53 protein-coding genes (2 of these 53 cut by a window edge) are annotated in these 57,671 nt (G+C 46.3%); 30 read left to right on the top strand and 23 right to left on the bottom strand.

The window, feature by feature from the left end:
• Positions 1–690: the 3' portion of a sulfite oxidase gene (locus tag GCU44_RS14195; RefSeq protein WP_154857013.1), read on the top strand. The gene continues 540 nt to the left of window position 1, outside the view; 690 of the gene's 1,230 nt are visible here — the last part of the coding sequence; its start codon lies beyond the left edge, outside the window; the stop codon is at positions 688–690.
• Between the two features lie 3 nt (positions 691–693).
• Positions 694–1,152 (top strand): hypothetical protein, encoded by a 459-nt coding sequence (locus GCU44_RS14190; protein ID WP_154857011.1) that lies wholly within the window; start codon positions 694–696, stop codon positions 1,150–1,152.
• Between the two features lies 1 nt (position 1,153).
• Here the strand turns inward: GCU44_RS14190 and GCU44_RS14185 are convergent, their stop codons facing one another.
• Positions 1,154–2,530 carry a DUF3748 domain-containing protein gene (locus GCU44_RS14185; protein ID WP_154857009.1) on the bottom strand — a complete coding sequence of 459 codons (1,377 nt, stop codon included), beginning with the start codon at positions 2,528–2,530 and terminating at the stop codon, positions 1,154–1,156.
• Positions 2,531–2,653: 123 nt separating this feature from the next.
• Between GCU44_RS14185 and GCU44_RS14180 the strand changes: the two genes are divergently transcribed.
• The 5 genes from GCU44_RS14180 (at position 2,654) to GCU44_RS14160 (ending at position 8,795) form a co-directional block, all read left to right on the top strand.
• Entirely contained in the window at positions 2,654–4,807 is a 2,154-nt protein-coding gene (locus tag GCU44_RS14180; protein WP_154857007.1) for a glycoside hydrolase family 31 protein, read from the top strand.
• A gap of 112 nt (positions 4,808–4,919) precedes the next feature.
• On the top strand, positions 4,920–5,366 hold the full coding sequence (locus GCU44_RS14175; RefSeq protein WP_154857005.1) for a hypothetical protein: 447 nt from the start codon (positions 4,920–4,922) through the stop codon (positions 5,364–5,366).
• A 117-nt stretch (positions 5,367–5,483) separates the two neighbouring features.
• On the top strand, positions 5,484–7,292 hold the full coding sequence (gene typA, locus GCU44_RS14170; protein ID WP_092174676.1) for a translational GTPase TypA: 1,809 nt from the start codon (positions 5,484–5,486) through the stop codon (positions 7,290–7,292).
• 158 nt (positions 7,293–7,450) lie between these two features.
• Positions 7,451–8,425 carry a 6-phosphofructokinase gene (pfkA, locus tag GCU44_RS14165; RefSeq protein WP_154857003.1) on the top strand — a complete coding sequence of 325 codons (975 nt, stop codon included), beginning with the start codon at positions 7,451–7,453 and terminating at the stop codon, positions 8,423–8,425.
• A gap of 1 nt (position 8,426) precedes the next feature.
• Positions 8,427–8,795: a hypothetical protein gene (locus GCU44_RS14160; RefSeq protein ID WP_154857001.1), complete on the top strand. Its 369-nt coding sequence runs from the start codon at positions 8,427–8,429 to the stop codon at positions 8,793–8,795.
• Here the strand turns inward: GCU44_RS14160 and miaA are convergent.
• Entirely contained in the window at positions 8,767–9,699 is a 933-nt protein-coding gene (miaA, locus tag GCU44_RS14155; protein ID WP_394366494.1) for a tRNA (adenosine(37)-N6)-dimethylallyltransferase MiaA, read from the bottom strand. The two genes, GCU44_RS14160 and miaA, sit on opposite strands and share 29 nt — an antisense overlap.
• Positions 9,700–9,746: 47 nt before the next feature.
• Here miaA and GCU44_RS14150 point away from each other — a divergent pair, with 47 nt between their 5' ends.
• The 5 genes from GCU44_RS14150 to GCU44_RS14130 are packed head-to-tail and all read left to right on the top strand — an operon-like array spanning position 9,747 to position 13,483.
• Complete coding sequence (locus GCU44_RS14150; protein ID WP_154856997.1) at positions 9,747–10,505, top strand: response regulator; 759 nt, start codon at positions 9,747–9,749, stop codon at positions 10,503–10,505.
• Positions 10,498–10,878 (top strand): response regulator, encoded by a 381-nt coding sequence (locus tag GCU44_RS14145; protein ID WP_092174665.1) that lies wholly within the window; start codon positions 10,498–10,500, stop codon positions 10,876–10,878. The genes GCU44_RS14150 and GCU44_RS14145 overlap by 8 nt, the downstream gene beginning before the upstream one ends.
• A 1-nt stretch (position 10,879) precedes the next feature.
• Positions 10,880–11,158: a hypothetical protein gene (locus tag GCU44_RS14140; protein ID WP_092174663.1), complete on the top strand. Its 279-nt coding sequence runs from the start codon at positions 10,880–10,882 to the stop codon at positions 11,156–11,158.
• Complete coding sequence (locus GCU44_RS14135) at positions 11,155–11,916, top strand: MBL fold metallo-hydrolase (RefSeq protein ID WP_092174661.1); 762 nt, start codon at positions 11,155–11,157, stop codon at positions 11,914–11,916. The genes GCU44_RS14140 and GCU44_RS14135 overlap by 4 nt, the downstream gene beginning before the upstream one ends.
• Position 11,917: 1 nt before the next feature.
• The gene (locus GCU44_RS14130) at positions 11,918–13,483 is read left to right on the top strand and encodes an NFACT RNA binding domain-containing protein (RefSeq protein ID WP_154856995.1); all 1,566 of its coding nucleotides are present in this window, start codon (positions 11,918–11,920) and stop codon (positions 13,481–13,483) included.
• Positions 13,484–13,580: 97 nt separating this feature from the next.
• Here GCU44_RS14130 and pyk read toward each other — a convergent pair whose 3' ends face one another.
• Complete coding sequence (gene pyk / locus GCU44_RS14125) at positions 13,581–15,011, bottom strand: pyruvate kinase (protein ID WP_092174655.1); 1,431 nt, start codon at positions 15,009–15,011, stop codon at positions 13,581–13,583.
• A gap of 12 nt (positions 15,012–15,023) precedes the next feature.
• Positions 15,024–15,452 (bottom strand): IPExxxVDY family protein, encoded by a 429-nt coding sequence (locus GCU44_RS14120; RefSeq protein WP_154856993.1) that lies wholly within the window; start codon positions 15,450–15,452, stop codon positions 15,024–15,026.
• A 148-nt stretch (positions 15,453–15,600) separates the two neighbouring features.
• Between GCU44_RS14120 and GCU44_RS14115 the strand changes: the two genes are divergently transcribed.
• The 5 genes from GCU44_RS14115 to GCU44_RS14095 are packed head-to-tail and all read left to right on the top strand — an operon-like array spanning position 15,601 to position 20,878.
• Positions 15,601–15,837 (top strand): acyl carrier protein, encoded by a 237-nt coding sequence (locus tag GCU44_RS14115; protein ID WP_010855324.1) that lies wholly within the window; start codon positions 15,601–15,603, stop codon positions 15,835–15,837.
• A gap of 19 nt (positions 15,838–15,856) precedes the next feature.
• Positions 15,857–17,110, top strand: a complete 1,254-nt coding sequence (fabF, locus tag GCU44_RS14110; RefSeq protein ID WP_092174650.1) for a beta-ketoacyl-ACP synthase II — start codon at positions 15,857–15,859, stop codon at positions 17,108–17,110.
• Between the two features lie 2 nt (positions 17,111–17,112).
• The gene (gene rnc / locus GCU44_RS14105) at positions 17,113–17,856 is read left to right on the top strand and encodes a ribonuclease III (RefSeq protein WP_154856991.1); all 744 of its coding nucleotides are present in this window, start codon (positions 17,113–17,115) and stop codon (positions 17,854–17,856) included.
• Positions 17,857–17,891: 35 nt separating this feature from the next.
• Positions 17,892–19,754 (top strand): NAD(+) synthase, encoded by a 1,863-nt coding sequence (locus tag GCU44_RS14100; protein WP_154856989.1) that lies wholly within the window; start codon positions 17,892–17,894, stop codon positions 19,752–19,754.
• Between the two features lie 26 nt (positions 19,755–19,780).
• On the top strand, positions 19,781–20,878 hold the full coding sequence (locus tag GCU44_RS14095; protein WP_154856987.1) for a prolipoprotein diacylglyceryl transferase: 1,098 nt from the start codon (positions 19,781–19,783) through the stop codon (positions 20,876–20,878).
• Positions 20,879–20,889: 11 nt separating this feature from the next.
• On the opposite strand, the gene yidD is transcribed toward GCU44_RS14095, so the two are convergent.
• Positions 20,890–21,102, bottom strand: a complete 213-nt coding sequence (gene yidD / locus GCU44_RS14090; RefSeq protein WP_092174941.1) for a membrane protein insertion efficiency factor YidD — start codon at positions 21,100–21,102, stop codon at positions 20,890–20,892.
• A gap of 85 nt (positions 21,103–21,187) precedes the next feature.
• Between yidD and GCU44_RS14085 the strand changes: the two genes are divergently transcribed.
• The 3 genes from GCU44_RS14085 to GCU44_RS14075 all read left to right on the top strand — a co-directional run bounded on the left by GCU44_RS14085 (position 21,188) and on the right by GCU44_RS14075 (position 25,661).
• Positions 21,188–22,645, top strand: a complete 1,458-nt coding sequence (locus GCU44_RS14085; RefSeq protein ID WP_317175339.1) for a BamA/TamA family outer membrane protein — start codon at positions 21,188–21,190, stop codon at positions 22,643–22,645.
• Between the two features lie 80 nt (positions 22,646–22,725).
• Positions 22,726–23,559, top strand: a complete 834-nt coding sequence (locus GCU44_RS14080) for a PorV/PorQ family protein (protein ID WP_154856985.1) — start codon at positions 22,726–22,728, stop codon at positions 23,557–23,559.
• The gene (locus tag GCU44_RS14075) at positions 23,556–25,661 is read left to right on the top strand and encodes a ComEA family DNA-binding protein (RefSeq protein ID WP_154856984.1); all 2,106 of its coding nucleotides are present in this window, start codon (positions 23,556–23,558) and stop codon (positions 25,659–25,661) included. The genes GCU44_RS14080 and GCU44_RS14075 overlap by 4 nt, the downstream gene beginning before the upstream one ends.
• A gap of 45 nt (positions 25,662–25,706) precedes the next feature.
• Here the strand turns inward: GCU44_RS14075 and mscL are convergent, their stop codons facing one another.
• On the bottom strand, positions 25,707–26,123 hold the full coding sequence (gene mscL / locus GCU44_RS14070) for a large-conductance mechanosensitive channel protein MscL (protein WP_154856982.1): 417 nt from the start codon (positions 26,121–26,123) through the stop codon (positions 25,707–25,709).
• A 129-nt stretch (positions 26,124–26,252) separates the two neighbouring features.
• Here mscL and GCU44_RS14065 point away from each other — a divergent pair, with 129 nt between their 5' ends.
• The 7 genes from GCU44_RS14065 to GCU44_RS14035 all read left to right on the top strand — a co-directional run bounded on the left by GCU44_RS14065 (position 26,253) and on the right by GCU44_RS14035 (position 35,700).
• Positions 26,253–28,319, top strand: coding sequence for a S9 family peptidase (locus tag GCU44_RS14065; protein ID WP_154856980.1), 2,067 nt, complete (start codon positions 26,253–26,255; stop codon positions 28,317–28,319).
• 254 nt (positions 28,320–28,573) lie between these two features.
• Positions 28,574–29,884 carry an ATP-binding protein gene (locus GCU44_RS14060; protein WP_154856978.1) on the top strand — a complete coding sequence of 437 codons (1,311 nt, stop codon included), beginning with the start codon at positions 28,574–28,576 and terminating at the stop codon, positions 29,882–29,884.
• A 401-nt stretch (positions 29,885–30,285) separates the two neighbouring features.
• Positions 30,286–31,713: a circularly permuted type 2 ATP-grasp protein gene (locus GCU44_RS14055; protein WP_154856976.1), complete on the top strand. Its 1,428-nt coding sequence runs from the start codon at positions 30,286–30,288 to the stop codon at positions 31,711–31,713.
• 15 nt (positions 31,714–31,728) lie between these two features.
• Positions 31,729–32,709: an alpha-E domain-containing protein gene (locus GCU44_RS14050; protein ID WP_154856973.1), complete on the top strand. Its 981-nt coding sequence runs from the start codon at positions 31,729–31,731 to the stop codon at positions 32,707–32,709.
• Entirely contained in the window at positions 32,706–33,446 is a 741-nt protein-coding gene (locus tag GCU44_RS14045) for a peptidase (RefSeq protein WP_154856971.1), read from the top strand. The genes GCU44_RS14050 and GCU44_RS14045 overlap by 4 nt, the downstream gene beginning before the upstream one ends.
• A gap of 60 nt (positions 33,447–33,506) precedes the next feature.
• Positions 33,507–34,364, top strand: coding sequence for a transglutaminase family protein (locus tag GCU44_RS14040; protein WP_092174933.1), 858 nt, complete (start codon positions 33,507–33,509; stop codon positions 34,362–34,364).
• Between the two features lie 88 nt (positions 34,365–34,452).
• The gene (locus GCU44_RS14035) at positions 34,453–35,700 is read left to right on the top strand and encodes a metallophosphoesterase (RefSeq protein WP_154856969.1); all 1,248 of its coding nucleotides are present in this window, start codon (positions 34,453–34,455) and stop codon (positions 35,698–35,700) included.
• Positions 35,701–35,813: 113 nt separating this feature from the next.
• Here the strand turns inward: GCU44_RS14035 and GCU44_RS14030 are convergent, their stop codons facing one another.
• The 15 genes from GCU44_RS14030 to GCU44_RS13960 form a co-directional block, all read right to left on the bottom strand.
• Positions 35,814–36,536 (bottom strand): WecB/TagA/CpsF family glycosyltransferase, encoded by a 723-nt coding sequence (locus GCU44_RS14030; protein WP_154856967.1) that lies wholly within the window; start codon positions 36,534–36,536, stop codon positions 35,814–35,816.
• 6 nt (positions 36,537–36,542) lie between these two features.
• Positions 36,543–37,385 carry a glycosyltransferase family 2 protein gene (locus tag GCU44_RS14025; protein ID WP_154856965.1) on the bottom strand — a complete coding sequence of 281 codons (843 nt, stop codon included), beginning with the start codon at positions 37,383–37,385 and terminating at the stop codon, positions 36,543–36,545.
• On the bottom strand, positions 37,382–38,590 hold the full coding sequence (locus tag GCU44_RS14020; protein ID WP_154856963.1) for a hypothetical protein: 1,209 nt from the start codon (positions 38,588–38,590) through the stop codon (positions 37,382–37,384). Before GCU44_RS14020 ends, GCU44_RS14025 begins: the two co-directional genes overlap by 4 nt.
• Positions 38,580–39,413: a glycosyltransferase family 2 protein gene (locus GCU44_RS14015; protein ID WP_154856962.1), complete on the bottom strand. Its 834-nt coding sequence runs from the start codon at positions 39,411–39,413 to the stop codon at positions 38,580–38,582. The genes GCU44_RS14020 and GCU44_RS14015 overlap by 11 nt, the downstream gene beginning before the upstream one ends.
• On the bottom strand, positions 39,364–40,278 hold the full coding sequence (locus GCU44_RS14010) for a hypothetical protein (protein WP_154856961.1): 915 nt from the start codon (positions 40,276–40,278) through the stop codon (positions 39,364–39,366). Before GCU44_RS14010 ends, GCU44_RS14015 begins: the two co-directional genes overlap by 50 nt.
• 383 nt (positions 40,279–40,661) lie before the next feature.
• Complete coding sequence (locus tag GCU44_RS14005) at positions 40,662–41,621, bottom strand: glycosyltransferase family 2 protein (protein ID WP_154856960.1); 960 nt, start codon at positions 41,619–41,621, stop codon at positions 40,662–40,664.
• A 5-nt stretch (positions 41,622–41,626) separates the two neighbouring features.
• Positions 41,627–42,484, bottom strand: a complete 858-nt coding sequence (gene murB / locus GCU44_RS14000; RefSeq protein ID WP_154856959.1) for a UDP-N-acetylmuramate dehydrogenase — start codon at positions 42,482–42,484, stop codon at positions 41,627–41,629.
• Positions 42,485–43,774: an oligosaccharide flippase family protein gene (locus tag GCU44_RS13995; protein WP_154856958.1), complete on the bottom strand. Its 1,290-nt coding sequence runs from the start codon at positions 43,772–43,774 to the stop codon at positions 42,485–42,487.
• Complete coding sequence (locus tag GCU44_RS23430) at positions 43,771–44,181, bottom strand: serine O-acetyltransferase (protein ID WP_154856957.1); 411 nt, start codon at positions 44,179–44,181, stop codon at positions 43,771–43,773. Before GCU44_RS23430 ends, GCU44_RS13995 begins: the two co-directional genes overlap by 4 nt.
• 122 nt (positions 44,182–44,303) lie before the next feature.
• Positions 44,304–45,569, bottom strand: a complete 1,266-nt coding sequence (locus GCU44_RS13985) for a UDP-N-acetylglucosamine 1-carboxyvinyltransferase (RefSeq protein WP_154856955.1) — start codon at positions 45,567–45,569, stop codon at positions 44,304–44,306.
• Between the two features lie 310 nt (positions 45,570–45,879).
• On the bottom strand, positions 45,880–46,992 hold the full coding sequence (locus GCU44_RS13980; protein ID WP_154856953.1) for a GNVR domain-containing protein: 1,113 nt from the start codon (positions 46,990–46,992) through the stop codon (positions 45,880–45,882).
• 20 nt (positions 46,993–47,012) lie between these two features.
• Complete coding sequence (locus tag GCU44_RS13975; RefSeq protein ID WP_174238258.1) at positions 47,013–49,622, bottom strand: SLBB domain-containing protein; 2,610 nt, start codon at positions 49,620–49,622, stop codon at positions 47,013–47,015.
• A gap of 601 nt (positions 49,623–50,223) precedes the next feature.
• Complete coding sequence (gmd, locus tag GCU44_RS13970) at positions 50,224–51,363, bottom strand: GDP-mannose 4,6-dehydratase (RefSeq protein WP_154856951.1); 1,140 nt, start codon at positions 51,361–51,363, stop codon at positions 50,224–50,226.
• Between the two features lie 169 nt (positions 51,364–51,532).
• Positions 51,533–52,483: a GDP-L-fucose synthase family protein gene (locus GCU44_RS13965; RefSeq protein ID WP_154856949.1), complete on the bottom strand. Its 951-nt coding sequence runs from the start codon at positions 52,481–52,483 to the stop codon at positions 51,533–51,535.
• 7 nt (positions 52,484–52,490) lie between these two features.
• The gene (locus tag GCU44_RS13960) at positions 52,491–53,486 is read right to left on the bottom strand and encodes a mannose-1-phosphate guanylyltransferase (protein WP_154856947.1); all 996 of its coding nucleotides are present in this window, start codon (positions 53,484–53,486) and stop codon (positions 52,491–52,493) included.
• A 391-nt stretch (positions 53,487–53,877) separates the two neighbouring features.
• Between GCU44_RS13960 and GCU44_RS13955 the strand changes: the two genes are divergently transcribed.
• Together GCU44_RS13955 and GCU44_RS13950 are read left to right on the top strand one after the other, a co-directional pair.
• On the top strand, positions 53,878–54,384 hold the full coding sequence (locus GCU44_RS13955; protein ID WP_092174925.1) for a UpxY family transcription antiterminator: 507 nt from the start codon (positions 53,878–53,880) through the stop codon (positions 54,382–54,384).
• A 123-nt stretch (positions 54,385–54,507) separates the two neighbouring features.
• Positions 54,508–56,295 carry a glycoside hydrolase family 15 protein gene (locus tag GCU44_RS13950; protein ID WP_092174576.1) on the top strand — a complete coding sequence of 596 codons (1,788 nt, stop codon included), beginning with the start codon at positions 54,508–54,510 and terminating at the stop codon, positions 56,293–56,295.
• Here the strand turns inward: GCU44_RS13950 and GCU44_RS13945 are convergent.
• Positions 56,285–56,641, bottom strand: coding sequence for a hypothetical protein (locus GCU44_RS13945; RefSeq protein ID WP_241684955.1), 357 nt, complete (start codon positions 56,639–56,641; stop codon positions 56,285–56,287). The genes GCU44_RS13950 and GCU44_RS13945 overlap by 11 nt on opposite strands.
• 245 nt (positions 56,642–56,886) lie before the next feature.
• On the opposite strand from GCU44_RS13945, the gene GCU44_RS13940 reads away from it, so the two are divergent.
• Positions 56,887–57,237 carry a single-stranded DNA-binding protein gene (locus GCU44_RS13940; RefSeq protein ID WP_154856945.1) on the top strand — a complete coding sequence of 117 codons (351 nt, stop codon included), beginning with the start codon at positions 56,887–56,889 and terminating at the stop codon, positions 57,235–57,237.
• 150 nt (positions 57,238–57,387) lie between these two features.
• Here GCU44_RS13940 and GCU44_RS13935 read toward each other — a convergent pair whose 3' ends face one another.
• Positions 57,388–57,671: the end of an aldo/keto reductase gene (locus GCU44_RS13935; RefSeq protein WP_154856943.1), read on the bottom strand. It continues 694 nt past the right edge of the window; 284 of the gene's 978 nt are visible here — the last part of the coding sequence; its start codon lies beyond the right edge, outside the window — the gene reads right to left on this strand; its stop codon occupies positions 57,388–57,390.

The raw sequence follows: 57,671 nt of genomic DNA, 5'->3' as shown, positions 1-57,671 counted from the left end.
GTATACATCGGATACTATGGTAAAGACAGCCACCTAAGCAGGGACCCCAATAAAAACCCCATCTCGCGAGGCATCCCGCTTGCTAAGGCCATGGAGGACCAAACGCTACTTGCCTTTGCCATGAATGGTGCGGACATTCCCATCGCACACGGGCATCCGCTTCGGTTGATCGCCTCCGGTTACCCGGCTTCGGTATCCGGTAAATGGATCCACCGCCTCGCCGTCAGGGATAAGGTCCACGACGGAGAAAAGATGGCGGCCCCCTCCTATTCGGTCCCCTGTGAGCCGGTTCAGCCAGGAGCGGAAGTCTCCAAAGAAAACATGTGTATCATTGAAAACATGCCGGTCAAGTCCCTGATTACCTACCCAAAGTCGGGAGCAATGCTCCGACCGGAACAGCAACTGGCGGTGAGAGGACATGCCTGGGCGGGCGCAAATCAGATCCGATCGGTCGACTATTCCATCGATTTTGGTGCCACCTGGCAGCCCTGCCGGCTGCAGGATCCGGTCAACCCATTTGCCTGGCAACATTTTGACGCCAACATTTCGTTTCCTAAAAAGGGCTACTACGAAGTATGGGCCAAGGCAACTGACAGCCAGGGCATCAGTCAGCCCATGCTGACGCCGGGATGGAATCCCAAGGGCTACTTGAACAATGCCTGTCACCGAATCGCTATAAAAATAACCTAAATCATGCAACACCTTCCTGCCAACCTTCGCCTGCTAATCGGTGCCGGCCTCCTGGTATTGGTGCTAGCCGGCCTGATATTCTATTTCTTTCCGTCCGAGACACCAACCGTACTCAAAGACGGGGAAATGCGAGAAGCGGAAGCCCCGCTTCCGGTAGATGACGTAGACGGAGCCATCGAAAACGGTATTCATACACCAACGGGCCTAATTGCCTCCGAGGGCGTACACCTGGTAATTGCCCATTGTACTGCCTGCCATTCCGCAAAGCTGGTCACCCAAAATCGGGCCGATCGGGAAGGCTGGGAGAAAATGATCCGATGGATGCAACAAACACAAAACCTTTGGGACCTGGGCGAACAGGAGGTAGCAATTCTGGACTACCTCGCGGAGAATTATGCCCCGGTGAAATCCGGACGAAGACCTCCGCTTACGGACATTGACTGGTACGAACTGAAGGACTGAATTAGGGTCGATCCGCCAGAAATACCTGAATGTATCCCTCCACGTAGCGGTTGAATGCCAGCCGGTTGCCATCCCGGGAATATACCGGCGAAAAAGGTGCAGGTTCAAATGCAGGGCTGATTTTTTTTGGTACGCCAGGTTTCCCCGCTGCGTCTAATTCTCCTATAAAAAGTCCTTTCTCGCATACGTAAACAAATTCCCTTCGAAATGGGTGCCAGCGTACCATGCTCTGCACGGAGCTGCGGTGATGGGTCACCTGAGCGGGGTGTCCACCGACAGTCGGCACGACGAAAACCTGCACAATCCCGTCCTCATCCTTCGCCAGGTAACTTACATAGGCTCCATCCATGGATGAACTCACCCAATGTCGGGGGCTGCCAGCCACCCCCGGAAATTTTCTGTCTTCGGTGTGGGTCAATCGCTGTACCGTTGCGCCTTTGGGAGGGGCTGGCATTTTCCCGGCGGTGCCCTCCAGCGGTCCTTTCTCACCGGGGTTGTCGATCGCCTCCGGTATATCCACGAGGAATACTTCGGTAAATTTCTTTCCATTGCTACCGACCATGTCCCCTAAAAATGCCCTGGCTAGCTGCCGGGTACCATCTTCTTTGAGGTAGCCGGAGGTTCCTACCCACCAATCACTGTACGCTCGGCTTATCTCCCCGCTTCCGGGCTTGGGATCCGGCACAACTTCTACCAGCACCACGGAAAACCAGTTACCCTGTACATTTTCTCCAGGGTCTCCCGGATCCACCCGAACCGTCGGGCCGAGCCGTTTGGCTACGCCGAGGGTACGCAGGTCGCGAACCTTGCCGGTTTTCGCTTCCAGATCAACCATTATCGCGTCGTTGTAGGTAAACCCTACCCAATTTCCATCTCCACTCCAGTGGTGCCGGTGCGTGCCGCCACGCAAAGCTCCGGGCGTAAACGGTTCCGTCACATCCCGGCTATCCATCCAATAGGATCCGTCTTCGTCGACAATTTTTCCCAACCGCCTATGTCCCGCATAGGGTTTCAGGGAATCGGCATGGGGCAGCCCATGAATAAACACCACCTTATTTTCCCGGGGGTGATAGCTGACCGCCCCCAGCCCGGGACCGTAAGAAGTTGCTTCCGGTACCTGGTACAGGCATTGAATTTGCCCCGTGGTGACGTTTACCTGCTCAATGCGTTGGTTTTGGGCGATTCCGGATGGATTGGGCCGGGTGTCGTAGACTATCCAGTGATCATCCGGAGAAAAATTTTGGTTGTGATCCAATTCGTGGTTATAGAGGTCATGAGTCAATTGCCGGATCGCCCATTCTTGCCGGGCTCCCGCATGGATACATGCGAGTAGGAAAAGTCCTGTCAGGGAGTACGCTTTTAGCAAACTTGGTATCATATGAAACGAAAAAACCGATTACCAATATACGAAAGCCGCCAGGATTTGTACTACTCGTAGCAAAGGGGTTTCATAAGTCGGGATTTTTCACCATTTTTCCCGGCTCATCATCAAGCACAACCCATGAACCGTTTTCCAGTTGCCCTACTTTTGCTTTTTTTACTCAATCCCCCCACTTTTTCTCAGGAAATCCAGTGGGAACCCATTGCTCCGGGTGTGTGGAAAGGCAGCAGCGGCGTGCCGGAGTCTTACGATCTATGGTCTGCCGCTCAACCTGAAGCAAAACTGGCTGCCTTGGAAAAATTGGGGGCCGAAGCGTTCCCGCTGAACCAAGGAGAAATTACCGGAATTCAGCGGGATGGAAACACCTATTTACGATTCCCGCTGGAACGGGGCGAACAGCTTTTTGGTTTTGGCCTAAATTTCAAGACGGTACACCAGCGCGGACGGATCTTGCGACTTCATGTGGACCATTACGGCGGAACAGATAACGGAAGAACCCATGCCCCTGTCCCGTTTTATGTCTCGGACCGGGGATACGGTGTGTTTGTGAACTCGGCTCGCTACCTGGACGTCTATGCCGGGTCGGCCTCCCGGCTGGATAGCGATGACCCGCCGGAAGCGCGCGACCGCAACACGGACTCCAAATGGACGGCAAGCCCCTATTCCGACGCGGTAGAAGTAATGGTGCCGGCGGCCGGGGTTACCGTTTATGTGTTTGCTGGCCCGACTGCACTGGAAGCCATCCAACGGTTTAATCTACTCAATGGCGGGGGGGCGTTGCCTCCCCGCTGGGGACTGGGCTTTACCCAGCGGGTACACCGCTTGTACAGCCAGGAAGAGGTAGTCCGGGAAGTGGATGAATTTGAAGCCCGGGGCTTTCCCCTGGATTTTGTCGGGCTGGAGCCCGGCTGGCAAAGCAAATCCTACCCCAACACCTTTGCCTGGGATCCGGTACGGTTTCCCAATCCGGCGCAACTGGTCAAAACCCTAGAAGAGAAGGGTGTCAGTTTAAATCTCTGGATGAACCCCTACGTTTCTCCGGATGCTACGTTTTACAACAGCCTTACACCCTATTACGGCAGTCACACCGTTTGGGCGGGAGCGGTACCCGATCTCAGCATGCCAGCGGCACAGCAGATTTATTGGGAAAACTTTACACGCGATCATGTAGAAATTGGCGTGGGTGGCTACAAAATAGATGAGGTAGACGGATACGATCGCTGGCTTTGGCCCGATGTAGCCACCTTTCCCTCCGGCCTTGCGGCCGAACAATTGCGTCAAACGTATGGACTACTCGTCCAAAAACAAAGCGCACAGCTCTTTCGGGAGCAGAACCGCCGCACCTGGGGATTGGTAAGGGCTTCCAACGGCGGCGGCGTCTCTTTTCCCTACGTTCTTTACAACGATTACTACAACCACCGGGATTTCATCACGGCATTGATCAATAGCGGCTATTCGGGCTTGCTATGGACACCGGAAGCGCGGGCGTCAGATACGGCCGAAGAATGGCTCAGGAGATTCCAAACGGTCGTGTTTTCTCCCATGGCCATGATAAACGCCTGGGCCAGCGGAACAAAGCCCTGGACCTATCCAGAGGTAGAAGAAGAAGTAAAAGCCATGGCCCTATTGCGGATGCAGATGATCCCTTACTGGTATTCCAGTTTTGCACAGTATCATTTCGAGGGGATTCCTCCCTTTCGGGGCATGAATCTGGAACCGGGCTTCGTAGAGGCAAAACCAATCGGCGAGCCCAAGGTTTCCATGGACTTGGAATCCAATCCTTACGAGGAGGCGATTAAAAGCGAAATAAAAGACCAGTACATGGCCGGTCCTTCGCTGCTGGTTGCACCCTTTTTTGCGGGTGATACTTCCCGAAGCGTGCTGCTGCCAAAAGGTAACTGGTACGACTTTTACGATGGCCGCTATGTAGGCAACGGTGAAATCATCGAGGTCCGGTCGCGCCTGGACCAGATCCCCGTATTTGTACGCGAGGGCAGCCTCATTCCCTTGATGGAACCAAGGCTGCATGCACCCGGACCGAATAAACGGGTAGACCTGGAAATCCGGCACTACGGCAAGGAAGCCGCTACCTATTGGTACTACGACGACGATGGCTACTCCTTTGACTTCGAAAACGGTAACTTTACCTGGAGGGAATTGAAAGTGGAGAAGGATGGGCAAGGAAACTGGAAAGGTACGCTTTCGCCTGCTTCCAAAGGAAAACCCAATACCATTGGAAAGGTACGTTGGAAGTTCATGAGCTTGGAGGAATGATCCTGTATGAAAACGGGCCGGTTTACCAAAAATGCGTGTTTATTGTAACTAATTCGTACGTATCGGTGTTGGTACAGTACATGAACGTATTATTTACTTTATCTTTTGCTTTATGAAACCTGCATTTGCGTTAGACGTCCCGGTATGGAAATTCATTGTTTTTACGCTGCTGATTGCGGGCTTTACTGCGTGTTCTACGAAAATCACCTTCCCCGTTTCACGGGTAGTTCCTGCGGCCCATCCCGAAGCGAAAGTCACCAAAGCGAAGGACGGAACCTATGAGGTAGCTTTAAATGTCTCGCATCTGGCACTTCCCGAACGCTTGAGTCCTCCCAAGAAACACTACCTGGTATGGATTGATACACCTGAGCAGGGAGTCAAAAAACTGGGTGAAATTGCGAACAACAGTGGTATTTTCAGCAATCGAGGAAAAGCATCCTTTGAGGCCAGCACCTCGTTTCGCCCAAACCTGATCCTGGTAACTGCCGAGAATAGTTTGGAAGTGGCTTACCCTGGAACGCACGTGGTTTTTAAAAGTCGTCCATTTGAGCTTCGGTAGGATTTGGAAGGATCGCCTGTGGCACTGGTAATTAGCCGTTAACAAATTATTATCTATCGAAACAAATCCTCCTTTTTCAAAATATTATTTGTACTTTTGCAACTTAATTTAATTAACATGCAGAGTATCCGTAATATTGCGATCATCGCACACGTTGACCATGGAAAAACGACCCTGGTGGACAAAATCATCCATGTCTCAAAAATTTTCAGGGAAAATCAACAGTTTGATGATCTGATTTTGGACAACAACGACCTGGAACGGGAAAGAGGCATTACCATTCTTTCCAAAAACGTTTCCGTGAGGTATAAAGATATCAAGATTAACATCATTGACACTCCCGGTCACGCCGACTTTGGAGGGGAAGTAGAGCGTGTCCTAAAGATGGCCGATGGAGTAATCCTGCTGGTTGATGCCTTTGAAGGCCCCATGCCCCAAACCCGATTCGTACTGGGGAAAGCGCTGGAACTTGGTCTTACACCCATCGTGGTTGTCAACAAAGTAGATAAAGAAAACTGCCGTCCGGATGAAGTTCACGAGGCGGTATTCGACCTGATGTTTAACCTGGATGCCACGGAGGAACAATTGGAATTCCACACCCTGTACGGTTCGGCAAAAAATAACTGGATGGGCCCCGATTGGAAAAACCCTACCGACTCCATCCTTCCTCTATTGGATGCCATTGTCAAATACATTCCAGAGCCAAAAATCGAGGAAGGCACCACCCAAATGCAAATCACTTCGCTGGACTACTCCAATTTTGTGGGGCGTATAGCCATTGGACGGGTTAAAAGGGGCCTAATCAAAGAAGGGCAGCAGTATGCGCTTTGCAAAGCCGATGGAAGCACCAAGCGGGTAAAGGTAAAAGAAGTGCACGTATTCGAGGGCTTGGGGAAAGTAAAGGCCACCGAAGTACAAACCGGAGATATTTGTGCCATCACTGGCATTGAAGGTTTTGAGATTGGAGACACCCTGGCGGATCTGGAAAATCCCGAGCCATTGCCACGTATTTCCATTGACGAGCCCACCATGAACATGCTTTTCACGATCAACAACTCGCCCTTTTTTGGAAAAGAGGGTAAGTTTGTGACCTCCCGACACCTTCGGGACAGGTTGATCAAAGAAACAGAGAAAAACCTCGCCCTGCGGGTGGAGCCAACGGATAGCGAAGATAAGTTTTTGGTTTACGGCAGGGGTATTTTGCACTTGTCGGTTTTGATTGAGACCATGCGTCGAGAGGGTTATGAATTGCAGGTGGGGCAACCACAGGTAATCTACAAAACCATCGACGGCGTAAAATGCGAGCCGATAGAGACCCTGTTTGTGGACGTTCCCGAAACTTCGGCGGGTAAAGTGATCGAATTGGCTACCCAACGGAAGGGCGAATTGCTGGTCATGGAGCCGAAAGGGGATTTGCAGCATTTGGAATTTAAAATTCCTTCCAGGGGATTGATTGGCCTCAGAAATAATGTACTCACGGCTACACAGGGCGAGGCCATTATGAATCACCGTTTTTCCGCTTACGAACCTTTTAAAGGGACCATTCCCGGACGGATAAACGGCTCCCTTATCTCTATGGATGCCGGACAATGTACGGCCTATGCCATTGATAAACTGCAGGACAGGGGTACGTTTTTTGTGGATCCCGGCGAAGAATTGTATACCGGACAGGTAATTGGTGAGCACTCCAGAGACAACGACATTGTCGTGAATGTTCAAAAAGGAAAACAGTTGACCAACATGAGGGCTTCCGGTTCGGATACCAATACAAGAATTGCTCCTGCCAGGAAATTTTCGTTGGAGGAGTCCATGGAGTACATTCAGAAGGACGAATACCTGGAAATCACGCCAAAAAGTATCCGAATGCGTAAGATCCACCTGGACGAAAACGAACGGAACCGCGCTTCGAAGATGCAAAATGCATAAGCACAAAAACGAAAGGATGGATTTTTTCCATCCTTTCTTTGTCTCATGCGAAGGTATTGGGCTTATTTCTTTATTTTTATAAGCTGAACCGGATCGGTATACCGGGCAGCCCTATGCCGATCGTTTATCCGAAAGTCACCAAAAACGGAAATGTACCTATGAAAAAAATCGCAGTTTTTACCTCAGGAGGAGATTCTCCCGGAATGAATGCCTGTGTAAGGGCCGTCGTGAGGACAGGAATATACCATGAACTGGATGTGTACAGCATCATGTATGGGTATGATGGCATGATCAACGGCAACATCAAAAAAATGCAGTCCCAGTCGGTTAGCAATATTTTGCAACGAGGCGGTACCATCTTGAAATCGGCTCGCAGCGAGGAATTCAGAACCAAGGAAGGGAGAAAAAAAGCCTTTGAGGAACTCAGCAAACACGGCATCGATGGCCTGGTTGCCATCGGTGGTGACGGGACCTTTACGGGAGCCAAAATATTCTATGAAGAGTTTGGCATCCCGACGGTAGGTTGTCCGGGCACCATTGATAACGACATTTACGGCACCGACTATACCATTGGCTTCGATACGGCGGTAAATACAGCCCTGGAAGCCATCGACAAAATACGAGACACGGCTGCGGCACACGACCGCATCTTTTTTGTAGAAGTGATGGGAAGGGACAGCGGGTACATAGCCATTGAATGCGGAATCGGCGGAGGTGCCGAGCTGGTGATGGTCCCGGAAACCACCACGACCATTCACGACGTGGTAAAGTCCCTAAAGGGCCTGCGGAAGTCTAAAACGTCCAGCATCGTCGTCGTAGCAGAAGGCGACGAAGAAGGCGGGGCTGCGGATATCATGGAACGCGTAAAATCCGAATTTAAGGGTGAGGACAAAGAGTTTAAAGTCACCACATTGGGTCATATACAACGAGGCGGTAGTCCCACAGCCAAAGACCGGATTCTGGGAAGTCGTAGTGGCATGGCCGCTGTTGAGGGCCTGATCAATGGGCAGTCAAACTGCATGGCTGGAATTATCAACGATCAGGTTGTCTATACGCCCTTTGAAGAATGCATTACCAAAAGCAAACCCCTGAAGGAGGAGTACCTGAGGCTTCAGGAACTGTTAAGTATATAGTATGGGCTTTGTACCGATTTTCATCACGCTGGGTGGTTTTGTGTTTTTATTTGTCCTGCTGGTGCATCAAAACCTGCGACAGAAAAAACGAGCGTTTTCCCTGGACTGGGAGACGCTGGTCTCGCGTGTGCGGGACGGTAGCTGGCTGAAGCTAACAGAGCAAAACCCGGAGGGCGGAGGATTGGACTCGCTGGAAAGACTGCTTCGTTTCGCTGCTAAATCGACGAGTAATCCAGCCGAGAAAGCGGAAATGGAATCGCTCAAGGAGGTATTGGGTCGCGCGAAAAGAACCCGCTACGAATACAACAACTTGATCGGTACCAAACCCTATTCCTTCGTTGCTAGTCTTTTTGGTCATCACCCTCTTTAACACGGTCGCCGATCCACTGCAGCATCTGCTCCCAGTCATTGGGGTGAAACCATGTGTAATCCGGATCTTTTCTGAACCAGGTGAGTTGCCGCTTGGCGTATCTTCTAGAGTTTCGTTTTAACAGCCTGACGGCTTCTTCCCTGTCGTAGCTGCCTTCCAGAAAGCCAAAGACTTCTTTGTACCCCACCGTTTGGAGCGCATTGAGGTGGCGGTAAGGATACAAGCTTTCTGCTTCGGAAAAAAGTCCCTGGCGAATCATTTCATCCATTCGCCGATCGATCCTATCGTAGAGTTCTTGCCGCTCGCGATCTAGCGCAATTTTAATGCTGCGAAAAAATCTCGGTGATTTCCGCTTCTTACGGAAATCACTATACGGTCGGCCGGTACCCAGGCACACTTCGAGAGCCCGGATAAGTCGTTGGGGGTTTTGCAAATCCACCTGCTGGTAGTAAGCCGGGTCCAGGAGGGCCAGTTGTTGCTGTAGGTAGGGTAGTCCAAACTGCCGGTACTCACAATTGAGCTTATCCCTAATTTCCGGATCGATGCTGGGCATTTCATCCAGACCTTTTACCAGCGCATCCAGGTACAGTCCGGAGCCTCCGGTAAGGATTAGCAGCTCATGCTCCTTGAACAAACGTTCCATCATATCCAGGGCGTCCTGCTCAAAATCCCGTACATCGTAGGGCTGGTGAATGGACTTATTGCCAATAAAATAATGCGTTACCTGCGCCAGGACATCTTTTCCGGGCTTAGCAGTCCCTATATCCATTTCCCGAAAAAATTGTCTACTATCAGCCGAAATTATCGCAGTATTAAATTTTTTGGCTAAATTTATGCACAAATCAGTTTTGCCTACTGCTGTTGGACCGGCAATGACCAAAAGAATATGATTGGAGCGCTTCACTATCTGTCAAACCTAAGCTAGAAACTCGAAGTTAAGGAATTTCACTCATGAAAAACAAAAAAGTCCTGATCGTAGACGACAACGCACTGAACCGAAGGGTATTCGAAAATGTAATTGGACACAACTATTTTTTTGATTCGGCTTCGGATGGCGTAGAAGCGATCGAACTACTGAAACGAAATAACTATGACATCGTGTTGATGGACATACAAATGCCCAAGTTGGACGGCATTTCCTGTTTGAAAATCATCCGGGAAGAGGACATCACCAATATCCCGGTAATCGCCATTTCGGCCTATTCCAATCAAGGAGATCGGGATTATTTTTTGTCCACCGGGTTTGATGATTTCATTGCCAAGCCGGTAAAACCAAAAGATTTGCTCGAAACGATTCATTTTCATTTGCAGCCCGATATGAGCAGTTCGTTGGCGGATGACAAAAATTCGGAGGAATATTCCGAATTGAATGAAGCCGTTATCCGGCAACTGCTCAAGTACCACAGCATCGAAAACATAAAATCCGTTTATATTGATTTTCTTGAAGAAGCAAAAAATTTGACCGAAGAGATAAAATTTTTGGCGGATTTAAAAAAATTTGATGAAATTGGAGAAAAACTTCACATATTAAAAGGAAATTCAGGTACTTTGGGCGTGTTGGCGATATACAGGGCCACAGCGGGATTTGAAAAAAAAATCAAACAGTCCAATTTGGCGGATATAAAGGCGGATATGGCCTGTTTGGAATCAGGTTTAAAAACCTACCAGCGAATTATTGAGAACGACAAAATCTTTTCGAAATATGAATGAACCCAAAAAAGTACTGGTGGCCGAAGACAGCTCCGTGATTATTAACTTGACCAAGAATGTATTGTTATTCGAAAACTTTCACATCACGGCGGTCAAAAACGGTCAACAGGTTTTAGACAGGTTGGGAAAGGAAAATTTTGACCTAATCCTTATGGACATCAACATGCCCGTGATGGATGGAATCTCCTGCACCAAAGCGATACGGAAGCTTTCCGATCCGGAAAAATCGACCATCCCCATCATTGCCATTACCGGCAATTATAAAAATTATACCCTGGATGATTTTAAAAAAGCAGGACTAAATGATTACGTTCAAAAACCCCTTGACTACGACCTGCTGCTTGCCACGGTGAAAAAGCACATCGACAACTGAAATGCCCGTTAAGTATACCAAAAGCTATTTGGATAAGCTGGAAGATGTTTTTGCTGCCTCAGAGTACCACCTGCGGTACGAAAAAGGAAATTTTAAGTCCGGATATTGCATTTTGAAAGATACAAAAATCGTCATTATCAATAAGTACTTCACGCTGGAAGGGAAAATCAATGCTTTGATCGATATTTTGAAGACCCTGGATTTCAATCCCAAATCCTTCGCCAACCAAAAACAGCAGGATTTTCTTACCGAACTCAAACAAACGGAACTCAAACTTTGAAGCTCACATTTTTAGGAACCGGAACATCCCAGGGAGTCCCCGTCATCGGTTGCCATTGTGAGGTGTGCCAGTCGTTGGATTTTCGTGACAAGCGCCTGCGAACATCGTTGCACCTGGAAAAAGATGGAAAAAGCATTGTCATTGATACCGGACCGGATTTTCGTATGCAAATGCTTCGGGAGTCCGTTCCCCGGTTAGATGCAGTCGTCTACACCCACGAACACAAAGACCATACCGCTGGTCTGGATGATATCCGGCCGTTTAATTTCAGTCAACAGACCGATATCCCGCTTTACGGAAGCCCTCGGGTTCTCAACCAAATCAAAACCGAGTTTTCGTACGTCTTTGCAAAGAACAAGTACCCGGGAATCCCACGTGTGCTGATCAACGAAATAGGCAACCTGCCGTTTGATGTAATGGGCATTCGGTTTATTCCCATTGAGGTGATGCACCACAAACTACCGGTATTCGGCTTTCGCATAGCCGATTTTACCTACATTACGGATGCCAACTACATCGCGCCCGAAGAAATTGACAAGATCATAGGGACAAAAGTACTGGTCGTTAACGCCCTACAAATCCAGCCCCATATCTCCCACTTTACCCTGGAAGAAGCCCTTGCCTTTATCGAAAAAATCGGCCCGGAAACCGCTTACCTTACCCATATTAGCCACCGAATGGGCATGCACCAGCGAATACAGGAAGAGTTACCCAAAAACGTAAACCTGGCCTACGACGGGTTGAAAATCCATTCCTGACATGCACCTAAACTACCATTTTTTCCGCTTTCTATGTCCGGCATTGGAGTCGACGGCCAGAGGCCGGACATTGGGTGCCTGTTTTTCTCAAAACAAAGACGAATTGGTAATGGAATTCACATCCGTTACCGCTCCTCCGTTCTTTATTCGGGCACTGCTCCTTCCCGCAACTCCCTGCCTGAGTTTTCCGGAAGATTTTCGAAGAAGTAAAAAAAACAACGTCGACTTGTTTCCAGAGCTCATTGGGCAAACGGTCCGCAGGGTCCACCTGCTCTCCTTTGAAAGAGCTTTTTACGTTGAGTTCGAATCCGGAAAGCTGCTCCTGTTTAAGATGCATGGCAGCCGGTCCAATATCCTCCTTTTTGCTTCCCTTCAGGAGCACCCGCAGCGACTGTTCCGAAAGGACTTGGTAGAAGACCTACAGGTATTCGTTTCGGACCTTGAAAAACCCTTATCGCTGGATTGGGACCGATTCGCTTCCCTGGAGGGTAATGCTTCCGCGTTTCTCCCGACGCTCGGCAAACTACCCAGGACCTGGTTGAAAGAAAAAGGCTACCTTGCCGCCAGCCTGGAAAGCCGTTTTCGGCTAATGCGCGAGTTGCTGGACCTGTTGGAAAGCCCGCTGTTTTCGATCTATCGGGAAGAGGAGCAATACCGACTGACCTTACTACCCTGTGAAAACCCCCTGGACACCACCACGGACCCCATAGCGGCGGCTAACCTGTATTACCAAAAAGCGGTGGTTCGGCAAGCTTTTGAGCAGCAAAAAAACCAACTGATGCGTTCATTGGCAGATCAGCGAAAAAAAACGGAGAGCTACATCCAAAAAACGCGCGATAAATTAGCGGCTATGGAAGCCGAAGCCTCACCGAGCCAACTGGCAGACATCATCATGGCCAACTTGCACCAGATTCCAGCCGGTTCGGAAAAAGTCGCATTATTCGATTTTTATTCCAACAAAACAATAGAAATCAGCCTCAAACGGGGGCAGAGTCCGCAAAAGCATGCGGAAAACCTGTACCGGAAAAGCAAAAATAAAAAGATAGAATTCGAACAGGTACGCCAAAATCTGGCACGAAAAGAAGCCCTATTGTCCAACCTGGAGCAGGAAACAGCGGAACTGGCCTCGGTACAGGATTTTCGGTCGCTCAAAGCGTTTGTCAAGTCCGAGGAACGCACGGTAGACCGGACCAGGTCGGAACGATTGCCTTTCAAGCGTTTTGAAGTGCTTGGCTATGAAGTATGGGTAGGGAAATCTGCACGTTCGAATGACGAATTGCTCCGAAGGTATGTATGGAAAGACGATTTGTGGTTGCATGCGAAGGACGTAGCCGGCTCGCATGTCATTATCAAGAATCAATCCGGCAAACAACTACCCGCTCCCGTACTGGAGCGCGCGGCATCCCTGGCTGCCTATTATTCCAAAAGCAAAACATCCGGCCTGGCCGCAGTCATGTACACTCCGTGTAAATATGTGCGGAAGGTCAAAGGCTCCGCACCGGGTGCAGTGATGGTCGACAAGGAAAAGGTCCTCATGGTGCCTCCTGAAGGCCCGGAAGAGCGCTGAGCATAAAACAACAAAAACCGCTTCGGAACCAGCCAAAACGGTTTTTGTGTGCAAGTCCGGTACACCGGGAATGCTTTCTGCTAGGAAACGGCCTGTATTATTCCACAACGTGTAGTTTCATCATGTTGGTTCTTCCTTTGGCTTTCAGCGGCATGCTGGCCGTATTGATGATGATATCTCCTTCACTTACATGATTTTCCTCCTTCAGCTTGTCCTGAATGTCCAGGAATGTGGCATCCGTGGACTCGCTGTTGTCGTAATAATAGGCACGAACGCCCCAAACCAAACTTAATTGGGTCAGCAGCTTTTTGTTTCGGGTAAAGACAAAAATACCTGCAGAAGGACGGTGCGAGGAAAGCCGGAAGGCTGTAAAACCCGAGGTGGTAATGCCCACGATGGCCTTAGCCTTCACGTTTCTGGATAGCCTGCTGGCCATGAGCAAGAGGTTATTGCTCAAGTAGCTATCGGTATCCTCAGGTATTTTGTACAGGTTGTGGTAAATGTCCGCATTGACCTCAATGTGATCAATGATGCTACTCATGGCCTTTACTGCGGCTATGGGAAATTTACCTGATGCGGTCTCAGCGGATAACATGACCGCATCTGCACCGTCCAGCACTGCACTGGCCACGTCGTTGGTCTCTGCACGGGTAGGACGGGGATTTACGATCATGCTCTCCATCATTTGAGTCGCAATAATCACGGGCTTGCAAGCCAATTTGCATTTCTCCACCATTCGCTTTTGCCAAAGGGGAACAATCTCCATCGGTACCTCTACACCCAGGTCGCCTCGGGCAACCATGATGGCATCAGTGGCCTGAATAATGGCGTCAATATTTTCCAGGGCTTCGGGCTTTTCAATTTTCGCAACGATTTTACAGCTTTTCCCTGCATTGCTGATTCTTTCCCGGAGGTCCAGGATATCGTCCGCGGTGCGAACAAAGGAAAGGGCGATCCAATCCACTTCGTGTTCCAGACCAAATTCCAGGTCTATCAGGTCTTTCTCCGTCAGTGAGGGGGCGCTTATTTTTGTATTCGGGAGGTTGATCCCTTTTCTGGATTTTAAAATCCCCCCATGCACAACCGTGCAATCCACGTTTTTCCCGTCGGTTCTCAAAACCACCAGTTCAAGGTTACCGTCGTCAATCAAAATGCGGTCTCCTTGCACCACGTCATTGGGCAGGTTTTGGTAAACGGTACTGACAAGCGACGCATTTCCCATAACCGGCTCGTTGGTAATGGTAATCGGATCCCCTTGTTTGATGAGTACCCCGTTATTTTCCACTTCTCCCACACGGATTTTGGGCCCCTGAAGGTCCTGTAGAATCCCAATATTGAATGGCATTTCCGCATTTAATTCACGGATCGTTTTGACCACGTCTGCATGAATGCTATGATCGCCATGGGAGAAGTTTAACCGGAAAATATCAGCTCCCGCCATCACCAGCTCGGTGATGGTTTCTTTGGTATTGCTGGCAGGTCCTATGGTAGCTAATATTTTGGTTTTATTAAAAATAGGTACTCTCATTTCTAGTTATATTTAATTTGTTAACAGGTTTTCTTTTGATTTTAACTTGTTGATATCAATTTTCACGATGCTCTGAATCCCATTCACTCCGGAAAGGCCGTCAATATACGTATTTAAATCCACTTCAAAGGTAAAGTCCTGGCAGACCAAAAAGTAATCCATGCTCCGGAGTTCCGGCACCAGGTACCGGGAGTGTCCGCCGACCGGGTACGACTTGTTTCTCAGCAACTGCACGAATCCATGCTCTTTTTCCAGTATAAATTGAGAAATAATTAAATCCGGCTGGCGAAGAAATTCCATCTGATAATCCGCTGTTTTTTTTAAATTAATCCCCAACGATTGATTGATCAGCCAAGCCAATTTATAGTCCTTTAAAGGGGCTACAAGGCCTAAAAGATCAAAATCAAACGAGGTTTCAACATGAAGTTTGCTTTTCTTCATTCAGGAAGAATTTAAAAAAACAAAGTTAAAAATTTTATTTCAACTTCTATCTCTGAGGGAAAGTTCTTAATTTAGTTTGTCTTTTTTTTTGACATTAAGGTTTTAAATAATTTTCTTTGCGGAGTGTTTAAACTAAACTGATCACAAAATGTCTGAAATTGCACAAAAAGTAAAAGCCATTATCGTTGATAAGTTAGGCGTCGAAGAATCTGAAGTCACTCCCGAAGCGAGCTTTACCAATGACCTTGGGGCCGATTCTCTAGATACAGTAGAGCTTATCATGGAATTTGAAAAGGAATTCAACATTTCCATTCCGGATGACCAGGCTGAACAGATCGGTACGGTTGGCCAGGCGGTTAGCTATTTGGAAGCTAACGTAAAATAACCCATACTTAAAATCATTTATGAATTTAAGAAGAGTTGTAGTAACAGGTTTAGGTGCCCTTACACCCATTGGCAATACCGTTCCGGAATTTTGGAAGGGCTTGTCAACGGGTGTAAGTGGTGCCGCGCCTATTACCCGTTTTGATGCCTCTCAATTCAAAACCCAATTTGCCTGCGAGGTAAAAAACCTGGATATCGCGCAATTTCTAGACAGAAAAGAAGCAAGAAAAATAGATCCTTATACGCAATATGCCATGGTGGCGGTAGAAGAAGCGATGAACGATTCGGGTATTGACCTGGACAGCATCGACCTCGCCCGATCCGGGGTGATTTGGGGATCCGGCATCGGTGGATTAAAGACCTTTCAGGACGAGGTGACGGATTTTGTTAACGGGGATGGGACCCCCCGGTTTAATCCCTTTTTCATCCCTAAGATGATCGCCGATATTGCCGCTGGCTTTATTTCCATAAAATACGGTTTTCAAGGCCCAAACTTTGCCACGGTATCGGCATGCGCCTCTGCTACCAATGCATTGATTGACGCGTTTAATTATATCCGCCTTGGAAAAGCAGACATTTTCATCTCAGGGGGCTCCGAGGCAGCTGTTACCGAGGCGGGTGTGGGTGGTTTCAATGCCCTGAAAGCACTCTCTCAGCGCAACGACGACCCGGCCACCGCGTCCCGACCCTTTGACAAGGACAGGGATGGCTTTGTGCTGGGAGAAGGAGCCGGAGCGCTTATCCTGGAAGAATACGAACATGCGAAGGCCCGAGGCGCCAACATCTATGCCGAACTCATCGGAGGAGGCATGACAGGCGATGCCTATCACATCACCGCTCCCCATCCGGAAGGACGAGGAGCTGCTAACGTTATGAAATTTGCCCTGGAAGATGCGGGAATTTCTGCCGATGCGGTGGATTACATCAACGTGCACGGTACCTCTACGCCATTGGGAGACCTGAGTGAAGTAAAAGCCATTCAAAAGATCTTTGGCGATCACGCGTACAACTTGAATATCAGCAGCACCAAGTCCATGACGGGGCATCTTTTGGGTGCAGCCGGAGCTGTGGAAGCCATTGCTTGCATCATGGCCATGAAATACAACCTCATTCCCCCCACGATCAATCATTTTACCGATGACACCGAAGTGGATGGAAAATTAAACCTAACGTTCAATCAGGCCCAGGAGCGAGAGGTGACGATCGCTCTGAGTAACACGTTTGGATTTGGCGGACACAACTGTTCCATCATCTTCAAAAAAATCCAGGAATAAATTTGAAAGTACTTCGGTTGCTCCGGATTCAGGAGCTAACGTACGATAAGAAAGACAAAAGGCTTGCTTCCGCTATAAAGAACATGGTGGGTAGCAGGCCTTTAAACTTATCGCTCTACCGGCTTGCCTTTCGGCATGCATCCGCTTCCAAGGAAATAAAATCGGGAGTAAAAATCAGCAACGAACGCCTGGAATACCTTGGCGATGCGGTGCTGGGTACCGTGGTCGCAGAATATTTATTTCAAAAATTTCCCTACCGGGACGAGGGTTTCCTTACCGAAACACGCTCCCGCATCGTAAACCGTGAATCCCTGAACCAGGTAGGACAAAAAATTGGACTTCCAAAAATAGTCGAAACCGAAATGGATGGGAAGGTTCCCTATTCCTTTAAATCCCTCTATGGAGACACCTTGGAAGCGCTGATCGGCGCTGTTTATCTGGATAGAGGGTATTATTTCTGCCGAAGATTCGTCTACGAACGGTTGATTATCCCCTTCTTTGATTTGGACAACATCATTACCACGACGACCAATTTTAAAAGTAAAATTATCGAATGGTCTCAGCGAGACAACAAGGAGGTCGATTTTGTGTTAAAGTCTGTAGCAGGCAGCCAGCGGTTCAAAGAATTTACGGTAGAACTCACGATAGGTGGATCTTCTTTTTCCGAAGGCAAGGGTTCGACCAAGAAAAAAGCAGAACAAGAGGCTGCCAAAATAGCCTGTGAAAAGCTTCACCTTATCCTGTAATCACGCAAGTCCCGAAGGGAATAGAAAAATTACGTATGCCTCACTTACACATTGCCGGTGCTACCCTGAATCAAACGCCATTGGATTGGGAGGGAAATAAAGATACCATCGAACAAGCCATCCAAAAAGCAAAAGAACTACAGGTAGACTTGCTGTGTTTCCCGGAACTGAGTATTACGGGATATGGGAGTGAGGACCTCTTTTTGAGTCATTGGTACCCAAAAAAAGCCCTTGCCTACCTGCAAAAAATCCTGCCGCTTACCCGGCAGCTAACCGTCTGCCTGGGGCTACCCTGTCGGCTAAACAACCAGCTTTACAACTGCATGGCAGTACTGGAAGACCAAAAAATACTGGGAATTGTTCCCAAACAATTTCTGGCCATTGACGGGGTGCATTACGAGTGCCGCTGGTTTACCCCCTGGAAAGCGGGAGAACTCACGCAGTTCGATTGCAACGGCGTCGCCGTCCCCTTTGGCGACCTGGTATTCGAAAAAAAAGGCATTCGCTACGGATTTGAGATATGCGAAGATGCCTGGAGAGGTGCCCAGCGCCCCGGCTATCGCCTAAAAGACCGAAAGGTTGAGCTGATTTTCAACCCCAGTGCCAGCCATTTTGCCATGGGCAAAAGCGAACAACGGGAGATACTCGTAAAAGAAAGTTCGAAATCCCTGAACGCCGCCTATTTTTACATCAACCTGCTGGGCAACGAAAGTGGCAGGATGATCTTTGACGGAGAAATTCTCTTTGCCGACAGGGGCAAAATCTTATACAAAAATCCCTTGTTGTCCTTTCAGGATTTCCAGTTGGTCCCCATTCAATTTTCCCCGGAAGAAGCGCCAAGTCAACCCGGGTACCGAAGCCGACACAACAAAAACGAAGAATTCACGGCGGCAGTTTCTCTGGCGCTGTTTGACTACCTGCGAAAAAGCCGTAGCAAGGGCTTTGTCCTTTCCCTGAGCGGTGGGGCAGATTCCTCCACCATTGCCGTATTGGTGGCCGAAATGGTAAAACGAGGCATCGATTGCCTGGGAACGCCCCTTTTTCTGAAAAAAATTCACCGCAGCGATGATATTGATCCCAAAAGTAGTCTACCGGATATCGTAGGCAAACTGCTGACTACAGCCTACCAACGTACGCGCAATTCCTCCCCGGACACCCTGCATAGCGCAAAAACCCTGGCCGACAGTCTGGGCGCCACGTTTTATCAGTGGTCCATTGACGAGGAAGTGGCCGGATATACGCAAAAAATCGAAGCCGCCTTGGGACGATCGCTGGAATGGCAGAGGGACGATATCGCCCTGCAAAACATCCAGGCCCGGGCTCGATCGCCCATTATTTGGATGTTGACAAATATCAAACAGGCCCTGCTGCTGAGTACCTCTAACCGTAGTGAGGGGGATGTGGGATATACCACCATGGATGGAGATACGAGCGGCAGCATTTCACCGATAGCCGCAGTTCCAAAAGACTTTATCTTGCAATGGCTTCGGTGGGCAGAGAAAACACTGGGGTATTCCGGACTAAACGCGGTAAATGCGCTGCAGCCTTCGGCGGAACTACGCCCCCTGGAATCGCGGCAGACGGATGAAGAAGACCTGATGCCCTATTCGATCCTTACCGCCATCGAACGGCAGGCCATTCGTGACCGGCGCTCTCCGGTGGATACGTACCTGATCCTGAAAGAAGAACTTTCTCTTGAATCGTCTGTATTAAAAAGGTACATTGCCAAATTCTTTAGCCTGTGGTCCCGAAACCAATGGAAAAGAGAGCGGCTGGCCCCCTCCTTTCACCTGGATGAATTCAACGTTGATCCAAAAACCTGGTACCGTTTTCCTATTTTATCGGGAGGCTACCGAAAAGAACTTGAAGAGATGCAGAATTTAGCGGATGATAACTAGGCGATAGCAAAAAATAATGAAACGCAATGATCAATAGCATTTTGTATTACGTGGTTTGGAGCCCAAACCCCGCTGTTTTTTCGGGATTTGATCGGCTTAGGTGGTATAGCCTGCTTTTTGCGCTGGGATTCATTATTTCCCAGCAAATCATGGTGCACTTTTTCAGGAAAGAAGGCCAAGACGAGCAGCTTGTGGATCGACTGACCATTTACATGGTGGTGGCAACCATTCTAGGAGCACGACTCGGACATGTATTGTTTTACGAACCTGCGCGCTACCTGAGTAACCCCATTGACATCCTTAAAGTTTGGGAGGGCGGACTTGCCAGCCACGGCGCCGCCATTGGTATTCTATTTGCTCTTTGGCTCTACGCAAAAAAAACGCCTGGGCAATCGTATTTGTGGGTGGTAGACCGAATCGTAATCGTCGTTGCGCTGACTGGAGCCTTGATTCGAATCGGTAACCTGATGAACTCTGAAATTGGCGGAAAACCCACCGGTAGTGACAGTGGATTCGTTTTTGCCCGCGATGTGGAAGAAATACTGGGTACGATGAACCTCCCCATTGAATCCATCACTGCCTACAAACCGGAAAACCGTCAGAACGAGTTAGCGGGAAACGGTAGGGTACCGGTAAACATCGACATACAGATCAGTAAAGGCGGATTCGATGAAAGCAACCTTGCCTCCGTCTTGGAAAGAGACGTCAAGTATGCCCTTACGCGCTTCGGTAGTTCAAAAAAGTACATGGCCGAGGACCCCGAGGCTCCGTTAAACATGGAAATCACCGAAAAAAGCGACCATTACCTCGCGGTAGTCAAAACCTTTGGCATAGCAAAGCACCCCACGCAGATCTACGAGGCGCTCACCTACTTTCTGATTTTCGTGTTCCTGTACCTGGGTTGGCAACGGTACAAATCGGCCGTTCCCGAAGGACTGCTTCTGGGATTATTTCTCGTGTCGGTATTCGGCATGCGCTTTGTTTGGGAATTTTTCAAAGAGAATCAGGTGGACTTCGAGGATAACCTGGCCTTCAATATGGGACAGGCCTTGAGTATACCGCTGGTACTGGCCGGGATAGGGCTAATCCTCTATTCCTTAAAATCCAAAAAAACGACCGCTTAATCCGGAAAACATCAAGGCACCGGATCGTGGCCCTGCCCTCCCCAAGGATGACAGCGTCCAATCCGCTTGATTCCAAGCCAGCCTCCCTTGAACACGCCGTGTTTCAGGATTGCTTCTTTGGTGTACTGGCTGCAGGTCGGATAATACCGGCAAGATCTTGGAAACAATGGAGATAGTGCGTATTGGTAAATCAAAATAGGAAAAATGGCGATTTTCTTAGCTATTTTATTCACAAGTATCGTATTTACTTCTAATAAGTTAAAATTAGTGATTTAAGTTCTGTAAACCTTTACAAAAACCCCGGTTGTTTTGACGTACCGACCCTTCATTTTCTTCCAGTTCCTGATTTTCTGCGCGGCCAGCTGCTTGCTGAGTCTTTCCCTGCCGGCGCAGCAGATTCCGGCAGAAGATCCTTCCGGACAAATCAACCCTCCCGAGCGGGTCACGGTCAATAACATCTTTGTAGTAGGAAACGAAAAAACCCGACGAAATATCATTTTGAGGGAAATGGATATCGAAACGGGCGTGACCTACGATTGGGAGGCATTTGTGGAATTGCTTTTGGCCGATGAAAAAAAAATCTACAACCTACAATTGTTTACGACGGCCACGTTGACTCCCTTGTTTGTTGCCGATGAACAGGTAGAATTGCTCGTATCATTAAAAGAACGGTGGTACATTTTACCGAGCCTGATTTTTAACCTGGCCGACCGAAATTTTTCCGAATGGTGGATCAACCAGGGAAGGGATTTTTCCCGGGTCAACTACGGCGTAAAGCTGGACCACAACAACGTGGGCGGAAGAAACGAAAAGTTACGTGTCATCGGGCAACTGGGCTTTACCCAGGCGGTAGACCTTAACTACAGCATTCCCTACCTGGACAAAAATCAGCTCCATGGGTTGGCCGCAAAATTCAATTATTTTACTAACAAAAACATCCCCATACGATCCATTGAGAACAAACAGTTTTTTTACCGAAACGAGGCTGAGGATGTCCTTCGGAAAACCCTCAATGCCTTCCTAACCTATAGTTTTCGCGGCAGTTTCTACAACATCCACTACCTGACGGCAGGCTTTCACAACACCCGGATCCATGCGGACGTACTGGAGCAGAATCCGAATTACTTTACCCACGGCAGTCAGCGACTGAAATATTTTATGGCCACCTACCGGTACCGCCACGACAACCGGGACAATGTGGCCTACGCGACGGAAGGCACCTTGCTGGACCTGAGTCTGACGCAATATGGGCTGTTTTCGGGAGACGACATTAGTGAAACCGAGTTTTCCGTGCTCGCCAGTACCTATACCCGACTGGGTAAAAAGGTTCACTTTGCCACCGGAATTTCGGGGTCTGCCTTTTTCAGCACGCGTCAACCCTATACACTGGTCAGAGGGATTGGCTACCGTCCGGACTTTTTTCGGGGCTATGAAGTGAATGTGATTGAAGGCCAACAAACCATCGTACATAAAAACAGCCTCCGGTACGAATTGCTGAATATCGCCTTCGATATTTCCGATTTTATGCCCATTGAAGAGTTTTCGGTGATTCCCTTCCAGCTGTACGTAAGTGCGAATTTCGATCAGGGATTTGTCAGGGATGCCAACCGAATTCCAGAAAACGCCCGATTGACCAACCGCTACCTTTCCGGATATGGGTTGGGTCTGGACCTTATTGGTATTTACGACACCGTTTTTCGCTTTGAATATTCCTTCAACAATGCCGGAACCGGAAACTTTTTCATCAACGTTCGGGCTCCTTTATAAAATTATTTTTTTGTTGTTAAATTACATTTTTTTGCATTATATTAGGTTATCAATTGGTGTTTCTCCCAACTTTTATTCCCATGGTGAAATGGATTTTGATAGCATTCTTTTTTTCTTTCCGGATCACCTGGAATGCCTGGCCGCAAAACAGCATGGACCATTATCCAAAAGGAGCCATCAGTATGGGCATGGGGAATGCCAGCGTAACGTTGAGCGATCCCTGGGCGGTTTTTAATAATATTGGCGCCTTGGGAAAGGCCGAAGAAACCATACAGGCCTTTGCCGGCTATGATCACCGACTGGGATTAAACGAGCTAACCACTGTCTCCACGGGTCTGGTAATTCCAACCAAAAAAATCGGGAACCTGGGTATCGGTGTTTCCAACTTTGGAGGTACGCTGTTTAACCAACAGCAAATCGGTCTGGGCATCGCCAATCAGTTGGGATTGGCCAGTTTGGGGCTAAAAATCAGCTATTTTCAAACGAATATCGAAGGTTTTGGAAGAAGTGCACGCCCGGTGATCGAACTGGGGGGTACGGCCGAACTACTTCCAGGATTATTTTTCGGCGCCCATGCATACAACCTTACCCGGGCGGCAATCAGCCAGGCAAGCAGCGATTACCTACCAACCACCGTGAAAGCGGGTATTTCCTACCGCCCTTCCGAAAACCTACTGGTCAATTTTGAATCCGAAAAGGAGCTGCTCAGTCCCGCACAGTTTAAGGCGGGTGTTGCCTACAGCTTTCAGCAAAAGCTATGGGCCCGAACCGGTATCAATACCCGGCCCAACAACCTGTTTTTTGGTATTGGTTTCAAACCCCGAAGGTACCAAATCGACTACGCCATGAGTCGCAATTTCCTCCTGGGCTTTACCCATCACTTTTCTTTTACCTACAACCTGACTGCCCCGTGAAACCCTTCGTACTCATCCCGGGTATCTCCCTGGTCTGGGGACTGCAATCGCTCAGCGCCCAAACGCCTACGGACAGCGAACTGGATATCGAAGCCTTTATGGAAGAGCGCTTCGCCTTTCAGGACGAAGACATTGATTACGAAGACCTGTACGAAAGCCTGCTGCAAGTGCACCTCAGCCCGCTGAATTTGCAACAGGTAACTGCCGAACAACTCCAATCCCTTTCCATCCTGACGCCACTACAGGTGGAGTCCTTTATCGGCTACCGTGACACGTTTGGTCCGCTGCTGTCGGTCTACGAGCTACAGGCCATTCCGGAATGGGATCTGGAAACGATCGGTAAGATGCTGCCCTTTGTCGTTTTAAAGTCCGATCCAATCCCACTAAGTCCCCCGGGCGTAAGGCGTCTTAAAAATGCGGAAAACGCCTATTTCATTGTTCGTCAGCGCCGAATCTGGCAAACCCGGAAAGGATTCAGCCCTCCGGATACCCTATCCAACGGCACCTTAAGCAGCCGGTACCTGGGCGATCCAAACGATGTGTACGTCCGTCTACGGCTGCAGCAACCAGGCGACTTTAGCGTAGGGCTCACTGCCGAAAAAGACGCTGGCGAACCCTTCACCTGGGATACGGACAGCAGACGGTATGGGATGGATTTTCTGTCCCTTCACTACACCCTGTACAATAAAGGGGCGCTACAAACCTTTACGTTGGGAGATTACCAGCTACAATTTGGGCAGGGGCTCGTATTTGGGGCCGGGTTTTCGGTAGGCAAAGGGGCAGAAACCGTGGCCACTGTAAGAAGAAGCTCACTGGGCCTCCGGCCATACACTTCGGTCTTGGAAACCGGCTTTTTCCGGGGGGCCGCGGCCACTGTTACCAGCGGAAACCTGGCCTGGACCGCCATGTATTCTTCCGCGCCAAGAAATGCGAACGTACAACTACTGCAAGACAGCCTCGAGGCATCCGATAGCTATTTGTCCTCCTTGGTTCTTTCGGGATACCACCGTACGGAGAGCGAAATTCAAAAAAAAGCACAGGCCCGAAAGCAAAATATTGGCGGAAATGTTCATTACAAAAACCGGACAAATGGCCTTCAGGCAGGGGTGAATTTTTTGCATACCCGGTACAGTCAACCCTTGCTGCCACGGGCCCGCATCTACAATCAATTTGAATTCAGAGGCGATCAAAATGCCATTGGTAGCCTGTACCTCTCGTATAATTTTTCCAACCACTACCTATTTGCCGAATCGGCCCTTTCGAAAAGCAGAGGAAGCGGATCTGTCGTTGGTATCATGAGTAGTTTAAGCCGGCAGCTGGATTTTTCGCTGGTGTGGCGAAATTTTGACCGAAACTTCCATTCATTTTACGGGAATGCTTTTTCCGAAGGATCCCGGCCGATCAATGAAGAGGGATTTTACATGGGAATGAACTATAAACCCTCACGAAAAATCAGCTGGTCCGCCTATTATGACCACTTCTCCTTCCCCTGGCTGCGGTTTCGGGCATACGCCCCCTCCTCGGGCAGCGAATGGCTAAGCCGCTTTACCTACACACCCAATAAATCCCTGGTTTTATTCGCACAATGGCGGGAGGAGCGGAAAAGCAGAAACCTGCTGTCCGACGAACAACCAGCAAATCAATACCTCCTGATGGAAGGAAAGCGACGAAACTTCGCCTGGAACCTCACTTACCAACCGACCCCCTGGTGGCAAGCAAAAACCCGAATCCAGCTTAGCTCCTTTTTAATTAACGGCCGCACCACCCGGGGGTATGCGATCTTTCAGGACCTTTCGGGCACAATAAACAGGTTCAACTTCAGCGGAAGGATCTCGCTTTTTGATACCGACGATTTTGAAAACCGACAGTTTCTTTTTGAAAAAAACGTGCTATGGGCCTTCTCTGTTCCCAGCTTTTTCGGACAAGGTATGCGGTACTATTTGCTCGCCAAATACAAGATCAGCCGGCAGTTGACCTGCTGGGCGAGGTGGGCAAAAACCAGCTACACCAACCGGGAAGGGATCGGTTCCGGGCTTCAGGAAATCCCGGGCAGCGAGGTCACAGAAACCACCATTCAACTGAGGTATCAGTTTAACCGATAAGGCACAAAAAAGCGAAGCCACCCGAATAACCGGGCGGCCGCTGCTCTATTTCTTCAAAAGATCCCGGATTTCTTCCAGCAGTACCTCGGTTTTGTTGACGGTTGGCGGAGGAGGGGTAGGTGCTGCCTCTTCTTTTCTCTTCAGGTTATTGATCAACTTTACCAGCAAAAACACGGCCAGGGCTACCAGCGTGAAATCCACAATAAACTGGATAAAGTTGCCATAATTGATCGTAACAGCTGCGATTTCCACACCTGCGGGATCCACATAGGCCTCTTTGAGCACGACCATCAAATCCTTGAAGTCAACTCCTCCGAGTAGCAAACCAAGCGGTGGCATCAGGATGTCATTTACCAGCGACGACACCACCTTTCCAAAGGCGCCGCCCATAATGACCGCCACTGCCAGGTCGACGACATTGCCCCTTACAGCAAAATCCTTGAATTCTTTAATTAATCCCATACTTTTGTGCGTTAAATAGGTTACATAGCGTGTGAAATAAATGCATCAAAGCCCACCAATATATGTAATTATCCGAATAATTTTTTATTCGGCATGCGACAAAGTGAAAAAAAAATAACATCCCAGAAAATGAAAACACCATCATCCTTGGAAGCCCCTATAGCTGCGATTATACCAAAAACCATCGACTACCATTCCGATTCCCGCATAGACAACTACTATTGGATGAACGAACGGGAAAATCCGGAAGTACAGGCCTATCTGAAAGCGGAAAACGCGTTCAAATCGCACTGCCTGGCAGCTACCGAACCCTTGCAGGCAACCCTTTTTCAGGAAATGAAACGCCGGATTAAAGACGATGACGCCAGCGTACCGTATTTTAAGAACGGGTATTATTACTACCAACGATTTGAAGCCGGAAAAGAATACCCGATCTACTGCCGAAAAAAAGAGGCATTGATGGCCGACGAGCAGATCGTTTTGAACGTCAATGAGCTGGCAGCAGATAAGGAATACCTGCAGGTAAATGCCCTGGCTGTCTCGGAAAACACCCGGCTCTTGGCCTATGCTGCCGATGCAGTAGGCCGAAGGATTTACACGATTTACTTCAAGGACCTTCACTCGGGGCAGACGTTTCCGGAAAAATTAACCGAAGTTACCGGAAATATGGCCTGGGCAAGTGACAATAAAACCCTCTTTTACGCACAGCAGGATCCGCAGACCCTGCGGTCTAACAAGGTATACAAGCACGTACTCGGCCAAAGCCAGGCCGAAGACGAATTGGTATTTGAGGAAACAGACGAGAAATTTACCGTTCGTATCCAAAAATCCAAATCAGGAAAGTTCCTTTTCCTTGCCAGTCAAAGTACCGTCTCTTCGGAATTCAGGTACCTGCCAGCGGACCAGTCGGACGGAGTCTGGACGCTCATTCAGCCTCGAGAAAAAGATCTGGAATACGAAGTAGAGCACCACGAGGATCGGTTCGTTATCCTGACAAATGCAGACGGAGCCACCAATTTCAAACTGGTAACCGCCCCGCTATCGACGCCGAACAAAGCCCATTGGAAGGAACTGGTGCCGGCACGTGAAAATGTATTGTTGGAAGAATTTGATGTCTTCAAACACCACCTGGTCATCGCTAACCGGTTCAATGGCCTGACCCGCCTGGAAATCCGCACCTGGGATGGAGATCGGAAACACTACATCCGAATGCAAGACCCTGCCTACTCGGTATGGATCGGAACGAATCCGGAGTACTATACAGAGATTCTCCGCTATGGCTACAATTCCCTCACCACCCCCTCTTCCATCTACGACTACCATATGGATAGCCGGGAGAAGACGCTCATGAAACAACAAGAGGTAGTCGGCGGTCACGATCCGGAAGCGTATCAATCCGAACGCATTTGGGCACCCGCCGAAGATGGGCAGGAAATTCCCATTTCCCTGGTTTACAAAAAGGACCTTTTTTCCAAAACAGGAGAAAACCCCTTGCTTTTATACGGCTATGGAGCCTATGGATTGAGTTCGGACCCGTACTTTAGCTCCAGCAGACTGAGCCTGCTGGACCGGGGATTCGTAGTTGCCATCGCACATGTACGAGGTGGACAGGAGATGGGCCGGCACTGGTACGAAGATGGAAAAATGCTGCAAAAGAAAAATACCTTTACCGATTTTATCGCTTGCGGTGAGCTACTCATCCGGGAAAAATACGTGCATCCAAAAAAGCTCTTCGCCATGGGCGGAAGCGCAGGTGGATTGCTTGTCGGTGCGGTGATTAATCTGCGGCCCGACCTATTCTTTGGTGCCATTGCTGCGGTACCGTTCGTCGATGTACTTACCACCATGTTGGATGAAAGCATTCCCTTGACGACTGGTGAGTTTGACGAATGGGGAAACCCGAAGGACAAGGTTTTTTACGACTATATCCGGTCGTATTCCCCCTATGACAACGTGAAAGCACAAAACTACCCCCACTTATTGGTGACATCCGGGCTTCACGACAGTCAGGTTCAATACTGGGAACCCACCAAATGGGTCGCAAAATTACGCGCCCTGCGCAGCAATGACTCCTTATTACTTCTGCACACCAACATGGACGCAGGGCACGGAGGTGCGAGCGGGCGCTTCAGAGCTTTAAAAGAATTGGCCATGGAATATGCCTTCCTGCTCTGGTTGGCCGGGAAGAATCAGTAAGGGCCTGTCCGAGGGGAGTACTGGTTGTGTTGGAACTACCCGGACACCCTGTTCTGCAAACCATTTACATGCGGGAAATTGTCTCCGGCAGAGCTGTGGTAGGCAAAGCTTTCCTCCACTCCTCTTTTTTCAAATCAATTCTGAAAAAAAGCGGGTGAAATCCTGCCGATCGGTAAGGCCTATTGCTTGCAAAGGAAATTTATCGTATCTTTTTTTCGTAATTCAAATTACGGTAATTTCAATTACGATAATTTATGTTGTTTTACAATAGAGATAGCGAATTAAGTATTCTGAGGAGGGTACAAGCGTCTGCAGTCCAATCTGCTCAAATGACCTTCATGGTGGGACGAAGAAGAATGGGTAAAACAAGTCTCCTATTAGAAGCCTATAAAACGGATATTTTTCTTTATTTCTTCATTGCCAAAAAAAATGAAGCGTTGCTTTGTTTGGAATTCGCTGAAGAAATCAAACAAAAACTTGCTATTCCGATATTTGGTGAAATAAAAACTTTTACCGGATTATTTAGTTTTTTGATGAATGTTTCAAAAGAACGCCATTTTACGCTCATTATTGATGAGTTCCAGGAATTTAGTTCAGTTAACCCTTCGGTATTCTCTGAAATGCAACGCACCTGGGATAACTGCAAAAATGAAAGTAAAATCAATTTGATTTTATGCGGCTCCATCTACTCCATGATGACCCGTATATTTGAAAACGCAAAAGAACCATTATTTGGCAGAGCTACGCAACGTATTCACCTAAAAGCATTTGATATCCCCACTCAAAAAAAAATCCTTGGAGACTTTCACCCTAATTTTTCCAACGAAGACCTTTTGGCATTTTTTATGATTACAGGAGGCGTCCCAAAATACATTGAACTTCTGGTACAACGGAATGCATTTACCGAAAAAAAAATACTGCAGGAAGTAATCTCAGAAGGCTCACTTTTCCTGGACGAAGGGAAAAACATCCTCATTGAGGAGTTTGGTAAAGAATATGGAAATTATTTTTCCATTCTTTCATTGATTTCCAGTGGAAAGACTTCAAGGGTAGAAATAGAGTCCATCATGGAAATGCAGACAGGAGGTTTTTTGGAAAGGTTAGAGAATGAATATGGAATTATAAAAAAAGTGCGACCGATTTTGGCCAAACCAACTAGTCGGTCGGTTAAGTACACGATAGAGGATAACTTTTTACGTTTTTGGTTTAGATTTATTTATAAAAACCGTAGTGCCATAGAGGCTGGAAATCTGGAATATATTTTGGAGATCGTAAAACGAGATTATTCTACTTTTAGTGGGAAAACACTGGAAAGGTATTTTATTGAACGGTTAAAATCTGAAAAAAAATTCAACCTTTTAGGAACGTATTGGGAAAAAAATAGTGAAAATGAAATAGACATCGTCGCAATTAATGAAATGACTAAAAACGTATTATTCGCTGAAGTCAAGCGAAACAAAAACGCCATACGCCTGGAAAAGGTAAAGAAAAAATCCGAGCGCCTGCTGCTTAAATTTATTGATTATCAGATTCTTTACAAGGGATACTCCCTGGATGATCTGTAAAATAAAAGCCTAAACAGATACCACAGCCGTAATCACGTATCCAAATCCACGAATGTATTCCCCCGAGCTCACTTGCGGAAAACTACGTATCAGCGAAACCTAAAGAAATGCCCGCAAGCCTCTGCCACCAACATGGACGCAGGGTACGGAGGTGCGAGCGGGCGCTTCAGGGCTTTAAAAGAATTGGCCATGGAATATGCCTTCCTGCTCTGGTTGGCCGGGAAGAATCAGTAAGGGCCTGTCCGAGGGGAGTAATTACTTTTTTAACTAAAAAAAGAGCGTGTTATGTAAAAATTTTAACTGAATAGCCGGAAATAATTGCAATTATGCTAATCTTTGATTAGATTATTCAGCTAATTGTTTTTAGAAACGAGAATTTAAGTCGATACCAATCCATACCAATGAAGGTAATCCACAACAACCAACACGGCTTTTACGATGAAATGTACCGAAACGAACGGGAACTGAGACCGCACTACAGTCGATTTGGCAACTACATTCAAAGCATCTCTGCCAAAAAACTTAGTCACCTACAGTATTCGGCTGACAAAGCGCAAATGGCCATGGGTATGACGTTCAACGTGTACCACGACAAAGAGGGGCTGGAAAAAATTTTACACCTGGACATCATTCCCCGAATCATTCCCGCAAACGAATGGAAAATCCTCGAAGACGGCCTGAAACAGCGAATTGATGCCTTGAATCTATTCCTGCAGGACATTTACAACGAGCAAAAAATCTTTGCGGACGAAGTGATTCCAAGGGATCTCATTTTGGGGAGTAAAGATTATTTGGAGCCCTGCAAGGGCCTCACTCCTCCCAAAGGCATTTGGTGCCACATTACCGGTACCGACCTGGTCAGAGACAAAGATGGGGATTTTTACGTACTCGAAGATAACCTGCGCTGTCCTTCGGGCGTGTCTTACATGCTGGAAAGCCGGGAAATCATCAAAAGGGCCTTTCCGGAACTCTTCAATAGCCTGGGCGTACGCCCTGTCTCGGATTACAGCACCAAGCTTTTGGAAATGCTGCAATTCCTGTCGGAAAAGCCCAAACCAGTGATCGGGGTGCTAACGCCGGGGGTTTACAATTCTGCTTACTTCGAGCATTCGTACCTGGCACAGCAAATGGGGGTGGAATTGGTATCGGGAATGGATCTGCTGGTGGAAAACAAAAAGGTGTACATGCAGACCACCAAAGGCCTGGAACAAATCGATGTCCTGTACCGGCGAATCGATGACACGTTCCTGGACCCCCTGGCCTTTAATCCGGATTCCATGCTGGGTGTACCTGGGCTATTTGAAGCCTACAAAGCAGGCAACGTGGCCCTGGCAAATGCACCGGGTACCGGCGTGGCCGATGACAAGGCCGTTTATGCCTATGTCCCCAGAATCATTCGGTATTACCTCAAGGAGGAACCCATATTAAAAAACGTCCCTACCTATCTCTGCCGGGAAAAAGCGGACAGAGAATACGTTCTGGACAACATTGCCGATCTGGTGGTCAAGGAAACCAATGCTGCCGGGGGATACGGCATGCTCATTGGACCAAAAGCCGATTCCGAAGAACACGAACGTTTCCGAAAATTAATACAGGATAACCCCACCAACTACATCGCCCAACCCACGTTATCGCTTTCTACGGTCCCTTCCATCATCGACAACAAATCCATCGAGGGGAGACACGTGGATTTACGGCCGTACATTCTGTACGGGAAAGAGATCGAAGTGATTCCAGGTGCGCTCACCCGGGTAGCCCTGAAAAAAGGATCGCTGGTCGTCAATAGTTCTCAGGGTGGGGGAAGCAAAGACACCTGGGTATTGTACTAACCAACAACAACCATTATGTTAAGTAGAGTAGCAAATTCCATTTACTGGCTGGGCAGGTACCTGGAGAGAGCAGAAAACTATGCCCGTTTTATCGACGTAAATTTCAACCTGATGCTGGATCTTCCCGGAGACCTGAAGGAACAATGGGAGCCTCTGATTTTAGCTACCGGAGACAAAGCGCTTTACCAGGCAAAGAATCAAAATTACGACATGCAGGAAGTCATCTATTTTCTGGCTTTTGATGCGGATAATCCCAACTCCCTCATTTCTTCGGTCAGCAAAGCACGGGAAAATGCCCGCATGATTCGGGAAAACCTGACCAAGGAAACCTGGGAGAAACTGAACGAAGCCTATCATTTTGTAAAACGCGGCTCTGAAGGTAAAGTCTGGAAAAAAGAAGATCCAAGGGTTTTTTTCGAGTCGGTCAAATCGCAAATACTGTTACTTTACGGCATTGCAGATAGTACCGTCGCCCGGACAGAAGGCTGGTATTTTCGCCAACTAGGCCAATACCTGGAGCGGGCGGACAAAACGTCGCGTATTTTGGATGTCAAATACCATATCCTCCTTCCCTCCCCCAAAGAGGTGGGATCTCCGCTGGACTTCCTTCACTGGATGGCCCTGTTGAAATCGGTCACAGCCTTTAATACCTACCGCAGGCTTTACGGTACCATCGACCCTTCCGGTGTAGTGGAGTTTTTGGTGTTGAACCAATATTTCCCCCGTTCCGTGTTTTTCTGCCTCCGTGAGGCCGAGCAAAGTCTTTTTAAGATTTCCGGAACAAACGGCTCGGGCTTTTCCAACCGGGCCGAAAAATCCATGGGAGAGCTTCGATCCAAATTGGAGTTTGACGATGTCAACGACATCATCAGTACCGGACTCCACGAATACCTGGAACACCTTCAAGTAAAAATCAATCACATATCGAATCAGATAAACGATAATTATTTCCAAATAAAAGATAACTTTGTAAGCCAAACTATGGAGCAAGGATGACATTTTGTATTGGAATTAAGACGAAGCACGGGATCGTTGGCTTATCAGACACCAGAATCACGTCCGGAAACGAAACCACCACCTCGAAAAAATTATACACCGTCAATAAAAAAAGGCACTCCTTCTTTATCATGACTTCCGGCCTTCGGTCGGTTCGTGACAAGGCCATCACCTACTTTGGAGAACTCATCGAAAAGGAAGACGATTCCTTCGATAAATTATACAAAGCAGTCAATGGCTTTGCGGATCAAGTCAAGCGGGTGGCGGAAGAAGACATGGACTCACTGGAAAAATCCGGTTTCTCGTTCAACCTCTATTCGATCATCGGGGGGCAGTTGGAAGAAGACAGTGAGCCCAAGCTGTATCTGTTGTATCCACAGGGAAATTGGATTGAAATACGGCAGGGAACACCCTTTGTGATCATCGGCAACACGGGATTTGGAAATCCAGTACTGCGCCGGTCCCTGAAATACGAAGAGCCGCTTTATTTTGCCTTGAAAAGTGCCTTTCTGGCCTTTGATGCTACCCGAATCAGTGCCAACGATGTCGATTACCCCATTGATACCGTCATTTTGGAAAACGACAGTTACCATGTCATAGAAAATCGCTTTGAGCAGCACGAACTGAATCATTTGTCCGAGTTTTGGAACAATTCGCTAAAAGAGGCCATCCATAAACTACCGGCCGATATATTGAAAAAAGCCTTTTTTCACGAAGAAATCGAAGAAAGCGAGTAGATTTCACCCCATTTGAATTCCACAGATGCCGGGTTTTCCGTACCCTTTAACGAATACACGATGCGTCTACAAATTCAACACGACACCAGTTACGATTACCATCAGCAGGTTGGACTCAACCCACACCGTATCTTTCTTCGCCCACTGCAACGAAACTACCTGAAAATTCATGATTTCAGGCTCCACATCCAACCCGAACCCGCCGGCATAAATGAACGGTACAGCCTGGAGGGCAATCCATTTTTCCAGGTATGGTTTGCAAAAGAAACCGACCGCTTACACATTCGAACCTCTTTTGAGTCCATTCATACCCCATTTAATCCCTTTTTATTTTTGGTGGATCAATCGTTCATTGATCAATTGGATCCGGAAGCCGAAACACCCTTTTCCTACCCGGAAGCCGATATGCCGCTGCTCCAAGCCTATCTAAACCATAGCAATAATGCACTGCTACAGAAATACGGATTGGCAAAATTAACCTCTCGGGATCCCATTGGTTTTCTAACCGGCCTCAATGCCTCCATCCACGCCGATTGGCAGCACATTATCCGGGAAGAAGAAAACCTATGGGAAGCGGATTATACCTTTGCTGCCGGTAAAGGATCCTGTAGAGACCTGTCCTGGATGTTGATCGAAATCCTCCGGCATCTGGGGCTGGCTGCCCGATTTGTGAGCGGCTATGCCTTTAACCCGGAATTGGAGGAAGGACACGAACTTCACGCCTGGGTAGAGACCTATCTACCGGGTGCGGGCTGGGTTGGACTGGACCCCAGTCTGGGCCTGATGACGGACGAACACTATATTCCCCTTGCCTGTAGCTTTCTCCCGCAAAACACCCTGCCGGTGCATGGAAGCTTTGGTGGCGATCAACTGCAGGAACCTTCCATGCATGCCACCGTACGTATTCAGGCCTTGTAGGAGCACAAATCCAATACTTTCTGCTTTTTCAGTCGAATACCAAACCTTTTCTTTCCGTTTGCGATTAATTAGGGTAACATAAAAAAACATGACAAAAGTGGGTGGCATCGTTATCATTTTCATTGTACTGGCTGTACTGTTTTTCTTAAATTGGTACGTCTACCAGGGAGTGAAAACCCTGCTGCCCGTAGCATGGGCTTCCAGGGGGAAATTCGCCTATTGGCTGGTTTCTGGAGGCATCAGTTTGTGGATCGGCCTTACATTTTTCCGGATTATGCAGGAAGGGAAAATCTCGCCAACCTCTCAGCAATCGCTGAATTTATTTCTCACCATTTCGGTCACGCAGCTAACGGTGATCGCCTTTTTGTTTGGGGAGGACATTTTCCGTGGATTGAGTGCTACCTGGTCGTATTTTTCGGCTGGGCTTTCTTCGGATGATGGTGGCGTTTATCCGGGACGAAGAAAGTTTATAAGTCAGCTTGCGTTCAGTGCGGCAGTTATCCCATTCACGGGGTTTGTTTATGGGATAGTTAAAGGCAAATACGATTTCCGAACCATCCGAAAAACCATCTATTTTCCCGACTTACCGGAAGCTTTTGACGGCTTTACCATTACCCAGCTATCGGACATTCATGCGGGAAGTTTTACCGATATGGAAGCGGTAAAAAAGGGGGCAGCACTTGCGGCATCGCAAAAATCGGATCTTTTTGTATTTACCGGGGATCTGGTAAATCACCGGGCGGATGAGATCGAACCCATGTTGGAGGCATTTGCGCAAATTCGTGCGCCGTTCGGGCAGTACTCCATCCTGGGTAATCACGATTATGGGGACTATTCATCCTGGCCCAGTCCGGAGGCGAAGCGGGCAAATTTTGAACAGCTAAAGCAAAAGCACAAAGACCTGGGATACGACCTACTGCTGGATGAAAACAGGGTGCTGGAAAAAGGCGCGCAGCGGATCCGCCTATTGGGCGTAGAAAACTGGGGAGTTGGGTTTCAGTCCAAGGGAGACCTCGAAAAATCCCTGTCGGGTGTAGCTGAGGAAGAGTTTAAAATTTTGCTTTCGCACGATCCTTCCCACTGGGACGAGCAGGTCAAAAAGCATCCAAAAAACATTCACTTGACCCTGAGTGGGCACACCCATGGCATGCAATTTGGGATAGAAACGCCCCTTTTTCGTTGGAGTCCCGCCCAATACCGGTATCCCAATTGGGCCGGATTGGTAGCGGAAGCCGGAAAATACCTGTACGTCAATCGGGGCTTCGGCTTCCATGCCTTCTCGGGGCGGGTAGGCATCTGGCCGGAAATTACGGTGATTGAATTGAGGAGGGGGTAACCTAACAAAAAATTCAACCCAAAACCCGCATCATAGTTGAGATTTGTTGCCCCGCAGGCTTTCCTATTACGGTAAAGTGCTTGCCGATAAACTACACGGAAAATGCCAACCAACTAGTTGGAACGGGACGTAGGCGTAATTTTCTCCTTGATAATATCAAACAAAAACTCGGGAGTCGAATGAAAGTTTCTTTTCCACAGTCGTTTAGGTTCTCTAAAAAGTCTTGGTAACCATTCCAGACCCATTTTTATCCAAAACTGAGACGGTCTTTTTACGGTCCCTGCGTAAAAATCGAATACTGCCCCAATTCCCGAAGCAAATAGTACATTGAGGCTTTGAATATTTTCGTAAATCCACTTTTCTTGTTTCGGAGCAGTCATCCCTACAAACAACACGTCCGTCTTAAACCCGTTGATTTTTTCGCGCATCAAACGGTTATCTTCGGGGTCAAATTCATTTTTGTAAGGTGGACTATAGCAGCCAACTTCGATATTTGGATGCTCAAGATTCACCTTTTCCTTGATTTTTAGTAACGTACTTTCCGATGCCCCCAGGTAAAAAACTCTCAGCGAATTATCATTGGCCACTTGCAGAACATGTGCGTGAAGATCAGATCCCGATACCTTCTTAATTTTCTTTCCAAATAGAATTCTTACCGCCAGAACAATACCCACGCCATCTGGTATCAAATAATCAGCGCTCAAAAGTGATTCCTTAAACAATCTATCTGTCTTGGCGATACAAAATGAATGGGGATTGAGTGTATGGATGATAGTTTTTCCTCCCTGCAAGCGTGAGGGGAGCACTTCTTTAATCGTGTAGTCAAAAAATTCCATTGACATTTAGTTTACTTTCAAATTCGAAGCAATATTCTTTCCAAACAACCAAACACCCCAAATCAAAAAAAAACGCTTTGTAGCAAACAAATAGTTTGATCTTGAACTCAATTTGGTTAAAACCACATTAATCGTCCCGGAAATTTCGCTTCGATGGGTTACAAACCTGGAATCATTTGCTATTGAATTCAATGCAAACAAATAGGCTTTGTATTTATTTTTCGGCGCCCGAACGGACAATCCGCTAAGGGAAAGGTTATAATAGGTGAGAAATTCATCCAGGTTCGCAAGTTCGCCGACCTTACTGAATTGAAGAAACAAATCCAGATCTTGGCCTCCACCTAAAATTCGGTATCCCCCCACCGCCTCGAAGGCACTCCTCCGATACATAACGGCGCAGTGAGCAATGCTAAATTTAAGCCGCAACAAATCGTCCAAAATGGCATCATTTTTCACCGGGAATCTCCTGACCGCTTTATACCTGCCTCCGGATTTAAACCACAACTGAGTTCCCACACACACCGTACGGCGGTTATTATCCAGAAAACTTACTTGCTTTTGAATTCTTTGTGGATCCATCAAATCATCGTCATCTATACGCGCAATGTAGTCTCCTGTACTTTTCGAAATACCATAGTTCAACGCTGCTCCAAGCCCCTGACCATCGATTCGATAAATCCTTATTCTCGGGTCCGAAATATCCGATAAACTTATATGAATCGGTATTTTGGACCCATCATCAACGATAATAAGCTCAAACTCTTTATAACTCTGCCTCAAAATCGACTTTACAGTCATTTTCAGACTCCCTCGATTATCCCTACAGGCCAATACGATCGATACCCTCATAATTGAATCACACCAAACTTACGTTCTCTACCAAGAGGAAGGTCGATATACACCCTCCGTTCATCCTGGTTAAACCTGGGATGATGGTCTACTCTATTCACTCCTCTAAATGTAGGGTGGTGTAGGTACCTGCCAATAGAAGTACGCGTTCCGTTAACGGTATCGACTACAAGAATATTTGACTTTCTAAAAAAACTTGGGTAACTGTCAAAGACTATTCGTTTTCCAGTCTTTGTCGCTGGATGGGAGTCATGGGGGGGAACAAAAAAATCAGGAATAAACTTTTTCTGAGAAACACAGTTTATCACAAAGAATTTATTTTCTTCTTCGAGTTGGCCGAAGACAAGAATTTGCTCAGTATCTATCCAGCAAAAGTGAGAATAAAACTTTTCATTTCCGATCACTGTATGGGACTTTTTCTCAAGATCAAAGACCATCATTTTTGTAATCTTTACTTGATCCACCCAATACCTATATAAATAAGCTACTTTTTTTCCGTCTGGACTGAACTCAAAATGATTTACTTTATCATTTTCCGGTTGAACTTCAGTTATATCTCTTAAATCATCAAAACTAACACGATGGACCAAACCACCGGAGTTGAGATCGACCAAGCTAAAAGCAATCGGTTCAGTGAGGATTTCCCGCTCATTTGACAGTTCTTTTGCAAAATAGCCATAATCCTCTCGAAGAATAGCCAACCTCTCGAAGGAATAGGATACACCAACACTTCCAGAAAAGTCAATTGCACCAAGGGGGGAATCAATTTGCCGAACCAGTCGTCCTTGCTTATCCATGATCTTCACGCAATACGTCTTTGTATTGCTATCGTAGTCATTAAAACATAGCAAATCTTCGGAAAACCATCTTAAAAAAGCCCCTTGTTGCCAATTCCAAGCTCGTGAATAGGCCAACGTTCTGGCGTCCGTAGCTCCACTTTCCCTGATACATATTGCCAATTCACCTTTAGGAGGCCAGGAAGATGCAGTTTGATCGGTTCCTTGAAATAGTACATCTCCGAGCTTGTTTCCGATCGGCAAATTAAAATACCCCCCAAACTCATTTTTGTAACCAGCACTAATGATTTCTAGACCACTAAAATACCTATTATCGAACTTCGATTTAACAACAGACCAATAATATCCCGGATAGAGAAGCCGCTGCTTAAGGTCATCCGGAATCAAAAATCGTAAATTATGAATCATGCTTACGGTTGGTTTTCAATAACTTTGTTTTTCTGAAATATTTTTTGAGAAACTGCCTTAAAACTTCTTCTGTGTAAAACCGAGCACATAATAGAAAATTTTTTGCGGCATTTTGGTAGTGCTTTCTTACGGTAAATCTAGCCGCGGTTCGGTCCCAAATTAACCCGAGATCAAAAACATCGGAGACTCCACCTTCTCTCATGTTCACAGTGACAGAATTTACAAATGCAAATTCTACCTCACCAGATTTATATGCCTTGTAAGTAAAATCGTAATCGGCGATCAGCTTAACTGACACATTAAATAGTCCCACTAATTTCTTATATACATTTGTATGTACACAAAAAGCCGGATGCACCAGCGGCATCGTAAATTCAATTTGTTGCTCGAGTATAGAAAGTGTATTTCTACGTAAATAGCTGATTTCCCCATTTCTATCAACCCTGTGCGCATCCCCTACAATAATTAAATTATCTGCGCAGTTATGGCCCCGGTAACATTCCACATATCGCTGTAGGGATTCTGGAACAAAAAAGTCATCGCTATTTAAAATACAAATCAACTCTCCTTTTGCCAGCTCAATGCCCTTATTCATGGCATCGTAAATACCATCGTCTTTTTCTGAAACTATCGTAAAATCCTGGTGCAGCAGGTTCTTGAATGCACGAGCTTTCGAGAGCGTACCATCCGTAGAAGAGCCATCTATTAGTATGTACTCGAAGTTACTATAGGTTTGGTTTAAAATAGATGAAAATGCGTCATCGATATACTTTTCACTGTTGTAACAGACTGTGATTATAGAAATCAGTGGATTCTGATTCATCTCTACTATTTAAATGGTGAAGAAATAAAACGATAAGTACTGCCCTCAAAAATCCATTATTCACAAGTAAGGGGCCTTTGTAGTTACAAACGATGATGTATAAAAATACCGAAGCAAATAATACTTTATTAATTCTGGAAAAACTGCTAAACTTATTGAAAAGCAAATACAAAATTAACGAAAAATAAACAACAATATAAAAAACACCTCCAAACAACAAATCATTAATGTATCCAATATCTGATTGCACATCGTAAACATTCCCGTATAAGTATCGACCTTCCCCAAAAATTATCCCCTGTATACTATCCGGGAGGACGATCATGCGTTGAAATAAGTTATCCCAGTGATTGGCACCACTGGTGTTAGATTCCAATCCTCGTAAGACCATGTAGGTAAAGATCTCAGGATCAATAAATAAGGATATACTAACAACCAACAATAGAACTGCAACCAGTATCGCGAAAGAAATTTTTATGAATTTCGAAAAACTAACCGACTCATCAGATTTCCTTAGCGTAAAAATAAAATAAACGAAAAGAATAATTGGAAGAGCTACCAGACCAATTCTCGCATTAAACACGATACTAATCAATATGATGGGGACGAACCAGATATATTTATAAACTCCCTGCGCCACCATAGTAAATATAATCATTAAGACCATGCCTTGAAAAATCGGATAGGTAAATAGGTACTCGGACGATAGTCCATAAATTCTAAAGAGCAACAACTCGCCCTTTTGGTCGAACATAAACTGCAAATCTAGAAACTGATCGGTGACATACTCCTTTAGCCCCGGTATGGCTAGCATTACAACGGCAAAAACCGACTGAACAATTCCCAAAACGACGAAAGCTTCCAATAGTTTATCGATCGTCCAATTGCGCCTATAGAAAATTAACGAAAAGGGGAGCGAAATTAGAAGTATATTAACCAAAAACCTCAGTTGCTTAACCCAATACAGTTGTTGGAAACCAATATCTTTAACTCCAGAGCTTAGATATTCTCTCAAAAATAAGTAATACACAATAAGGGAAAAGGTTAAAAAAAACACGAAGATCCCTCTAGTCGTGAGAGCATATTTTAAGGTTTTTAGGTGAATAAAAAGCCAGACTAGAAAGCCAACAATCAATAAGTATTCCGGAGAAAACTTTAAAAATCTAACTGGTGGAAGGTATATGGCAAAGAATAACAGTATAAGAACAAGGAAAACCTCCACTCTTTCCCTTCGAATTATCAATCGATTCATTTAATAAGCCTCCGTTTCACATTTAACATGCGTGACAAAAAAGCGGGCCCATTTTCAAATTTTCCTAAAAAAAGGATCATAAAAGCAACTAAATGAATAAAACCCGCACCCGACTCTCCTTTGGCCAGTTCAATTATTTTGAAAGATTCCGCTTTGTTGCCTTGGCGAAAAGCCCAGAGAGCGTGCTTTATCAATTCATTTCCGAGGCGCTTGGACCTACGTTTGAATACCCATGCATTACCGCCAAACTTATCGATAAAATCCCAACCATTTCTCACCCTCATTTCGTACATCTGTTTCGATATCTCAGCGAAATACAATTGAATAGCTCTGCTATAAGCACTACCAGTGACGCCGTCACTTCTCGTATATGCGGTGTACAATACTTCAGGAATAAAGTCAATTTTGCACAGCAAGGACATTCTTAGCCATAAATCTCTATCCTGAGAAAAATAAAAAAAAGGCCTATATCCACCGACTGCATCATATATATCCTTCCTAAACATCACTTCTCCATGACTTACGCAAATGTTACTGAGCACATCCCCTCCTTTTTGCCTTCCTACAACCACCTTTCTATTTAGAATCAAGTCGTCCCTTTCAAACAAGCATCCTACTACCCCAACCGATGGATTTTTGGATAAAAAATCTTGCTGCTTTTGGATTCTATCCGGATGAGAGAGATCCCCGGAACCGTGGATTGCAATGAATGCTCCGTTTGATGCAGCTACTGCCCTGCGAATGGAGTTTGTAAACCCTCTATTGGAATGATGCAATACCGTAACCCTCGGGTCCAATGCTTCAAACTTTTTCAATTCTTCCAGGGTACCATCAGAGGAACCATCGTCACACAAAACGATCTCAAGATTCTGGTAAGTTTGGTTAATCAAACTATTTACTGAAAAATCGACGAATTTTTCTCTGTTGTAAAATACGGAAATAATGCTGACCAACATCTAATTTAAATGATTCTCTGCTCAACTTCTAAATCGATTCCAAATTTTTCATTTACTCTATGCTTAATCTCTACAATTAGTTCCAGGATATCGCTTCCTGTTGCATTACCCTGATTAACAATAAATCCACCATGCTTTTCAGAAATTTTCGCTCCTCCCTTTGTCATTCCTTTCAATTTTAATTCATCAATGATTGCTCCCACATAGAACCCCTTCGGCCTTTTGAACACGCTTCCAGCGTTGGGTAGGTCCCTGGGCTGCTTTTTCCACCTTTGTTCTTTAATCAGGTCCATTTTCGATTGAATCGCACGTTTATCTCCTTGGGTGAGCTTTAATGAAGCACTCAAAATAATTTTATCCGTATTCTTTTGAAAAAAACTATTCCGGTATTGAAAATCGATATCTTCCTTTTTGATTTCATTGACTTCCATGGTTTGCAAATCCAAGTACTTCACTTTTAGCAAAACATCCTTGATTTCCTCACCACTTGCGCCGGCATTCATTACTACGGCGCCTCCCAATGAACTGGGGATATCAAAGAAAATTTCCAGACCCGTCAACCCCTTATCTAGCGCATAGAGACTTAAATCATACATGCTCGCCCCCGCCTGTGCCTCAATTATGTCATAGTCCGCCGCCAATTCGATTTTCGAAAAATTACCATTGAAAATAATAAAATCATCTTCGTAGTAAGATTTAGAAAGAATGACATTGTGCCCCGATCCTAAAAGAATGTAATTCTTTTTAGTAGAAAAAAGATGCTGGATATCGCTGTCAGAATCTGGAAAAAATGCCCGCCTGCATCTTGAATATATCTTGAAGGAATTGTAATTCGTTAAGTCGAAATTATCAAACACTCTCATTTATTTTAATCTATTTAACATCCCCCTAAAAGGGTCAAAATCCGTCTTTCTAATTCGCAGTATTTCCTTAATCCCAATCCGAACTTCTCTGTTGTAGAACCAAAGAAACAGTAAGCCAGCAACTGAATAACTAACTGTCGAAGCAAAGGCGGCACCCTTGGCACCATAGTCAGGAACGAGTACCATATTCAGAATAACATTAACCCCCAATGCCGGAACCATCGCCTTCATCGATACCCAGGGTCTTCCTCTACCTGCCAGGTCCATGTTCATTACTTTAAAGAGCGTTAAAATTAGTACTCCAGGTAAAAGCAATCTCAACACTGGGCCGCTTTCTATAAAGGCCGATCCATACATCCCTAAAATCACCCAATCCGACAACAGCAGCAATACCAAAGAAAGGCCGCCAATAACCAACAATGAGATTCGCAGCAATTGGGCAACTTTTAACGAAAAAGCGAAACTGTTTTTTGAAATGCTACTCCTGGCAAAAACGATCGTACTAAAAAGCATCGGTATTTGCCACAGATACTGGACCACATTTGCTCCTTTAGAGTAGATGCCGATCTCAAAATCAGAACTCAAATGCTCCAGGATTATAATATCGAGTTGGTAATTCAAATTTATAACGAGTAAGGATACTGCATAAACAAGACCTAAACCAGTCAAATCTTTGAGGATACTCTTCGTTATCTTCAACGTAAAAAACTCAATAAACTGAACGCGGAAAAACAAGATCAAAAACATGATGGATTGGCCTAAAAAAACAGAAATCAGGTACCCATCGATACCTGATTTAAAGATCACGAGAAATAAAAATGAAAAGGCCGTGGTCACTGCGGCTGGGATCCAGTTTATCGCGTTAAACTCGCTGATTTTATTCTTGCCCAAATAAATACCTGAACAATAGGTATTGAATAAACTGAAGGTAATCGGAGCTACCGCAAGCACGATCAACGAAAGCTCCTTATGTGTTCTACTAAAAAAATAAATTAAGGAAAAACACAGAATCGTTGAAACAACCGACGTCAAAATCCAGATTTGAAACAGCGCTTCCTTTAGGTTTCGCTCCGAATACTTTTCTTTACCCAACAGAAAGGTTACCGATTGCCTCACCCCCAACGACCCGACTGTCATAAAAATGGTGGGATAAACTAACAGCGAAGTAATGATTCCATTTTTTTCTGGACCCAATGCCCTGGCTACAACAATAGACGTGACGAATCCAGAGGTTATGATAATGATTTTCGAGACCCCTACCCGAAAGACATCACTTAGGAATCCTTTCATTTGGGAGCAACAATTCTTCCCGGAACACCTACAATAACCGAAAATGGTGGTACGTTGCTATTCACTACCGAATTAGCACCAATTACTGCTCCTTCTCCAATTGATACTCCTCCAATGATAACTGCACCTGCATAAATCTTCACGCTTTTCCCTATTGTCGGGTATTTTAGATCTTTACTATTTTTTCCATGGCTCCCCAAAGTCACATTTTGAAAAATTGTGACATCATCATGGATAACCACGCCATCTCCAATGACAATCCCAATAGGATGAGGCATATGGAGATTTTTGCCGATAAAGGATGAATAAGAAATATCACAATTCCATTTAGCTAGCATTCTGAATCGAAGGTAATTACGCAATACACCCTTACATGGAATGGCGCTGTTTTTAATATGTACACCCATTCGGTAATTTAATAAAACCCTGTATCTTGGATTCAGAAAAAAATCGTAAAGAAAGGAGCCATTCCGGCTCCTTTCTTTTTTGAAGATGTTTATTACCGAACGCACAATTTCAATGCAAGTATTTAAATAGTTACGCCTAATCCCTGGAGTTTCAGTTGTAAGTTTTCGTATCCCCTATGAATCTGCCAGGCATTTTCAATAATTGTTTCCCCTTCAGCCGTTAACCCTGCCAACAGCAGTGCTATCCCTGCCCTCAAATCAAGCGCTTCTACTGAAGTACCTGTGAGTGGTTTTCCTCCATGGATGACCAGCAAGTCGCCCTGAACATCAAAATCTACCCCCATTTTTCCCAGTTCTTCTGCGTAGGCATATCTCCCTGGAAATCGAAGGTCAACGATCTTGGACACGCCATCGCACATTGCCCCGTATACAGCCAATAGCGGCTGCATATCGGAGTTAATTCCCGGATAGGGGCCTGTACTGATTTCCAAGGGATAGGGAGTCCCTCCCTTAACAATTACCGAATCCTTCCCTTCATACATTTTCATGCCACTTTCCTTCAGGAAAACAAGCGGTACATCCAGGTGATTTTTAGGGAAATTGAGGATTTCAACATCTCCATTGGTAATTACAGATCCGATAGCCCAGGTAAGCGCCTCCATATTGTCGGGAATTACCTCATGTTCTACACCCCGAAGTTCCTTTTTTCCCTCAATAACGATACATTTCTGACCAAATACGGTTATTTCAGCACCCATATTGTTCAGCATCTGGATTAAATCTAGTATTTCGGGACGAATATGGGGATTCCATATGTTGGTAGTTCCTCTCGCCAAGACTCCGCATAAGATCGCATTTTCAGTAGCTCCAGTAGACCTAATGGGTAAATAGATATCATTTCCCGTTAATACACCGTCGCTACCAACCCGGGCACACAGAAAATCTCCTTCTTCCCAAACCTTTGCTCCAAGGCGCTCCAAAAGCATCACATGAATATCGTATTTACGTTCCCCAAGCTTGCAACCGCCGGGCAACGGCACCCTTCCTTCACCATACCTGGTGGTTAGCGCTCCCAAAATTAAGAGGGTATTTCGTATAGATCGTTTTTGCCAGGTTAGTTCAGTTTTAAGCATGCCGTTTTGGCGGATAACCACCCTATCCCCCTCACAAACAAAGCTCTTACCTAAAACCTCCAGCATTTCCAAATGTACTTGAATGTCCAATAAGCCGTTGGGAAAATTCGACAAACGAATCTCCCTATCGGTCAATATAGAGGCTGCCAGTAGTCGTAATGCACTGTTCTTCGCCCCACTAAGCTTTACCCTGCCCGCTAGTGTGCCTTTAGAAACTTTAAGTGGACGGCTATCCGCTATAAGGTTGTTACTCATAAAATCTATTTCTATTTGAAACCAAGCTAATTACTTTTCAAAAACCGGAATTTTACTTGGCCGTGAATTAATCCTAAATCACATTTACCAATTTTTAAATCACTAGACTTTCATAAAACGCCAAAATCATTCGTTCTTTTCGGATTCGATACGGGTTAGCTTTGCTAACACTTGGGAGTAGCGTGAATGAATCAAAACGGCGAATGCTCTTCGGACATCCGCTCCGTCTTTTTAACGATTGTAAACCTGCCTATTCCCGCCAAAATTTACCGGGGTGATTATTTACCCGGTACATGAGCCTTATGGATAGCTAATCCTCGGTCCGCTCCCACTGTTCTCTAAGCCCCTTCAAAAACTCAGCTCCAAACACATATCCCAATCCAAGTATGGCACCCAAAAAGGTAAAGATCACCAAGATTAGCAGGCGTTTTGGCCCTGACTTCTCCGTCGGAACAGTGACGGGCTGAATTACAGAAAAAATGGGAGTATCCTTAGCTACCTGTAGCCTGGCCTGTTCCAATTGTTTAGCTAGTTCGTTGTAGATATTAAACGAAAAGTTGTACTCCGCCTCAAGGCGTTGCAATTGATTTTGGACAGTAGCCGATGCTATATTTTGATTCCTGTCCTTAAAGTCCGCTAGTCGTGCTTGAATTTCTTCAAATTCTTTCTTTTTCTCCTGGAAGCGCTCTTCAGTAAACTTTAATTGCTCCCTTGCATTCGAAATCTTATACGCAATAACTTCCCGCTGCAATAGCTCTTGTGCATATTTGGACATCTGAGCTGCCATTAAAGGCTCGGGAAGTACAAAGGATAATGTGACAAAACCCTCTTTTTCATTAGGAACTACGGAAAGCTGACTTTCTAATCTTTTAAAGTGTTCGAACTCATCCTGAGAGATCCGAATTAACCCTTGCTCGCTTTGGATGATCGTGGTATCCGGCTTCTCCTTAAGTGCTTTGAGTATAACCCCGGGTAAACCAACGGTGTACTTTTTCAAACTTCCCAACAGTCCCGGGGAATGAATCTCTTCAAAGTATTCCCGATAAGAAACTTGGTCAATTAGTCCTTCAACGTTGAATTTAGCGTCCAGTAACGTCTTTCTAAAGGTTACCGACGAAACAATTTTGGGGTAAAGTGTAGGAGGTATTTCAGCTCCTCCACCCATTGCCCCTAAATTGATGCCAGCCAGCGAAGCCAAACCACCCAAAGAACCTGCCGCTTTGTTAGAATCAGCGGTTTGCGGAACAAAAGTAGAAGAAGCAGTGAAGTCTTTCGGGGAAAAAATAGCGAAAAATAGCCCAACCAAAATAAACCCACATACAATAATTAGTACTTTCCTTCGCTGTCTCCACGCTGTTTTGGCTAGAGCTAAAAGATCTATTTCATCGTTTGTTCTGTTGTTCGACGTCGTTGTTTTTTCCATTGCCAAATGTGAAAAATTATTTAGTTGGTACCCAACCTGTCAATTAAAATCACCAAAGTAGCCAAACTTGTTGCCAGCCCTACCCAACCCTGAACACTCATGGATTCACGTATGGGTTTTTTGGGTACGATTATTTCAGCTCCCGGTTCCATGGTAGGATACACATTGATGAACAAAAACCGCTTCGTTCGTTGAACATCGCCATTTGCATACACGACATATGATCTTCCTCTGTGAGACCTACTGGTAAATCCACCCGCTCTGGAAATGTAATCCTTAAAACCCGATTTCTCGCGGTACCTCGCAGAGGTTGGATACAATACCTCTCCTCGCATACGAACGGTTTGAAGCTCTTTTGGTATCGATAGCACGTCGCCCTCCTGAAGAATTAGGTCATTCGGCCCACCGGGATCTCGCAAAATCGCGGCTAAATCAATCCCGACCATTTCCATCGTTTTAATTTCAAAATCTACAGAATCTCTTTCAACAAAGGTTTCTAAGGTCTTTTTTCTGAATTCATCCGACAACAAATTCCCTTCAATATCGGCTTGGTCGATTTCTTTTTCTTCAATCTCCTCGCTAATTTTTTCCAATAAAATTTTATCAAATTCTGAACGATCGGAATCACCACTCAAAATATTTTTCCGTACCGAGGTTAAATTTTTCCGTTCAATATCCTGATCACTTGGAACGTCGTAAAATTCATTTCTCCTTATTAATGTTGCCCCTTTAGCGTATGCAAAAGGGTTTAGACCTCCGGATCTATTCAGTAGGTCCGAAATTCGCTCGTTTGCACGCGAGATGGCATATTCACCCGGATAGTTCACTTCGCCTTCCACCCGTACCAATTTTTCCCGTTGAAATCCAGGGCTTCTTCGGACAATCACGTGATCAAAAGGTAGCAATTCCATTTCCGCACTCTCTGCATTCAGTTTTAAATCCCTGTCGATCTCTATACGGATAATATCCGCCAACTTACCGTCCTCCTCACTTTTCACCCTTCTGGCTATTTCTATTTGTGAGGCGCTTGCTGATTCCTTGAAGCCTCCAGATCGCATCACCAAATCAGCCACGGTCATATTTTCGCCAAAAGGAAAAGATCCCGGATTATTAACTTCTCCAGAAATTTTCACAAAGTATTCCTCCCGAATATCGTATATGCTAGCGATATGCAGAACGTCTTCCCGCTGCAATACCATATCTTGACCTGCCCCACTCATTATTGCCTCAAGATCCAATGAGATGATTTCAAGAGAGAAATCCGGTTGCATCCGATATAAGGTAGCTCTGTTTAGAAAAGCGTCCTCCCTTAGCCCGTTTGCTTTTTCTATGAGGTCGCTAATCTTCATATCCGGACTCAATGAGAAAGTTCCCGGCCGCATCAAAGCGCCTGAAACCTGCACTCTGTTAATAAACCGATTTAGTATTTCGCCAACCCTGTAGCTATCTCCGTCCTGAGGAACAAAATCGGTAAAACTATCGGCATCTACATCCTCCACCTTCCGTTCACTAGCTGTGATGCGAGTAAGGGTGACGCGTTCCTTGTATGCTTCCGCTTTAAACCCACCTGCGTAGCTTATAAGGTCCGATAAATTTTCTCCCGATTTGATCTCAAAAAGACCCTGCCTACGGACAGAGCCCACTACTTCAACCCTGTTTCTGACAGGAGGAACAATAATCACATCGTTGTCTCTGAGTGTGTTTGTCGTGGATTGCTCGCCTTTGACTAAAAAATCGTAAACATCGATTTCTGTAAGCAGTTTGTTGTCTCGATAAACCTGAATGTGTCGGAAAGAACCGTTTTCGTTCGGCCCCCCCGCAGCAAAAAGCGCGTTGAAAGGGGAAGCGAATGATGGCAACTTGTAGTTTCCAGGCTGATTAAGTTCTCCAACCAAGGCTACGGATACCGTCCTTATGTTACCCAGCCTAAGTTCCATAAAAGTATTTGGGTCAGATCCCCCCAAGCCTGAATAAATTTGCTGCATTGCAGATTTAATTCGAGAGGTAGCTGCAGCGATGGTAGCCCCGGCCACCTTAATGGGCCCGATGTTTGGAACGAAAATACTCCCTTCAGGATTCACCGTCAACTCGTAAGACTGCTGGGAAGCACCATACACGTCTATCAATAACTGATCTCCCCCACCAATAATATAGTCAGGAGGGGTCGGGATATTTAAGCTCGGATTAAAGTTGAGTTCGCGGTTGTAAAAGAGTGTATACCCGAAAATTTGTTTCTGTTTGGGCGTCAAATCAGAAAACGGATCCTGCTCCGCTATCCCCTCAAAAATACTATCGTTCTCACTTTCCCCTATTTGTCTGGCTTGATTGTTCCCGTTCGTCGTACGACTGCCGGTAGTTCTGCTCCCACTCCGTAACGACGCTATTCGCTGCTGCAGTTTAGAAATTTCGCTCATCGGTAAGCCCCTTTCGCGAGCAACCGCAATAAGTTGCTGCTCGTTCATTCCCGATGCTTCAGCTCTTTTAATCAATTGTTCTATTTGTGCATCAGAAAGGTCGTCTGCTCTCACTTTTTGAATATCCTGCAAAGATTGGGCAAGGAGAATTCCGGTGTGAACCAGCAACACTAAAATCAATAAAAATCGGGTCAGAAACAAACGAGTAATTTGCATGCGCTACTGTAATTTTTTTAGGGTACTAAAAAGATCGATTTGTCTTACCGGATACAGCTTCGCCTCCTCAGCCACAGCCTGCGGACGAGTTGACGGGAGCATTGATGCGATCATCCTGGCGTTTACACCTTTTACCCTCCCGAAACCGCTGAGGTAACGTTGAAAGCTGGCTACTCAAAAAAAGCGGCCGTATCCTGGGATTTTCTGATTTCCAGCTGCATACGTACTGCCCCCTTCTCGTACTTCCGAGCCCCGGATAAATTAAGCCACAAATCTAATCATTTCTTTCGATTCCACCCAAGCGAGATGGGCGAACACGCGTGATCCGATTCGAAGTTCCGGTTCCTCCCCGCTCCCCTTTTTCCGATTCGGTCGATCGATAGTAGTAAGGCGACAGCCAGGCTCCGCATAGAAAACGGCATTACTACAAGCAGACGTATCCTCTGTCTTTTGGACGCTACTAATAACAAGCGCCTAACCTGCGTTTCCGTATTTGCGAACGTCACCGAACGAGAGGCGATTGCGAACGAACGAAATAAAAAAAGCAAAGGAGGAATCGATTACTGGTTCCTCCTTTGCTTTTCTGGTACGTTTCGGTGGACTACTCCGCCTGGTTCAGCACTTTGTGCCCACCTTTCAACAAATGGATGTCGCGCTTGAATAAATTTACATCCGAAAGGACCATGTCCTCCACCAGCATCTTCAAATCATACTTCGGTTTCCAGCCGAGCTTGGTCATCGCTTTGGTCGGATCACCAATAAGCAAATCAACTTCGGTTGGCCGGAAATAAGCCGGGTCAACCTTGACTAGCACGTCGCCCTTCTTTACTTTAAAGTGAGAAGTTCCAAGTATATCAAAGGCTTTTTCCTTGTCGATGTCTGCCAGGATACCCTTCTCGTCTATTCCTTCACCCTCGAAAGACAGCGTAAAGCCCACCTCTTCAAAAGCCATTTTAATAAAATCCCTCACTTTGGTGGTCACGCCCGTAGCAATGACGTAATCTTCTGGCTCGTCCTGCTGCAGGATGCGCCACATGGCATCTACGTAATCCTTGGCATGCCCCCAATCTCGCTTTGCATCCAGGTTGCCCATGTACAGGTCACGCTGAAGCCCCAAGGCTATCTTCGCCACCGCACGGGTAATCTTACGGGTAACAAAGGTCTCCCCTCTCAACGGCGACTCGTGGTTGAATAAGATCCCGTTACACGCATACATGCCATAGGCCTCCCGGTAGTTGACCGTGATCCAATAGCCGTACAGCTTGGCAACGGCATAGGGGGATCGGGGATAGAAGGGCGTGGATTCGGATTGGGGTACTGCCTGCACCAGTCCGTACAATTCGGAAGTCGAAGCTTGGTAGACCTTGGTCGTTTTTTCCATGCCCAGCAAACGAACCGCTTCCAATATCCGAAGCGTGCCAATACCATCGGCATTTGCCGTATATTCCGGCGTATCAAAACTCACCTTCACGTGGCTCATGGCAGCCAGGTTGTAGATTTCATCCGGTTTGGTTTCCTGGATGATCCGTGTCAGGTTCATCGAATCTGTCAAATCCCCGTAATGCAAAAACAATCGCTTGTTGTCATCGTGCGGATCCTGATACAAATGGTCAATCCTATCCGTATTAAAAAGAGAGGCTCTTCGTTTGACTCCATGTACCGTGTAGCCTTTGGATAGTAGTAATTCGGCGAGGTAAGCCCCGTCCTGACCGGTAATTCCTGTGATTAATGCTGTTTTCATGGTCTTAAGTTTCACCGTGGTACACTAAGTTGGACTCAGCGCAGCACGGTGGTTTTATTTTTGTTTAACTTTTTAAGTTACATGGGGTTTACGCAGTGTTTCACTCAGGCTTTATTCAATAGTTAAGCAATGGTACGCTTTGTTGAACTCTGCGGTACATGGTGACCCTTTAAATCTTTACTTCTTTAAACGTAGCTTGATTCTCTAGAAACCATTGGTACGTTGACTTGATTCCCTCTTCCAAACCGATGCTCGCCTTCCAGCCAGCTTGTGTCATTTTGGAAACGTCCATTAGCTTCCTGGGGGTCCCGTCCGGTTTACTGCTGTCCCAAATGATGTCGCCCCGGTGCCCCGTGATTTTCTGAATCAACTCCGCAAGGGCACGAATCGTCAAGTCTTCCCCGGTGCCTACATTGTATAGATTTTCGGAAAAGGTGGTTTCTATGGCAAAACAAACGGCCTCCGCCATGTCGTCCACGTGCAAAAATTCCCGAAGAGGTGTCCCGGATCCCCAGAGTTTGACGGGCTGATCACCCGCCTCCTTCGCTTCGTGAAATTTCCGAATCATCGCGGGCAGCACATGCGAGGTCTCCAGGTCGAAATTATCAAAGGGTCCGTAGAGATTGGTGGGCATTAGACTTACGTAGTCCTTTTGGTATTGCTTCCGTATGGCCTCGCAGGCTTTCACACCCGCAATCTTTGCCAGCGCGTACCATTGATTGGTCGGCTCGAGGGAGCCGGTAAGCAAGGCCTCTTCCCGAAGCGGCTGTTCCGCCATTTTGGGGTATATGCAGGAACTTCCAAGAAAAATAAACTTTTCGACACCGGCTTCCAGGGAAGACTCAATCAGGTTGTTTTGAATAACCAAATTGTCCATCAAAAAGGGATAGGGATGGTTGTTATTCGCCAAAATCCCACCTACTTTGGCTGCGGCATCGATCACTACCGATGGCTTTTCCTGCGCAAAAAAGCGGCTTACCTCGGTTTGATTTTTTAAATCCAACTCTTGTCGGCTTACCCCAATCAATTGCTGGTACCCTTTTTTTTCCAGATTTCTCCAGATGGCAGCCCCTACCATTCCTTTGTGTCCTGCGATGTATATTTTACTATGCTTGTGCATCTGACTATTAATTTACCAATCCCGGATTTTCTTTTTCTAATTTCTCGTAAATCTTTTTAACATCCTGTGCCTGCGCCCGGTTCAGTACCAAAATGGCGTCCGGTGTCTCCACCAAAATCACATCCTCCACACCCAAAAATTCCACGTGTTTGCTACCTGCACCCAGCACCAGGTTTTTTCCATGGCGCTCCTTGCTGTTTTCCGGAAAGTAATCGAACAAGGCTTCGTAAGATCCCATATCTGACCAGGAAAAACTGGAGGGGACAACTTTTATTTTATCGGATTTTTCCATTACCGCATAATCCACACTAATGGATGGGATTTCACGGCTCAAGTCCAAGGGCAAAAACCCTTTTGATGCTGCATCAAGCGCTTTCCGGGACTTTTCGAAAACTTCGGGTTCGTGGAGCTGAAGCTCTTGAAGGTAGGTGCCCGCCGAAAAACAAAACATGCCACTATTCCATAGAAAATTGCCTTTCTCCAAAAATCCCTGAGCAGTCCGTTCATTGGGCTTTTCGCGGAAGCTCAGCACCTCGTTTCCTTCGTGTTCGATGTACCCAAATCCGGTATCGGCCCGGGTGGGTTTCAAACCAAAGGTCACCAGAAAACCCTGCTCCGCAAGGCGTACTGCCTCAGCGAGTGCACCTTCGTAATTGGCCTGATCCCCTATTAAATGATCCGAAGGTGTTACGAGCATGACCGAATCGGAAGGCAATGAAAACGCAGCAAAGGCAATGGCGGCAGCGGTATTCCGGGGGGTTGCCTCCACCAATTCCAAAAAACCTTCCTTTTTATCGTTTAGAATTTGCCTGGAAAATTGGTAGTTATCCACCCCTCCTACCACCATCACCTGATCACAAACGGATGCATTTCGCGAAACGGTTTTTTCAAAAAGGGACTGCCCGTCAAAAATGGGCAGGTACTGTTTGGGTTTGCTTTTTCTGGAGAGTGGCCAAAGCCGGCTTCCTACGCCACCCGACAACACCACGTTGACGATTTTCATGCGTTCTTTGTTTGCTATTTCTCACAATCCGGTAGTCAATTCCGGCTTTGTATCTACAAAATATCGTTCAAATAAAATCTAACCTGGCTTTTTCAATTACGGATTCGCCAAACACGCAAAAAAGCAGCCATACTATATATTTGTGGTTAAGTCGATTAGGGCAGTCGTGCTTCCAATGCCCCGAACCAGTCAATCACAAGCCAAAAGTAAATAAAAAAAAATTAAAACAGTAAAAATTAATTTGAAATACAAATTAACTATATTAAATGCCACCAAAGTGAAGGTTGGATCTTGTTTTGAAGGGTTCGGGAAATCAGGCTAAAAATTATCGCATACGAATGAAGGGTTACCGAAATAATTCGGTAATTTCGTTTTTTTAATGCAAAAAACTATGGACGAAAAGTTGCACTGGTACGTCATGTACACTGCTCCCCGAGCAGAAAAAAAAGTGGCTCAACGACTAGAGGAAAAAAATATCAAGGTTTATCTGCCAATAATTGAAGAAATACGCCAATGGAGCGATCGTAAAAAAAAGGTACAAAAACCCTTGTTCAACGGGTATTTGTTCGTTTACACCAGCAAGGAGCGGCTTTGGGAGTCGCTTCAAGTGAGTGGTGCGGTAAAGTTCATCAACTTTTCCGGAGAACATGCCGTGGTGCACCAAAACGAAATAGATGCCATCCAACGGGTGATCGAAACCGGGGTGGCCGTTGAGGTGGATACCGGCACGATCGAACACGGGGAAATGGTCCATATCCTGGGTGGCCCGCTTCAGGGAGTAACGGGAGAATGCATCCAAAAGTCCAACCAGGATTATTTCATCATACGAATTCCGAGTATTAACCAAAGCATGCTCGTGAAAGTGCCTAGAAAATTTTTGGAGGTGATTCGCGAATAAAAATCCAAATTCATTACCATTCAGCCTTGATTTTAATAACTTCGCCAGAATAACTGCCTGTTCGTTTCCTTTTTATTAAAAGGTATGGGACAGGTACCTTTTCGACACGTAACCAGCTTTACCATGGAAAAACACACATACGGTACCGGCCTGATAGGTAACTGCAGTTTTATCGCACACATTGAAAAAAACACCAACATCAGTTGGCTCTGCATGCCGCGCTTTGACAGTGATTTTCTGTTTGGCAGTATGCTGGACAAAGAAAAAGGAGGCGAATTTACGGTACTGCCTCAGAATGGAGGATTTACTTCCAGGCAGTCCTACATGGAAAACACCAATATCCTCGAAACCTATATCGAGACCTCCGGCGGAGAATCCTATAAAGTCACGGATTTTGCTCCCCGGTTTTACAATTACGACCGGTACTTTAAGCCCTCCATGTTGGTCAGGAAAATTGAACCCCTGCGAGGTGAACCGAAAATCAAGATCAACTGCCTGCCCGTATCGGATTACGGACAACGCCAACTCACGCGCGTTCCTGGCAGTAACCATATCGAATACATCGGGAGGGACCAACATGTTCGACTGACGACCAATTGTTCCATTACGTATATTATGGAAGAACAGGATTTTCGGTTGCAGCGTACCGTATACCTGGTGCTTACCTATGGAAAACCCCTGGAGGCACCGATAGAAAGCACCATTGAAAAATTCCTAAATGCCACCTGTCAATACTGGCGGAATTGGGTGAAATCAACCAGCATCCCGAATTTTTTTCAACGCCTGGTGGTCCGATCTGCCCTGGTGCTAAAAATTCACCAATACGAAGACACAGGAGGAATCATCGCCGCCTCCACCTCAAGCCTACCCGAGTCCCCGGGCTCCACGAGAAATTGGGATTACAGGTATTGCTGGATGCGCGATGCGTACTACACACTCAATGTCTTTAACCATTTGGGGCATTTTGAGGAATTGGAACGGTATTTTGAATTCATCCAAAACCTGCCAACCGATGAAAAGGGCCGTTACCAACCGCTATACGCCATCACGGGTTCTTCCAAATTACCCGAACTGGTGGCGGACCTGGACGGGTACCTGGGAAACAAGCCGGTTCGTTTCGGAAATCAGGCGCATACCCACGTACAAAATGACCTGTACGGACAGGTACTCGTGACCCTCTTGCCCCTATATGCTGACAAGCGATTCATCGAGTCGGAAAAGAGCCACTCCAAACCGTTTATCTATAACCTATTGAACAAAATAGAAGAAACGATGGACGAAAAAGATGCGGGGTTGTGGGAGTTCCGTAACTTGAAACAGGAACATTGCTATACCTTTTTGTTCCATTGGGCAGGAGCCTGCGCTGCTATTAAGATTGCAGAGCGCCTTTCAGACAATGAAATGAAAGCCAAAGCGATCGAACTCAAAAACAAGGCAATCCGTAAAATTGAGGCTTGTTACATCCCGGAGAGGAAAGCGTATGCGCAAGCCATTGGCACGAAGAATATGGATGCCAGTACCCTTCAGATGATTACCATGGGGTATTTTGGAGAAGACATCGAAAGCGCTAACAACCACCTAAAAGCTTTGGAAGAAGATCTCCTGGCCAAAGATTTCTTGTTTTACCGCTACAAGCACCAGGACGATTTCGGAGAGCCGGAAACCACCTTTCTGATCTGTGCCTTTTGGTACATCGAGGCACTCGCCTGTGTAAACCGCCTGGACGAAGCCATGGAAGGATTTGAAACGTTAAGCAATTATTGTAACCACCTTAAGTTGTTTTCTGAAGACGTGGATCAGCATACCGGCAGCCAATGGGGTAATTTTCCGCAGACCTACAGCCACGTGGGATTATTGAACGCCGCCTATCGTATTGACAAAAAACTGGATAAACCCAATTTCATTGTTTAAACGAACCGAGCTTTTCCCGCTGATCCTCCTTGTTTCGAACAACCAGGATCCAATCCTGTTCTAGCCTGAGGTAGCCATAATCGTAACAATAGCCGTAAACGTTTCCTTTTTTATTCGTGTAGGTATGGGTGCGGTACTTAAAAATAAAACCTTGCTCGAGTAACTTTTCCCGGGATATTTTCGCCGTGTCTTCCGAATCCGGCAAGATGGCCGCCAAAATATTCCGGTTTTTTTTTAATGCATTGTTGATGTTGCGTATCAGGTTATTGCTCCCTGACTTCATCTGGTTGTTGTAGCTGTTTCTGCAATAATCGTCACAAAACTTTTTGTCAATCCTACCCGCCACTGGTTTACCACAACTGAGACATTTTTTAGGACCTACTGGCATATAAATCCAATTTGAATGGATAAATCAAGCAAAATATACGTAAAAATTGCGAATCATTTACTATTTGTAGTCGTTTTTAAACGTTTACAAACGCTTACAAACGGATTTAAACGAAAAAAACCCGACTAGAGCGTTACCGATCCTGCAACTTTGTCCTGTTCCAAATCGGAAAAAAATCAATTCTAACGTAAACTTTATTTATCATGAACGCAATTAAAAACAAAGTACAACTGATCGGAAGGCTGGGAGCCAAAGCAGACTACAAAACAGTAAACGGAAGTACCCCCATGGTGCGGCTCAATCTGGCTACCAATGAATCCTACAAAAACAACAAAGGAGAAAAGGTAGACGAAACCTACTGGCACAACCTGGTGGCCTTTGGAAAGCCCGCCGAGATCATCCACAAATACACCGATAAAGGCTCCGAAATCTGTGTTCAAGGTAAGCTTGTCAGCCGGTCCTACGAAGATGCCGCTGGCAATAAAAAATACATTACCGAAGTACAGGTGAACGATGTATTGCTTATGGGCGAAAAAGTGAAAACGCAAAATTAACTACTTTTTACACTGCTTTTTTTCAGATCCATTTTTTTTGACGGGTACCGGTGGGGCATGGGTGGCCCCACCGGTTTTTTTTCCGTACAAACCGTATTATTGGCAACTACCTACGCCGGACATGGACTACACTCCCCATGCCAGCCGGAATTACCACTGCGGATGAATTTCTTCCTTAAAATACCTGGCGTATATTTCCGCCACCGCTTCCATCTCAGCTGGCGAAAATGGGGGCAATGCGGAAGCCTGCACGTTTGCGCGAACCTGTTCCACCCTGGAAGCACCCGGTATAACCGTCGAAACGGCGTCAAACATGAGCACCCATCGAATGGCCTTTGCCGCCACATCACCCAGCAGGTCGTCCAGCTCGGCCACTGCCTCTATTCCCTTTTCCAGCGGAATGCCAGAAAAGGTCTCTCCTTTGTCAAATGCTT

The sequence above is a fragment of the Cyclobacterium xiamenense genome (assembly GCF_009467825.1).
GTDB lineage: Bacteria > Bacteroidota > Bacteroidia > Cytophagales > Cyclobacteriaceae > Cyclobacterium > Cyclobacterium xiamenense.
Note: the sequence above shows the minus strand (reverse complement) of the source record. Positions and strands in the feature narration are given on the sequence as shown.

Bases quoted from the DNA above. Each gene is read 5' to 3' on its own strand.
- GCU44_RS14190 (WP_154857011.1), top strand. From the start codon at position 694: ATGCAACACCTTCCTGCCAACCTTCGCCTGCTAATCGGTGCCGGCCTC.
- GCU44_RS14185 (WP_154857009.1), bottom strand. From the start codon at position 2,530: ATGATACCAAGTTTGCTAAAAGCGTACTCCCTGACAGGACTTTTCCTA.
- GCU44_RS14180 (WP_154857007.1), top strand. From the start codon at position 2,654: ATGAACCGTTTTCCAGTTGCCCTACTTTTGCTTTTTTTACTCAATCCC.
- GCU44_RS14175 (WP_154857005.1), top strand. From the start codon at position 4,920: ATGAAACCTGCATTTGCGTTAGACGTCCCGGTATGGAAATTCATTGTT.
- typA (WP_092174676.1), top strand. From the start codon at position 5,484: ATGCAGAGTATCCGTAATATTGCGATCATCGCACACGTTGACCATGGA.
- pfkA (WP_154857003.1), top strand. From the start codon at position 7,451: ATGAAAAAAATCGCAGTTTTTACCTCAGGAGGAGATTCTCCCGGAATG.
- GCU44_RS14160 (WP_154857001.1), top strand. From the start codon at position 8,427: ATGGGCTTTGTACCGATTTTCATCACGCTGGGTGGTTTTGTGTTTTTA.
- GCU44_RS14150 (WP_154856997.1), top strand. From the start codon at position 9,747: ATGAAAAACAAAAAAGTCCTGATCGTAGACGACAACGCACTGAACCGA.
- GCU44_RS14145 (WP_092174665.1), top strand. From the start codon at position 10,498: ATGAATGAACCCAAAAAAGTACTGGTGGCCGAAGACAGCTCCGTGATT.
- GCU44_RS14140 (WP_092174663.1), top strand. From the start codon at position 10,880: ATGCCCGTTAAGTATACCAAAAGCTATTTGGATAAGCTGGAAGATGTT.
- GCU44_RS14130 (WP_154856995.1), top strand. From the start codon at position 11,918: ATGCACCTAAACTACCATTTTTTCCGCTTTCTATGTCCGGCATTGGAG.
- pyk (WP_092174655.1), bottom strand. From the start codon at position 15,011: ATGAGAGTACCTATTTTTAATAAAACCAAAATATTAGCTACCATAGGA.
- GCU44_RS14120 (WP_154856993.1), bottom strand. From the start codon at position 15,452: ATGAAGAAAAGCAAACTTCATGTTGAAACCTCGTTTGATTTTGATCTT.
- GCU44_RS14115 (WP_010855324.1), top strand. From the start codon at position 15,601: ATGTCTGAAATTGCACAAAAAGTAAAAGCCATTATCGTTGATAAGTTA.
- fabF (WP_092174650.1), top strand. From the start codon at position 15,857: ATGAATTTAAGAAGAGTTGTAGTAACAGGTTTAGGTGCCCTTACACCC.
- GCU44_RS14100 (WP_154856989.1), top strand. From the start codon at position 17,892: ATGCCTCACTTACACATTGCCGGTGCTACCCTGAATCAAACGCCATTG.
- GCU44_RS14095 (WP_154856987.1), top strand. From the start codon at position 19,781: ATGATCAATAGCATTTTGTATTACGTGGTTTGGAGCCCAAACCCCGCT.
- GCU44_RS14080 (WP_154856985.1), top strand. From the start codon at position 22,726: ATGGTGAAATGGATTTTGATAGCATTCTTTTTTTCTTTCCGGATCACC.
- mscL (WP_154856982.1), bottom strand. From the start codon at position 26,123: ATGGGATTAATTAAAGAATTCAAGGATTTTGCTGTAAGGGGCAATGTC.
- GCU44_RS14065 (WP_154856980.1), top strand. From the start codon at position 26,253: ATGAAAACACCATCATCCTTGGAAGCCCCTATAGCTGCGATTATACCA.
- GCU44_RS14060 (WP_154856978.1), top strand. From the start codon at position 28,574: ATGTTGTTTTACAATAGAGATAGCGAATTAAGTATTCTGAGGAGGGTA.
- GCU44_RS14055 (WP_154856976.1), top strand. From the start codon at position 30,286: ATGAAGGTAATCCACAACAACCAACACGGCTTTTACGATGAAATGTAC.
- GCU44_RS14050 (WP_154856973.1), top strand. From the start codon at position 31,729: ATGTTAAGTAGAGTAGCAAATTCCATTTACTGGCTGGGCAGGTACCTG.
- GCU44_RS14045 (WP_154856971.1), top strand. From the start codon at position 32,706: ATGACATTTTGTATTGGAATTAAGACGAAGCACGGGATCGTTGGCTTA.
- GCU44_RS14040 (WP_092174933.1), top strand. From the start codon at position 33,507: ATGCGTCTACAAATTCAACACGACACCAGTTACGATTACCATCAGCAG.
- GCU44_RS14035 (WP_154856969.1), top strand. From the start codon at position 34,453: ATGACAAAAGTGGGTGGCATCGTTATCATTTTCATTGTACTGGCTGTA.
- GCU44_RS14030 (WP_154856967.1), bottom strand. From the start codon at position 36,536: ATGGAATTTTTTGACTACACGATTAAAGAAGTGCTCCCCTCACGCTTG.
- GCU44_RS14025 (WP_154856965.1), bottom strand. From the start codon at position 37,385: ATGAGGGTATCGATCGTATTGGCCTGTAGGGATAATCGAGGGAGTCTG.
- GCU44_RS14020 (WP_154856963.1), bottom strand. From the start codon at position 38,590: ATGATTCATAATTTACGATTTTTGATTCCGGATGACCTTAAGCAGCGG.
- GCU44_RS14015 (WP_154856962.1), bottom strand. From the start codon at position 39,413: ATGAATCAGAATCCACTGATTTCTATAATCACAGTCTGTTACAACAGT.
- GCU44_RS14005 (WP_154856960.1), bottom strand. From the start codon at position 41,621: ATGTTGGTCAGCATTATTTCCGTATTTTACAACAGAGAAAAATTCGTC.
- murB (WP_154856959.1), bottom strand. From the start codon at position 42,484: ATGAGAGTGTTTGATAATTTCGACTTAACGAATTACAATTCCTTCAAG.
- GCU44_RS13995 (WP_154856958.1), bottom strand. From the start codon at position 43,774: ATGAAAGGATTCCTAAGTGATGTCTTTCGGGTAGGGGTCTCGAAAATC.
- GCU44_RS23430 (WP_154856957.1), bottom strand. From the start codon at position 44,181: ATGGGTGTACATATTAAAAACAGCGCCATTCCATGTAAGGGTGTATTG.
- GCU44_RS13985 (WP_154856955.1), bottom strand. From the start codon at position 45,569: ATGAGTAACAACCTTATAGCGGATAGCCGTCCACTTAAAGTTTCTAAA.
- GCU44_RS13980 (WP_154856953.1), bottom strand. From the start codon at position 46,992: ATGGAAAAAACAACGACGTCGAACAACAGAACAAACGATGAAATAGAT.
- GCU44_RS13975 (WP_174238258.1), bottom strand. From the start codon at position 49,622: ATGCAAATTACTCGTTTGTTTCTGACCCGATTTTTATTGATTTTAGTG.
- gmd (WP_154856951.1), bottom strand. From the start codon at position 51,363: ATGAAAACAGCATTAATCACAGGAATTACCGGTCAGGACGGGGCTTAC.
- GCU44_RS13965 (WP_154856949.1), bottom strand. From the start codon at position 52,483: ATGCACAAGCATAGTAAAATATACATCGCAGGACACAAAGGAATGGTA.
- GCU44_RS13960 (WP_154856947.1), bottom strand. From the start codon at position 53,486: ATGAAAATCGTCAACGTGGTGTTGTCGGGTGGCGTAGGAAGCCGGCTT.
- GCU44_RS13955 (WP_092174925.1), top strand. From the start codon at position 53,878: ATGGACGAAAAGTTGCACTGGTACGTCATGTACACTGCTCCCCGAGCA.
- GCU44_RS13950 (WP_092174576.1), top strand. From the start codon at position 54,508: ATGGAAAAACACACATACGGTACCGGCCTGATAGGTAACTGCAGTTTT.
- GCU44_RS13940 (WP_154856945.1), top strand. From the start codon at position 56,887: ATGAACGCAATTAAAAACAAAGTACAACTGATCGGAAGGCTGGGAGCC.